This is a genomic window from Nostoc sp. NMS8 (genome assembly GCF_017115045.1).
In the GTDB taxonomy this organism is placed as follows: domain Bacteria; phylum Cyanobacteriota; class Cyanobacteriia; order Cyanobacteriales; family Nostocaceae; genus Nostoc.
In genome coordinates, this window is the sequence record NZ_JABXKK010000016.1 from 28,960 (window position 1) to 86,630 (window position 57,671).

Below are 57,671 nucleotides of genomic sequence, written 5' to 3' on the forward strand. Positions count from 1 at the left end.
TGCTCGAACGTTGAGCTTCTGAACTCGGAACTTGCACCTTTTTGCTCGAACGTTGCACCTCTGAACTCGGAACTTGCACCTTTTTGCTCGAACGTTGAGCTTCTGAACTCGGAACTTGCACCTTTTTGCTCGAACGTTGCACCTCTGAACTCGGAACTTGCACCTTTTTGCTTGAACGTTGCACCTCTGAACTCGGAAATCTCAGAATTTAGTTTCCAAAGTTGGGTTGACTAATATATTGCAGCATTCTCAATTATCCCAACCCAACTAAAAACTATTGTCAGTTCACTAACTTTACTTTGACATGGGGAAAAATTGTATAACATGGCAAACACAGCATTAACTAACATCGCTGCTGAATTAACAGAGGTAGCTGGTAAACTACGCGATCGCACTGTCAAAGTGAAAAGTGGCTCTTTGGGAGTCGGTTCTGGTGTAATTTGGCAACCCGACGGACTGATTATCACTAATGCCCATGTGGCAACTAGCAGCCGCGCAACTGTGGAATTGGCAGATGGAAGGGTATTTGATGCGGTGCGTACCCAATTTGATCCACAGCAGGATTTAGCAGCCCTGAAAATTGCTGCCACTAATTTAACTGCTGCAACCATTGGTAATTCTGAGACGCTACGAGTGGGTGAATTAGTCTTGGCGGTGGGTAATCCCTTTGCTGAAAGTGGTGCTGTGACAACTGGAATTATCCATGCAAATAATCCACGGGCTGTTATGGCTGATTTGCAGTTGTATCCTGGTAATTCTGGGGGGCCACTTGCCGATTGTCAAGGCCGTGTCGTGGGAATTAACACCATGATTGTTAATGGTTTAGCTGTGGCAGTTCCTAGCAACACCGTTGAGCGTTTTTTACAGGGAAATAGTCGTCCGCAACTGGGAGTTACACTACAACCTGTGCTTTTAGGTAGGCGTAGCTTGGGTTTACTGGTATTGTCAATTTTACCTGATAGTGCAGCGGAAACTGCTGGTGTGCAAATTGGCGATGTTTTAATTGGAATTTCGGGGCGATTATTCACTACCATGAATGATTTAAGTAAATATCTCCATGAAAGTAAAGGATCTGTGCCGCTACAACTCCTACGCGGTAGCCAGCAATTCGTGATTTATGTTGCAGTACAAGCTGGGAAAACTGCTGTGGAGGCGACATGATTCGGGTAATGGTAGTTGCTACTTCCCCTGTAGTTCGGGCAGGGTTATCAGCTGTGGTGACAACCAATCCTCGGCTGACGGTTGTGGGGAGTGCATCTGATTTGGATGTATTGGCAAGGGAAGTTGAGCAATTACAACCAGATGTAGTGCTGGTAGATTTGAGTGGTAATCTGCAACAATCTGTGTGGGAAAAATTGCTGGTTATTCAAGAACAGCAATATCCATTAGGGACAATCGTCATTGTTGAGGAACTCGATAGCATCGACTTAGAAACGGCATTACATTCTGGTATCCGGGGGATATTACCCAGTACTAGCACAGAGTCAGAAATTGTCGCGGCTGTGGAAGCGATCGCTTTTGGTTTGCTAGTGCTGCACCCGGATGCTGTAGAATTACTCTCTATCCGAGAAAAAGTGGTAACGAATCCCGTACAAAGCTTGACACCACGAGAGATAGAGGTTTTAGGAATGCTTGGGTCTGGGTTGGGAAATAAAGCGATCGCTAAAAGCCTACATATTTCTGAGCATACCGTCAAATTTCATCTCTCATCTATTTTTCAAAAGCTCAGTGTCTCCAGCCGCACCGAGGCTGTTGCTGTAGGTGTGCGACTCGGTTTGATTATGCTTTGATCTGTCGCTAACAGCACTTGGAACTAACGTCAGCACTCTTCATGTGTCGTGTCTTTGCATCCTCATGTCAGCCCTAATGATAAGTATTCAACCGCATTTGATATGACTCCTGAATTCTTTTTGATCGATCAAATGATGACATACAGCCTCTAATGAGGTCATGGTGTATACATCACATTTGATTCATCACTTGTATGAACATTTTAATGCTATCTTCCACCTTTCCCTACCCACCAACACGCGGGGGAACCCAAGTTAGGACATTTAATTTACTTAAGTATCTCAGTCAACGCCATACTGTCACCCTCGCAACTCAACGCGAGGGTGATGTTACAGACGTAGAAATCGCCGGATTACGCGATTGTGTCGATCATTTAGCCATTTTTGAACGCCCACCAGATTCTCGAAGCGCCGGAATATTCAAGAAAATTCAGCGATTTGGAAGATTTTTACAGCAGGGAACACCGCCAAGCGTACTTAATCGCTACTCAGTTGAGATGCAAACGTGGATTGATAACTGGGTGGAAGCGGGAAAATGTGATGTAATTACCTGCGAACATAGCGTCAATGAAATTTATATCCAATCGCACTTTCAGAAACAGCTAAAAACCATAGTTAATGTTCATAGTTCTGTTTACGCTACCTGTCGAAGCCAACTAGCAACGGGCATTTCCGAAAATTCCCTGAGAGATAAAATTAATCTGCCACTTTTGCGGCGTTATGAGCAAAGCTACTGCGCTAAATTTTCCGCAATTGTGGCAACAACTGAAGAAGATAAAATTCAACTACAAGAATTTAACCCCAATAGTGAAATTACAGTTATTCCCAATGGCGTAGATTTAGTTTCTTTCCCCAACCGTACCACCGATCCCGGAGGACATCGCTTAATTTTCATCGGTGCAATGGATAATTTAGCAAATATTGATGCTGTCTGTTTTTTCAGCAACGAAGTTTTGCCAGAAATCCAAAAATTATATCCCGATACAACTTTCGATATTGTTGGTTCTCACCCAGTTCCAGAAGTTTTAGCACTCGCTCAAAAACCAGGAATTAATGTGCTTGGGCGTGTACCTTCGATGGCAGAATATTTACACCAAGCCACTATCTGCGTTGTATCGATGCGGACTGGGTTTGGTATTAAAAATAAAACTTTAGAAGCAATGGCAGCTGGCATACCTATAGTAGCGAGCGATCGCGGCTTAGAAGGGTTAGCTGTAGATGGTGCTAGTCATCCACTCAGGGCATTACGAGCAAATAAACCGGCAGAATACGTCACCGCTATTAGTCAACTATTCGATCGTCCACATCTGCGTTCAGAATTGTCTCACAACGGCAGACAATTGGTAGAAACAGAATTCACTTGGGATATTGCGGGTAAAAGCTATGAACAAGTTTGTCTTGGGAAAAGTAATCGTAATTCGTAATTTCAAGCTACAGATCCTCGAATCTCAAAGAAGTTGGGGATCTTATTTCTCAATAGATAAATTCTAATTGTTCTTGATTATCGTTGTGAGACAGATTTGTGTAGAGACGTTGCATTACAACGTCTCTACATCGGTAGTGCAAATGATCTGATCTAAATCGTATTGGTTTTTAGTTAGCTTTTGAATTAGCACGTCAATTATTGTCAAATCTAGTCGAACAGCCTAACACAAGTAATTTCTTCTGCTTCTGGCGCTGATTTTTATGCTTGAGAGTAGTCAAATAATTATCAACGTAGCGAAAAGCAGCTGCACAGTCGTAATCAGCAATGGATATAGCTTGTAAGAAAACCTTTGGGGGAATTTCAAACCCTAAAAATTTTTCTGTTAAAATTAGTAAATCTTCTTCTGTGGCTGGAAAAGTAGTTTCTTCTGCCCCTTCTGAATCAGAAAATATATCATCAATTAATGCTCTATACACTTTGTACCTCCCCAAAAGCATAAGATGCAAAGCCTGTGATAAAGTTTAGTTGCTGATCGCGAGTTTGTAAGTTAAGTGGGAGTTCAGTACCAGTACATCCGATCTCTCGTAAAATTTCCAAACAATAAGTACTGAGTTGAGTGTATGGAGCTTGCTCCAATTCTTGAGCTACTTCTAGAGCCATCTCCAGATTGACTTGGATAACCGTCTTTACAGGGTTGGTCATAAACACGCCCTAATAAACTGGATGCTCTAAGTTTTGATCACAAGTACGAATAGCGTAACGGTGTTTTTGCGGAATTTATGAAGAAGGGAAATTAAAATATCAGCGCATTTGCGGTAATGTATCAGAAATTATGAGAACTCGGCTGAAAATTCGGCAATGTTGATTTAAGTGCGTAGGCGTACCCCGTCGGAGACATCGCCGTTCGTATATTTTCTGACAAAAGAACGCATTTTTGAGAAACCTGAATCTTGACGTATTTTTCTTTCACCAGATATATATATTTTTCTTTCACGAGATATATAAAAGTGCTAGGACTTACACATCCTACAGAGGTAATACACGCAATTGGGATATTTCAGCCATGTCTAGAACGGGCTACGCCTACGCAAATATGCGAAGTAAATCAGGGTTAGACGAAGCACCTGAAATGACTAAACATCGTAATACACATCATGGTTAATTCTTACAGTGTGTAAATCCTAAAATATTAATTATCTTTAAGTAGACTTCATCAAAAATTCATAGTTTCGCTCCTTGTACTATGCAAGTATTACAAAGAGCAAATACATTTGATATGCAAACCTATACAGGTGTATATAGAACTCCGATTTGATTTCTGAAAACATACTGAGGCTGAAAATCCTGTTTTATAAGGGTTTTCTCTGAAATCTTGTTCAAAAATCAGATATGAGTCCTATATCATGTCAATTACTATTAGTACTTCTAATTACTTTTGCCTTTTTACTTTTGCCTTCTTGTACTAGCGTCTACCTTTGGGAAAAAGGGAAACGCTGCACGTAGCTTGCTTCCCCAAAAGGGTACAACTCTCTCAACCATAGCAATGCATTGCCTCATGTTGGGTGTTGAATTATTGCATTTTGATGATATTGATATTCTTCTAAAAAGTTAAGGAGTAAGGCTAGTGGCATTTACGATCAATCAATTATTCAAGTTGTCTATCAAATATTTACCAGTAATTACAGCTATAGGAACGGTTATTCCATTACCAGTTAAAGCAGCTACATTTTTAGTAACTGAACGCGCTGCTTTAGGAGGTAATGATGAAGTTGATTGGGGGAGTTTAGGTAAAGTATTCAATCCCATAGCTCCTGATTTTTCTGTTTTTTTACCTAACTCTTTCTCCACAACATCCCAGGATGGTTTAAGTTTGGATATAAATATAGCTCCAACTAGTAATCCTGGGGTTACTCCACCGTTTGTCTTTCAAACTTTACCTTCCCCTGGCATTCGGAGTAACTTTGCTCAAGGAGATTTCATTCTCTTTGGAGGCATAGATCCAACAGGTTTTATACCTCTTCCTCCTGGTACTCCTGATCCTGGTACTAAGGGGAACGGCGGGCCTTTCAGCATTAGTTTTGCCCAGCCTGTTTTTGGCGCTGGTACTCAGATAGCTGTAGATACTAGTAAATTGAAAGTTGAAACTTTTATCACCGCTTTTGATAACACCAATAACCTATTGGGTAGTTTTTCAGTTCCAAATATTTCTTCCCTAGCATTAGATAATTCGGCAGTGTTTTTGGGGATTCGTAGTGATACTGCAAACATCTCGCGACTCGTTTTTAGCAGTTCTGCTCCACAATACGGCTTGGCCATTAATCAGGTAAGCATTCTTGCAGTTCCCGAATCAACTTATACCCTGGCAATATTAGCTTTTGGTATTTCAGGTACCGTTTTGAAATTACGCCAACGCACTTGACACTTTCAGGGTGTGGAAATAGCTTTCATTTAATAAGTTAGAGGTTTTGGACATACTCAAACTTATGAAAGTAGGTAAGAATAAATCAACATAGATTACATGATATTAATTCAATTGATTGTAGTCATAGACTCCAGCCCTGAAAATAAAACTTGATTTGCTGACTATAAACTTTTAATTATTGATGCTCACTTAACTTTAGTAGATAAATTAAATAGAATTATTGTATTTAGCTAAATTCAACTCCATGTCATACAAAGAATTAGAAAACATCATAGATACCAAGATCCAAAAAGCTATCCGAAAGCACGAGTTAATAGTTGCTTTTATTAGTAGTATTATTGGTTTGGTTTTTATCATGGGTTTATTCCACGCTATCTTGCTCAACCACACTCAGATTAACGCCTTTTGCTTGAGGTGATTATTGGTTGCATTCAATAGATTTTTATGATCGAGCATTCCCTGATGTCCATAGAACTAATCCGAGCTACACATATTTTTTATAAAAGAGAATTGCACAGATGGAGAGTAAAAATAATGGCAGGGCTATATTCGTCTTATTCTTGACTGTATTTATAGACTTGCTCGGCTTCGGAATTATCCTACCGATATTGCCTTTGTATGCTGAACAATTCGGCGCAAAACCTAATGAAGCAACTTTACTTGTAGCTATTTATTCTTTAATGCAATTCTTATTTGCGCCATTATGGGGCAGGTTTAGCGATCGCTACGGTCGTCGTCCAATTTTATTACTGACTTTATTCGGTTCTGTAATTGCATACGCAGGGTTAGCCTTTGCCAATTCATTATGGATTTTGTTTATTGCCCGTAGTCTTGCCGGGATTATGTCAGGGAATATTGCCACTGCTCAGGCATACATAGCAGATATTACCACGCCCGCTAACCGAACTCGTGGTATGGGGATAATCGGAGCAGCTTTTGGTCTTGGCTTCATTTTCGGCCCAGCTATTGGAGGTCTTCTGATTGGGTCTGATCAGGACAACGCTAACTTCCATCTACCCTCATTGTTCGCAGCCGGATTATCTTTATTGGCATTTCTTTGTGCTTTAATGTTACTTCCAGAATCCCTAAATTCTGAGACTAGAGCCAAAAACCAAGTTCATCGCTACCGTCAACGACGGCTGAACTTGCTACAGCTTTCACAACGTCCCCAGTTTTGTGTGCTTGTTGGTATCTACTTTTTAGTTACCTTTGCTGTTGCAGCTATGGATTCTACATTAGCCTTATGGTCTAAACAGCAATTAAACTGGGGCCCTCAACAAACTAGTTATCTTTTTGCCTTCATGGGGATTGTAAGCACAATCATTCAAGGAGGACTCATCGGATTGCTCAAGAAACAATTGGGTGAAATCAAGTTAATTATCTTGGGGATATTAGGGTTAGGTTCAGGATTACTCTTAATTGGATTCTCACAAAGCTTAACTTTATTATTAGTCGCCTCCACACTTGTGGCATGGGGAATTAGTGTTAGTCAACCAATATTAAACAGCCTGATTTCCCAGATAGCAGTCCCAGAAGAGCAAGGACAAATATTAGGAATTGCTAGTTCTTGCTCTGCGTTGGCACGCATTGGGGGCCCAATGTGGGCAGGGGTTAGTTTTATGAAACTTGGAAGTTCCGCTCCTTTTTTGAGTGGATTTTTACTAATGTTGGCAGCTTTGACTCTTAGTTTGCGAGTGACTAAAAGCGCATCTGAACCAAACACAGAACGTGTCGCCTAAAAATCTAGGTCTTAGAGGATGTTTGAAAAGTCCTCTGCTCGCTAGCAAAACGTTTTAGATCCCCCTAAATCCCCCTTAAAAAGGGGGACTTTTAGAGACTTTGCCCCCCTTTTTAAGGGGGGTTAGGGGGATCAATAAGTGCCGAAAATTACAGCCACCCACTTTTAAAACAACCTCTTAATTTAAGAATTACGAATTACGAATTAAGAATTACTATGATAGGTCGCCGAGTCTTGTTTTTAGGCATCTTTGTAAGCATCCTCCTCACCTATGCAATTTGGCTAGGTGGGAGTATTCCTGCAAGCATCATTAAACTTCCTGATCAAGGATTAAACTGGTACTACTGGAAGCTTCCAAACCCCACTTTTTGGAGTCGAGCGACGGCTTGGAGTATGTACCTTGGGCATCAGTTTAGCATCTGGGCGTGTATCTTATGGGCGCAGCGATCGCAATTGAAATACAAATCAGCCTTGCACCCGATTAATTACCTCATGCTTGCCATTAATGGTGTATTCATCGCTTTACACTTTCTCCAGACCTATATTTGGTACGATGCTCTAGCTCAAGATACTTCCATTTGGGCTTCCCAAGGTGCGGTTGTCCTCCTACTGGTGTTCGTACTGATTTTGGAAACGCCTCGACGCGGTTTATTTTTTGGCAATTCTGTTCCATTTCATCAACAATTTTTGCAAATTATCAAGCTGTACCACGGCTATTTTTTCTCCTTTGCCGCTATCTATACCTTCTGGTATCATCCAATGGAAGCGACTTTGGGGCACTTAATCGGTTTTCTCTATATGTTCTTGCTTCTGCTCCAATCGTCATTAATCTTTAACCGCAGCCATGTAAACCGTTGGTGGACATTCTCTTTAGAAATTACAGTGGTTTTACATAGTGTTGTTGTGTCATTGATGCTAGGACAAAGCAAGTGGCCAACATTTCTCTTTGGTTTTCTTGGCATTCTGGTGCTTACTCAGCTTCACGGTCTACCTGTGGGTATCTGGATTAAACGTACTATCTATGGAGTCTTTTTAGTGAGTGTACTGGGCGTTTATGCACTAACTGAACGCGGCTTAGGCAGAATTTATGAAGTAACCTATATTCCTCTGATTGAGTTTGGGCTGGTTGGCGCAATTTACTTAATCTTCCTACTCATGTTATGGACAATTTCTCGTTTCCCTGTCAAGACGTGAACTGCTGCGGCGCTACTGGCATCCCATTGCTTGTTGCATCTGAAGTTAAGGATCTTCCTGTAAAAGTTTACTGGATACCACCTGCGCGATCGCACACCCTCCCTGAACTCACGGGGAGGGATGTAGATCATATAGTTGCAAAATGCTACATATCATAATATAAACCCTAAACAACCATTCAAAAAATCACAATTTTACTCGCCATTACTAAGAACTTTTTGCTGTTGATAACGCTGTTTAAACTGCTGTTGTTGTATTTTATGATCCACAATTGGATCGGGATAGCCAACAGCATGACGTTCTAAAGGTGGAATTTTACCAGTAACTAAATATTCTGTATCTACAGACCGCAATTCTGATACCCATTGCCGAATATATTCGCCATCTGGATCGAATTTTTGTGTTTGACTGGCTGGGTTGAAAATTCGCACAGGTTTAGGGTCCATACCACTAGAAGCACTCCATTGCCAGCCACCATTATTAGCAGATAAATCTCCATCAATCAACTTCTGCATAAAATATTTTTCTCCCAATTTGGGATTAATTAGCAAGTCTTTGGTGAGAAAACTGGCGACAATCATCCGACAACGGTTGTGCATCCAGCCGCTTTCATTTAACTGGCGCATTGCTGCATCTACAATGGGGTAGCCTGTTCTTCCCTCACACCAAGCTTGGAAATGTGCTTCGTTAGTTTCCCAGGGAAAGTTTTTAAAGGTGTCGCGAAAAGCACCATCAGCTAATTCGGGAAAGTTATACATTGCGTGTTGATAAAATTCCCGCCAAGCTAATTCTTGTTGCCATGTGCGGATATTAACTGCTGTTTCTTCACTGCGGCTATTTTCCAGTGCTTCTATAGTGGCTTGCCAAATGGTGCGAATGCCAATTACCCCAAATTTCAAAGCTGCACTCAGTTGTGATGTACCGTCAACTGCGGGGAAATTTCGCTGTTCTTGGTATTCAGTAATCGCTTTATTAGTAAATTCCTCCAGCCGTTCTTGCGCCGCCACCTCTCCCGGTGAAATAATCAATTGTTCATCCCAAACAAACCCTAAATCTTTCGCTGAAGGTAATGCGATCGCTCCTCCAAGTTTGGCAATTTTCTGTTCAGATTCCGTTAACCCCTCAACATTTTGTAGTGTTTCTGCTGGTTGAGCCTTTGGCTTAATAATCCAATTTTTCCAGAAGGGAGTATAAACTGTGTAAGGACTGTTACCACCCGTGCGGATCTCATCTGGAGAGTTGAGGATTTGATCCCAATTTTGGTTAAGAAACTCAATGCCTTTTTCTTTGAGTGCATTTATGATTGTGCGATCGCGTTCTTGTGAATAAGGTTCTACATCCCAATTCCAAAACACAGCTTTGGCATTTATTGCCTCTGCTAAAGCTGGTATCGCTTGTACAGGATCGCCTCGGAGTATTAACAACTGGCTACCAGCTTCAACATATCGTTCTTGGAGTTTTTGCAAACAGCCAATCATATAAGTTACTCTCACAGGAGCAACATCATCCCGTTCCAAAATGTTCGGATCGAGGCAAAACACGCCCACCACCTTCGGACTCTGCTGTTTTGCCGCAGCCAGTCCCGTATTGTCAGAAATGCGTAAATCGCGCCGATGCCAAAACAGAATTAAGTCAGACATTCCATGCTGCATATAGTTCACCCGTACTAGCTTAGATGCTAGTGGTACCAATGAGCATCATTCTGGGGATAAATTTTTTAATGGGCATTGGGCATTGAAAAGAGGCAGAGGGGCGGGGGGGAAAACTCTTCTCTCTTACTCCCTGCTCCCTGCCCCCTTGCTTCTTCCCCAGTCCCCAATACCCATAATCCCCGGTTTCTCAGTCGGGAATAGTGGCTTTTTAAATAAAAATTGGGTATACTCTTCTTAACAGTTAATTAGTCTTTTTGTCATGGCTAACCTACTACTTGACGACGGTACGATTGAGAGCGACTTAGGCGAAATAGCTCGTGAGCTTGGGTCTCTTGGTATTGAACTTAGACACTACGACCCAGGAACATCGCTACTCTTCCCCGATCTGCTAGACCAGGACGTTTTAACTGAGGCTGAGAAACGTTATTGTGTAGAACTCCATAACAGCGTCTTTGAATTTATTCAGCAAGAAAATGGCGGTATCTGGTGTGACTTGCTAAATGTGCATCCAGGTTCTTTCAATCTTCACCACCTGATAGCAACCTACGGACGTTACCATACTCATCCTGCCGCTGAACCCCTCTACGTGTTGGCAGGAGAAATGATCTATGGCTTTGTGCGACCTGATGGTAGCCAAGTACAGCTTTTAATTCAGGCACAAGATTATCTCTACATCCCCGCAGGCGTTGAGCATTGGTGTAGTCCAACTGCATCATTGAATTTCAAAGGGATACGCTATTTTGCAATCTCCGAAGCTTGGGTTCCCAATTATACAGGTACTCAACTGAGTGATTCACTCAACAAGCCGCATTGAAGCTGAATTTTATCATAGCGCAGCACTGTTAGATTTCTCTACATCGGCTGACTTGACAAAATGGTTAAATAATGCTTTATAATACTGAAAAATTCACTCAACTTCCTCACAGTGAATTAACAGTTTTTCCATCGCTTCTGCTAGAGAAATCAACTCTGTCCAAGAGGAACCACTAACTAAATTTTGAGCGTGAGCTAATCGGTTTCGCAACTGTTCAGCAGACTTCAGGAAGCGTTCGCCAAACCGTTTTGATTTTAGTCCTAGTTGCTGGAGAAGTTCTGGTTGATTTAAGATCAACTCTCGCTTGTCACAAAATTGCAAATAATCTAACAAATCGGTGGCTTCGTTTCTTTCTTGGCTCTCTCGCCATAGCCGTTGAGCAACTTCTAAGCGTTCAGGTTTAAGGACTTTTTGCCAAGAATCTTGAGGATAGTAAATCCGCACCAGCCGCAGCAAATTCATTTCTAGCAGCGTTACCAAGCCAAACAGTAGCATTCGCACAGGTGCTTTCTGCAAGTCACCACAGGTAACAATACCACTTACCTGATTGCAATCCAAGACAAACAATCGCGGAGTTTGTTGCAAAATGGGTAGCAACTTTATCAATGGGGTAGAAATAGCAATTAATTCTTTGGGATGAAACACCCGTTGATAGTCGCTACATTTACCTTTTGTGCCTGGAATCAAACTAGAGCGTTCTACATAACCGCTAATAATATCTCCCGTCTCAACGCCGATAACATCAAAATTTTGTGCCTGCATCCAATGCAGCACTTCTTTAACCTCTGCATCAGCTGGCATAGCTTTCAGGGGTTCTGCTACGTATTCAATGGTAATATTGTTCTCAAATAAACTTCGCAAGTCTTGAGAACGCGATTTTAGGTGTTTCATCCCCTGGCTGTGAACTCACGTTAAAACAAGAGTCAGAATACAGAATACAGAATACTCTACCCATAAAGGGATAGATGTTTTAAGGCGAGAATATTTTAATTTTTTTCGCCCCTTGTGGGCGAAAGCGCGTAGCGAGACGTACCCCTACGGGGATCTTGCTACGCGGTAGCGTCTCTAAGAGTTGTACGGTTTTAAGCAATATTCAGACGCGACTCCAAAATACTCGCTACCGCTGCGCGATCGCAGACTAGAATTCATACTGAATTCTGACTTCTGAGTTCTGAATTCTTCTTATAAGTACATTACCATCTTAGTTGGTAATACTTTAGTGATGATTGAGACAATTTCAAGTAACAAAATATTTCATATTTAGAAAAAAATAAATATATATGTAGTTAACTATATGAGATTAGTTGATTAATTTGCGATAAAAATCTCAAAAAGCTTGACAAAAAAATGTTACTACTAAAACGATATGTTGAATTGATACTTGGTAGAATTTTAACAAGATAACTAAATTACCAAGATAACCAAAACTGATAATATTATTATGCCAAGAAAAGAACAAGGATGGGTTACATTTCAAACCTCAGAGGACGAGCGCAAGATTCTAGAGGAATTCTGTGAACAGTCTCAACGTACTAAGACTGAGATTCTGCGGGAACTCGTGCGTAGCCTTACTCAGCAATCTTCAGCACCAATATCACCATCAACTCAGCAAGAAGAACAGCAAAATATTTACACTCAAAAACCTGACAGAGAAAGTAGTATTCAAAAGAAATCACTAAAAGTTAGCTCTCGCAATATTCTTAAAGGTGTCGTTAAACGAGTTGTTTATGGAGCAGTTAATAGTGAGGTAACTCTGGAGATTATTCATAGAGTAGAATTAACTTCAATTATCACCAGAGCTTCCGCAGAAGAGTTGGAACTATCTGAGGGAAAAGAAGCTTATGCAGTTATTAAGTCTAACGATATTGTCATTGCTAGAGAATAGAAATGTATTGATTTTGGGCTAATAAATTATCCAATATTGTGAGGTGGGCGACACGATAGCCCAGTTTATATGGCGGGCAAGATGCCCACCCCACAGGAGTTAATTAGATATTTTTTTATTTGTCACTCCCTAATGGCGTTTTTAATGTTTATGGGCGCAGTGGTTTCTTCCCAAAGCCATAGCGCAATGTATCCTTAATCCAATTCTGGAAGTTGTCAATGTAGCTAAAGATGACTGGTACTACTACCAGTGTCAATAGAGTGGAAGTTGTGAAACCGCCCATAATTGCAATTCCCATTGGTTGGCGAACTTCAGAACCCGCACCAATTCCTAACGCTAGGGGCAGAATCCCGGCGATGGTTGCGAAAGAAGTCATTAAAATTGGGCGCAGACGTGATACGCCCGATTCTATGAGTGCCTGACGTTGGGTTTTGCCTTCTTGCATATTGATGATGGTATAGTCAACTAACAGAATCGAGTTTTTGGTGACAATCCCTAAAAGCAACACAATACCAATCAAGGCATATATTCCCAAGGGTTTTTGGGCAACCATCAATGCTACCAATGCGCCGCCTAAACAAAAGGGTAAGGCTGCCATAATTGATAATGGATGCAGGAAATTGTTATACAGCAACACCAAAATTGCATAGATACACATTAATGCCAGCCCTAATGCACCGCCAAAGCGACCGAAAATGTCTTGCATAATTTTGGCACTACCTGAAGGTTGCTGTATTACTCCTGACGGTAAGTTCTGCATCACAGGTAGTTTGTTGATTGTTTGGACTGCTTCTCCTAAAGAAATCCCTTGCAAGTTGGCTTCTACGGCAACTTGACGGGCGCGATCGTAACGGTTGATGGTAGCAGGGCCGCTACCAAAGCGGATATCTGCTACTGCGACAAGGGGAACTAATCTACCATTCTGACTGGAGACTTGGAGATTGGTGATTGTGTTGATATCAGCCCTGGCTTTCGGGTCGATTTGGACACGAATGGGGATTTGCCGATCGCTCAAATTAAATTTCGCCAAGTTGGCATCATTGTCGCCGATGGTAGCCAGGGAAGCAGTACGAGCGATCGCTTGCACTGTCACCCCCAAATCTGCTGCCCGTTGCGGGTTAGGAATTACTAAAATCTCTGGTTTCACTAAACTCGCAGTTGAAGACACTTCTACCAATCCAGCGATGGATCGCATCTGCTTTTCTAAGGCATCAGCAGCTTGATTCAATGCTTGGGGATTTTCACTTCTGAGGACAATTGATAAACCTTTGCGACTGTCACCTGGCGACTGACTTTGAAAACTAATTCTAGCTCCTGGTATTTGTCCAAAGGAAGGGCGTACTTGTTCTTCAAACTGTTTTTGGGAAATATTTCGTTCCTCTCTGGGTTTGAGATTAATCGTAAGGGTTGCAGAATTGATCTGTTCCGTTGCTAGTACACGTTCAACTACTGGGTTTTGCCGGATGATGTCAGTTGCTTGTGTGACTACCTTGTTAACGTCCTCTAGTGTGGAACCAGGAGGTAGTTCTATAGATACGTTAGAAATGCCAAAATCACCATCATCAACAAAACCCTTGGGAATTAAGGGAACTAGCATCAGACTGGCAATAAAAAAAGCTAAAGCGATCGCCATTGTTGTCAATCTATGGCGTAACGCCCACTGTAGCAGCGATCTATAAGGTTGAAACCCCTGACGCTTTTCAGTAATCAGTTTTCTACTTCCGTTCCCGCTACCTGGAAGTGTAAATTTGAAATTGAATAATTTTATTACTCCTTTATTCCTTTGCCCTTCTGCCTTCTGTAAAAGATACGCCCCCATCATCGGCGTCACCATCCGCGCTACAAGAGTTGAAAAAATTGTGGAAACGGCAACGGTAACACCAAATGGTTGGAAAAACTGCCCCGGAATCCCACCCATAAAGGCAACTGGCAGAAATACAGCAATAATCGTTGCGGAACTTGCGATTACCGCTAATCCTACTTCGTCGGAAGAGTCAAAAGCAGCTTCCCAAGCTGACTTGCCCATAGCCATGTGGCGTTCCATGTTTTCAATTTCTACAACGGCATCATCTACCAAATTGCCCACCGCCAGGGCTAATGCCAACAAAGTCATGTTGTTGAGGGTGTAACCAAGGGCTTGCTGGACTGCGAAGGTGGGAATTATTGATAGGGGTAAAGCAACAGCAGTAATTAATGTTGCTCGCCAGTCCCGCAAAAACACTAAAATAACAATGACCGCCAGCACCGAAGCTTGAATCAATTCATCAATGGTGCTTTGGTAGGATTGGCGGACTATATCGGCTCTAGTAAAAATTAAATCTAACTTGACATCTGGGGGAAGGGTTTTTTCCAGTTCTTTGATTGCTGCTTTCACTCCCTGTTCCACAGTCACCAAAACGCTGCCAGTACTACGCAACACTTGAAAAGCTACCACGGGTTGATTATTTAAACTGGCGGCTTGGCGCACATCACCAAATTTATCTTCTACGGTTCCCAAGCTGGATAAAGGTACGGAACCCCCTTGTGGGAGAAGGATTTCGTAGGTTTTCAAAATATCTACACTGGTGGCACTTCCTAAAGTACGAATACTTTGTTCGCTACCACCAACTTCGGCGCGTCCGCCAGGTAAATTAATGTTTAAAGCACGGATTTGGTCGTTTACCTGGGTGGCGGTAATCGCTAGAGATTGTAAGCGGTCAGGATTAAGATTAATCCGAATTTCTCGGTCAACCCCACCCACACGCTGAATTTGGGCTACACCACGGACTCCCAATAAGGCGCGGCTAATGGTTTGGTCTACGAGGTTGCTTAATTCTTCTACAGAACGCCGATCTGATTTAACTGCGTAGGTAATCACTGGGCCGCCGGAAAAATCTAAGCGTTCTACAATTGGGTCGTTGATATCTTGGGGTAAGTCTTGGCGAATTTGAGCGATCGCATTCCGAACATCATTGGTGGCGCGATCGCTATCTGTACCCAAAACAAAATTGATTGTCGTCTTAGAATTTCCATCACTAACGGTGGAAATCATAAAATCGATATTGCCCAACCCCGCGACAGCATCTTCAATTTTTTTCGTCACTTGAGATTCTAGTTCCGCCGGGCCTGCACCCGGTTGGGTGACTTTAATCGAAACTGTTGGCACATCAATATTAGGATTAATATCAATCCCCAAGGATATGAAGGAGAACCAACCTACAACTGTCAAAACTAAAAATAAAACTATTGTGGGAACAGGTTTTTTGATCGACCAAGCTGAGATATTAAAAGACATTTGGAAATTTTAGATTTTAGATTAGACATCTCAGTGTAAGAATTCAGAATTCAGAATCCAGAATTCAGAAAACTTTGATACTCAAGCTTGATAACACACCAGTTGGCTCAAGTCGAATCTGCAACTCGAACTTTGTCGCCATCTTTGAGATAACCTGCACCATCAACGACGACGCGATCGCCTAACTGCAAACCACTCTTGATTTCTACTGTGTCGCCATTACCAGGATCTCCTAACTCTACTTTCTGGCTGCGGACTATATCTTGGCCGGATAAGATGAATACAATTACACTTGCGTCTGCTTGGGATTGCACTGCTTTTTGTGGTACTACCATCCTCATACCTGAGTTAGTCGTAATTGCAGCACGAGCAAACATCCCTGGTTTAAGTAAAGTTGTTGGCGGTAAGTCAATTTTTACCGTCGCCTCACGCCTTTGATCGTTTATCTGTGGTTGTATGTCCCTAACTCGTCCTTGCGATCGCACGCGTTGATCGACATCAGAAGTAATTTGCACTGATGCGCCAATTTTCACCTGATTTAGTTGAGTTTCGGGCACCTTTGCCTGAAGTTCTAACTTTTCATCTCGAATAATCGAAAATAGCTTTTGTGTGCCACCAATCACAGTCCCTACCTGGGTTTGCGGTGGTATACCAGTAACATCGCCGATTCTAGCCAATTTCTCGGCAATTACTCCCGAAACCGGCGCACGCACCACCGTTTGTCCTAACTGAGTTTGTAGTTGTTGCACCTTAGCAGCACTGCTCTTGACATCAGCTTTAGCTCTGTTGATGATCGCTTGGGCATTACCAATATTGGCTTGGGCACTGCCGATGTTAGCCTGGGCACTACGTATATTTTCTTGAGCCAGGTTCACAACTTCTATGGCAGTTTTTACAGCGTAAGAACGAGTATCGAGTTCTTGCTTGCTAATTGTTCCAGAGTCAGCGAGTTGTTGATAGCGTTGATAATTTTTGGCTGCTTCCTCTAACTTCGCCTTGGCTTGAGCTAAATCGGCTTGTTTTTGCTGGACAATTGCTTTATTTGATGCCAAATCCGCTTGCTTGGATGCTAAATCTGCTTGTTTGGATGCCACATCTGCTTGCTTGGATTCCACATCTGCTTTTGCTTGGCTAATTTGGCTTTGTAGTATGGAACCATCCAACACCGCTAACACTTGACCTTGTTTGACAAAAGCTCCTTCTTTAATATTTGCAGGGATGCTTTTAATTTGTAAGCCATTTGTCTGCGGTAGTACCGGAATTAAATCACTCGCTGCTACAGTCCCAGTGGTTTTGAGAGTACGGACAACACGGGCGGTTTCTACCGTGGCGATGGTGACTGTCATCGCTGGGTTGACTTTTTTATCTGCCACCACACTTTGTTGACGAGATGAAAGACGATTTAATACACCCATCCCAACCAAGGCGATCGCAATTCCTAAACCAGCACCCAAGAATAATGGCTTCAACCAGACCCTATTTGATTTCTGCTCTGATTTGCTCAAAAAGCTAGCATCTTCAGAGGTTACAGGTTCTTCCGCCCCCACTTCTGAAACACTTTCATCGCTCACAGTCTCACCTCCACTTTCTGTCTATGCATACCAATCTTGGTATTTTCTTAAGAAAACCTGAAATTTATTTATTTCACATCAACTATGACGCATTTTGTAATAAATGTCTTTTTTACGTAACAGTATACAATACAACTTTTTCACTAAGAGTAATTACTATCAAAGTAATGCTGAAACCTGTTATGTAGATTACGCTCCAAAAAATCATCTAATCCGATCTAGCTACTCTAAGTCACGCACTACGAGTGTTTAGATCACCGTCAACAAGGTTCAGATATGAAAAACTGATAAAACTAATCTAGACTTATCTAAATTGAAATCATAACTATTTATGTATTTTTCAACACTAGCAAATTTTTTTCTACGCAACCCATAATTCCTCTAAAACCTTTGTTTTGTCAGGAAACCATGCAATACCATGTAATCCAGGTATAGATTAAGCTAGCGTCTACAGCTACACGTGAGTTACAAAGGAGCAAACTCCATTCCCCTAAATTCCAGGAAGGGTGCGCCAGATTAGGAAATTTTGAAATCAATCAAATCAATAAATAATTGGTATTTACCAGAGATAACCAAATATGTTCAATGCAACTGAAATTTTAATTGATGCCTTTGTAAATGAAATTCGAGAAGGCTACCGTCGCACTTATGGCTGCTTCAAAAATGATTATCAGGACATTATCGCCTGGGCTGGTAACATGGCTTTGGAAAACATTGCCAATAGCGATGCCCTATACCACAATGTTGAACACACCGTTTTAGTCACCCTCGTAGGACAAGAAATCTTACGTGGCAAACACATCAGAGAAGGCGGTGTTTCTAGTGAAGACTGGTTGCATTGTATTATTTCCCTAGTGAGTCATGATATTGGCTACGTCAAGGGAGTTTGCCGACAAGACCGAGAAACAGCAGGCTTATATGCCACAGGTAAAAATGGCAGAATGATTTCTGTAGCTCCTGGCGCTTCTGATGCCAGTCTGACACCGTATCATGTTGATCGAGCCAAGCTCTTTATTGATGAGCGTTTTGGAGGTCACAAGTTAATCGATGCTGAGGCAATTAAGAGCAATATTGAATTGACTAGATTTCCCGTACCTGCGGCAGAAGATCATCAAGATACAAAGTGCTTTGCAGGATTAGTCCGGGCTGCTGACTTGATTGGTCAACTAAGTGACCCACGTTACCTAAAGAAAATTACTTCTTTATTTTACGAATTTGAAGAAACTGGTGTAAATAAAGTTTTGGGCTATCAAACCCCTGCCGATTTACGTAATAACTACGCTAAGTTTTACTGGAATGGCGTCTATCCCTATATTCAAGAGGGACTACATTACCTATCGCTGACACAGCAGGGAAAACAAATTCTCGCTAATCTTTACTCAAACGTGTTTGTGGTAGAACATGAAAAGCAACAAGAAGAACAGCAGCGCTATTTAGAGAAGTTAGCTGTTAGTAGTTAAGATTTAGGAGCGAGGAGTTAGGAGTTGAAAATTATTAATCATGAGTTATGAATTAAGATAAAAGCTTAATAACTCATAACTCCTAACTTATAACTCCTAAATACTATGGATTGGTGGCGAAGACTGAAGAAAAATCCTTTGGCACGATTTGGGGCAATTTTGCTGTTAATTTTCTATATAGGAGTAATCGCCGCTGATTTCGTAGCTCCTTATGATCCTTATGCTTCACAGCCGAATGGTTCACTGCTGCCACCAACTAAGATACACTGGGTTTCTCAATCAGGGCAGTTTGTCGGGCCTTATGTTTATCCGACAACTCAGGGAGATACTAATTTAGATACAGGCGATCGCAAACTCATTGTAGACTCGACAAAGCCCTCACCCCTACATCTATTTGTCTCCGGGCCAGAATACCGATTGTTGCAGATGAGTTTGCCATTACCCCCGAAGTGGGATGAAGTCACAATCTTTGGTGGTATTCCCTTAAATTGGCATTTATTTGGCACAACAACTGGCGCAAAAATCAATATTTTGGGCACTGATGACCAAGGCCGCGACCAATTTAGTCGCTTGCTGCATGGCGGCCGCATCAGTATGTTTATCGGGATTTTTGGCATTATCATTACCTATCCCCTCGGTTTGCTCATCGGGGGAATTTCTGGCTATTTCGGCGGTGTGACTGATAGTGTCATTATGCGCTTGGCAGAAGTGTTAATGACTTTCCCTAGTATTTATCTTTTGGTAACATTGGGCGCAGTCTTACCAGCGGGTTTAAGTAGTACCCAGCGCTTTTTGCTAATTGTGGTGATTACTTCAGTTATTAGCTGGGCTGGTTTAGCACGAGTCATTCGGGGACAAGTGCTATCACTTAAAGAGCGAGAATTTGTCCAAGCGGCGCGGGCAATGGGCGCGAACCCAATTTATATCATCCTCCGCCACGTTTTGCCGCAAACGGCTAGTTATGTAGTTATCTCTGCAACTCTTGCAATTCCCAGCTTTATTGGTTCAGAAGCGATATTGAGTCTCATCGGCTTGGGAATTCAACAACCAGACCCTTCTTGGGGCAATATGCTTTCTCTAGCTAGCAATGCTTCAATTTTGGTGTTGCAACCTTGGCTAATTTGGCCACCGGCTGTGCTGATTATCCTTACGGTGCTGGCATTCAACTTACTCGGTGATGGGCTGAGAGATGCACTCGACCCGCGTAGTTTAAGAAGATAAGCCCTCAATAATAACAAATGCGTACTCCGAAATAGCAAAGGAATCGCTCTACTCTACTGCTGTAAAACCCAACGGCGAAAAAGTTCTACCATAATCCGCCAGTTTCCCTGAGTTTCCTCAACGACATCATGACGCTTCAGAGTATTCAGCGCTTTTTGTAAATCAGCGTCGTTCATACCTGTAGACTGAGCTAAGGTATCCAGACTAAGCCCCTCTGGATGAGGTGCAAGTACTCGTACAATTGTCTGTTGACCCTCAGCACCCCGCGCCGCCTGACCCCAAACCCCATCAAAGTAGTAGCGTCCCCCTTGGAAAAACTCAGGGTTATTGATAACTGCTTCGACATCTTCCACCGTGAAAACTGGCTCACGGCTTCGTCCTTGCTCAAAAACAAAGTCATTGTAGCCGCGCACTAGCTGAAAACCCACGAGTTGCACTAAATATGGTTGACCATGTGTCAAAGCATAAATTTCATCTAAAGCTTCTGGAATATAGTCGAGAGGAAAGTCTTCATTAGCTGGGTTAGCTAGAATTTGGCGAGTAGCTGCACGTTCTTGAAAGCCTACATGAATAGGAATGACGCTGGCAAAGAAAGGTTGAAAATAATCCGCTGTCATTTCCTCCAAGGTGTGCAAACCAGCGAAGGCAAAGCCAACTTTAGAACTCATTTGCACCAACCCCCGCAGAAAACCCATAAAATCGATAGGAATTTTTCCAGCTTCAATTAAATCTTCAATTTTCTCGAACTCGTCTAAAGCAATGATTAATCCACCCTCTAGCTTTGCTTCTACTTGTTTCAAATAGCGTTCAAAAGTCCGATAGGGGAGATTTAGTAAATCAGTGTCAGCTGGTGGTGTGAGTTTGACAGTTTGAGAAATTTCATCACAAATTGCCATCAGCACCTCACCAACTCCTTGAGGACTATCTCCCAAACGTAGCAAGTTGACATAGGCTAGCTGTATTTGTGAACCTAAACGGTTAGCGACGTTAACTAAGATAGAGGTTTTGCCCATCCGTCTGTGACCGTAGAGAACTACAGATTGGAGTTGATGATCCATAATCCAGAATTGCTCTAGCTGTCTCATCACATCTTCTCGCCCAACAAACCGTTTGCCTTCAACTGGATTACCTACAATGTAGGGATTGCGTACATGCTCAGTAATTGAATTCTCCTTTAACTTCTCAGCTACTCGTAGCAAAGATTTCTCCCAATAAGTGGCAATTAACCGTAATATTTTTATATCAGCATCTTGAAGTAAATTATTAGTTTTTTCTGAAAGAGTTTTTAACTTCTGCAAAGCTTGGTTAAGAGCAAAATAACGGGATATAGGAGATGCACTCCGTTGGATGACTCGAGCATCCTGAATAATTGAAACAAGATAATCAAGAGCTTCCCAAGTACTATAGCGGAGTAGAGGCGGGGGAGGAATTGCTGGTGATTGAAGCATAGCAATAGTTACTAATTCATCAGCATCCAAAAAAGCAGCAAGGGTTTGAGTCAAAGTCAACATTTCCTCCCCATAAGGCCAAGAACGAACTTCATAAAAAGCTTTAATCGCTTGTTGGAGACATCCCCTTTTTCTATATTCTTCACCCCAATAGTCATCAATTTTATACAGTTCCCAGAAACCATATAAAGCAGCATGATATGGAGTATCAAAACGGATGTTTGAATATGACTCTAGATTTTCCTCCCAGACATAGCGGAGTTCTTCCAGATGTTCAGGTGATAACTGGGATAAGCGTAATAAAAGTTGTTCTGGAGGTGTTTTTGCCAGGGCGCGATTAATAGCCTCAGTAACAGCGAACAATTGCAAACTGTAAGCTAGCACTTGATTAATGTTGTAAAGGCCACTTTCCCAATCAAGCAGCAGCCAGTTTGTTAATTGAGATGATAGGTGAGGAAGCCTGAGTGAAGTTATATGAGCAACTAACCTACTTTTTTTGCTAGGAATTAGTTGATATAGGACAATATTAATCAGCCAATCATCTAGCCTATGCACTGCTAAATCATTTGCTATGTAAAATCCTAGAAAAAATTTTATTATTAAACCTTCTATAAGAATATTAAAACCACGAACTGACCTACAGAAAAAAATTATTAAAGTAACAAAAATTAGACGATAAAACAAAATTTTTACTACTTTTAAGATAGGAGTAAATTTATTATTATTTTTAAAATCTAGACTTCTAATTAGACCAGTTAGAAAACCAAATATTATACCCAAAGCCACTATGTCTTGTGCTTGGAATGTTCCATTATTTTTAATAATGCCTTCATTAACATTATAATCTATGTTTACAACAAGTACACTCAAACTAAAGCCCAGTATTATATTTAAACCTATAAAATTTGCAAGCCAGTGTACTTTACCTCTTTCGTGATCGAAGTGAGACAAAAAGTAACCTATAATAAAAAATACGCTTATAATGGCACTGTGCAAATTCAATGGAAACTTTGTATTTTTCAGAAAAATATTGAAAAAATAATTACTAAATATTACTAATAGCCAACTTTGTATTATTAACTGAAATTGAATATAATTCTCATGTTTTTGGCTCCTGAAGGTATCAACGTACCACTGCAAAGCTTGGGGAAAGAAAAAGATCCAGTACAATAGCCGGATATAGTCCAACGGATTCCATAAAGATAAAGGTTGTCTAATATTGGGAGCTAAGTTTAACCGTGGAACAGAGTGGTTTTCGCTCATTGTAGATCCTCTAGATATTGGGCATAAGTTTGATGACAAAGTTGCATCAATCGCTGGGGATGACCACCGCTTTCTTGTACAAGTTGGTTTATTTCTTCCCTAGTAAAACTTACATTAGTCATATTCAGATGAGATGCAATAAAAGCACGGATAGTATTTTCGTCCCAAGGTTCAATGTTTTCTTCTTGACAAATACCTTCTAGCGGTGATGTATTACCTTAATTGTGACTATCGTTAAACAATTCATTCAATGGTACACGAGCAGCAAGAATCAGCCGAAAAAAAGGATCGCTCCCCTCTGCTAAACCGCGCAGTTGTTCAAACACATGGCGAGAAAACCCTTTTGAGGTGATATTGCCTACATTATCTGTAGCTAGAATAATTCTACAATTTCGTAAATTGCGGGCTAGCATATGGCCTTTACTGTTAGGAATACCAATTTCGTTACACAAAGCACTGTAGAAGTCAGCTTCATCATCAACCAAATTCAAGTCTAAAAATACTGCTTGACAAGGCGATTCAACGAAAGTTTTTACTTGTTGGCAAATTCTCCATAGCAGAGAGGATTTACCAAGACCCTTCTTGCCTATAAGAGCAACACTACTACCACTGTTAAACGCTTCAAATATCCGTCGCATTTCTCGTTCTCGTGCAAAGAACTGCTGCGGATTTACTCTGCCTTGTAGGGGAATGAAGGGATTGTAATTTTGTTCTGGAAGGGAGGTAGGCTCTGATTCATCTCGTTGAACTAAATTAGTTGGTTCTGCAATTGATTTTTGTGAAGATGAAACTTGTGCATAAAGCTGTTGATATTGATGTTCTATTGGGTTTTTAAAATTTCTCTTACTAACTTTTATTCCTATCTCTTCTGTAATCTTTTTGCATAAGTTTGCACCTGCCTCTCTCAAATGTTGTTCGCTGTAATCAACCTGACTAGCAATATCTTTGTAACTCTTATGCTGCCACATTCCTAAAAAGAGGCTGGTTTCCAAGTCATTTAAGACTTGCTTATTCTTTTGTACAAACATATTATTAATGAATTCCAATGCTTCTTTTGAGTTCATTCGGCTGACTTGAACTGGCAGAGTAAATTTTAAAATTAGCTATTAGTGTAATACTTTACCCTACAAAACTACATTTGCCTACTTTCCCTTACAACAATTTAATCACTCAAACTTCCTACTAGCGCCTACCTATAGAGTCTGTGTCTCAAGTGATGATGGTGTTACAGCACAAAAGTTGAGGAGTTTGAGAAATGACAAATTTTAGACAACAGCTTGCACTTGCTCTCATTGCTGCCACCGCCACCATAGCAGCTGCCGGAGTGCCTGCCATAATGGGGCTTGGGAACAAACCTTCTCCAGAGTCACCCTCTTTCACCACCACTTCTACAACGTGTGATAAAGTTACTATGGCTAAAGTATGCGTTGATAATCTTACAGTGCAGTTTAATAGCAACGAACCTCAGCAAGTAAAAAATAGCGATCGCATACCTTTAAAAGCCGGAGATATTCTAAAATTATCAAATCTAACCTATTGCATACCATCTAAAGCTCCGGTCAATCGAGTAGAAGTAAAAGTTTATCTGTTTCCGAATGGAGTTGAGAGTTATAAAAAGGGAATTTTTACTCCTAGTAACTTACCGATTCATGCTACTTGTCATAATATTGGTAATTTTCAACAAACTTGGAAGCTTGAACCAGGACAGCACCGAGTTAGCATACCCATTATCAAATATGTTGGCAGCAACAGAGTTGTTGACAGTAGTTTCTACTTTAACTTGGATGTTGGACGGTAATTTAAGTTTTCTATTTAAAAGCGAAAGAGAGTAATAGTTTTATGGCTTACAGCGAGTTTAGCTAAAGCAAAACAAGAGTTTAATTTAACCACATTAGAAAAACGCGATATTTTCGCCGAAGTTCCTGAATCAGCAGCGAGTAATTTACTTGTAGAAACACTCAATTATAACCTGGCGATCGCTTTAGGGAGTAATAGTTAAAAAGCTCGTTCTGAGTTAATTATTGCGCCAATTTTAGTTGATTTACGCCGACAATTACGAGAACAAGTTAGTTTATTTTCTGGAGTAGATTTTACTGTCGATAATAGCAAAGGATTAAACGGCACTTGCGATTTTATTATTACCAAATCTCCAGAAATTCTCATTTTGACAGCACCAGTAATTACAGTTGTAGAAGCTAAAAAAGAAAATATTAATGGGGGTTTGGGTCAGTGTGCAGCAGAAATGGTAGCAGCCCAAATTTTTAATGAGCAAGCTGCAAGTGAGATTAAAACAATTTACGGAGCAGTTACAACGGGTAGTATTTGGCAATTCCTGAAACTAGAAGAACAAACATTGAGCATTGATTTAAGCGAATATTATCTCAAAGATGTGAATAAAATTCTTGGGATTTTAGCCAGTAGTATTTCTCAAGAAATTTAACAAAATCTCAAATTAATACCGAATTCGCGGATCTACGTAAGCATTTAAAATATCAATTAAAATGCTGGCACTCACAACGATCGCACCAAAAAAGACTAGCACTCCCTGGACTGTGGGATAATCACGATCTGCGATCGCTTGATAAAGTCGATTAGCTAACCCAGGCCAAGAAAATGTTACCTCTGTCAAAATCGCTCCACCCAACAGAGATGCAAAAGTTAATCCCAAGACTGTGATTACTGGAATGAGCGCATTTTTTAAAGCGTGGGAGGCTAAAATCTTATTTTCACCAATACCTCTAGCTCTAGCGGCTTCTACATAATCTGCTTGCAAGGTTTGCTTTAAATTCACTCGCACAATTCGCTCAAAAATCCCACTGAGCAAAATTCCCAAAGTGAGACTCGGTAGAGCAAGATGGTGCAAAGATGCCAAAAACTGAGTGAAGTTTCCACCGAGTAGGCTATCAATTGTATACAATCCAGTGATAGTAGCGGGAGCCGGCAGATTGGGCGGAAAGCGGTTGGAATTAGGAAACCAACCCAATTGCACTGAGAAAATCAACTGTAAAAGCATTCCCGCCCAAAACATGGGAAGTGCGTAGGTGATGATCCCAAATAAGCGCCCGCCGACATCAAAATATGTCCCAGGACGAGAAGCCGAAAGAGTCCCAACCGCAATTCCGACGATGAGTGCAACCGCCATACTACATACTGCTAACTCCACCGTCGCCGGGAAATATTGCCCAATTATGTCCCAAACATTTTGTCCGCGACTCATTAAAGAGGTTCCCAAGTCAAAGCGCAGTATGCTTCCCAAATAATTTAGGTACTGTAGCCACAGGGGAAGGTTTAAACCAAGTTGTTTTCGCAATTCTTCTTTAGCAGCTTCCGGCGCACGTCCACCAAGAATTGCATCTGCTGGATCTCCTGGTGTTGCTCTTAGTAAAAGAAATACAATGGTGATAATAGTTAATAATTGAAGTGGCGCGAGAAGCAACCGAGAAACAATGTAATATTGTAAAGCTTTAGAACGAGACATAAGCAATTAAAAGTTTAAAATTAAAAATGCAGTTTTTGTGAATATCTTAGCTATTAACTAGATATATATTGATTGAACATGAAATATTTTATTGCATAGTCATTGATCAACAGTTACAGCGCTTCCGGCTATTATGCAATACAGTTTTTCTCCTCGCCCTCTCCTATGAAAGCTTTTAGATTTGAGAATGTACCTCATAGCTGCCGTAAGTGCTGTATTACCAATGATCAATGACTAATGACCAATGACTAATGACTATTTTTTAAGTGTCTGGTAAACCAGAATTTGAGTAGGATTAAGTTGTACGCTACTAACACCCTTTTGGGCAAATACATAGTCTTTGCTTTGCCATAAAGGAACGTAAGGTACATCAGTAGTTACTTGCGTTTGAATTTCTGTAAAAATTTTCTGACGTGCTTCGGTGTTTTGTTCTTTGCGTTGCTGATCAATCAGTTTACTGATGGCTTCGTTATAGTAGAACGAACCCTGAGTTTGACTACCTCCATCTTCGCATCCTTTAGCAACTGAACCTTTGTCACAAGACAAAAATGGCTGGACGTAATTATCTGGATCTAAAAAGTCTGGATACCAATCAAGTAAAGCTGCTGGATACAAACCTTTAGCAATATCTTTGAAGAAGGCTGGCCCTTCGGCGGGGGTGACTTCAAATTGTAGTATTCCATCCATTTTGACATCCACAAGGGATTTAAGTGTCTGCGCTGCCAAACTCCGAGTAGGTGAACTAGAAGGATACCAAACTTGTACTTTTGCGGGATTTTCTTTGGAGAAGCCAGCAGTAGTTAATAATTTTTTAGCTTGATCGAAGTTAGCATCGCCATATTTATCTTTGAATAATGGCACAGAAACTTTAAACGTCGTGGGAATCATGCTATAAAGCGGATCTGCTTGACCAAGTAATACTCGTTCATTTAAAAGTGGACGGTCAATGATGGACGCGATCGCTTGTCTTACCTCTAATTTATCTAAAGGCTTTTGATTCCGGTTTAATACCAGATAACTTACTACACTACCTTCAGCTGCGATCGCTTGCCAATCCCCTTTTTTCCCACCTTCTTCCAAACTGCGATTTTGATCTGGTTGTAGCGACAGATAAGCTACATCTACTGCGCCTGTACGGAAAGCATTAAATAAATTAACCGGACTGGTTTGGATTTGGAGGTTAACACCTTTGTTAGCTGGTTTTTCTCCCCAATATTTATCAAACACATCAAATCGGATGGAATCAGTACCATACTGCGCTAATTTGTAAGGCCCGGTTCCTACAAAAATATTCGGCTTGAATTTACCAGCACCGAGTTCGTAAGCTTTTGGTGAAACTGCACACACCCCAGGAAACGCCAGCAGTGAGGGAAACGCTGCAAAGGGCTTTTTCAGCTTAATTGTCAGCTCATACTCGCTTGTCGGTTTGATTGAATCTACTATATCAGCTAGTAAGAATGAGGGTTTTCCTTTATTTTGAATAAAGCGGTTGATGGTAAAGGCCATTGCTTGAGCGTTAAAGGGAGTCCCATCATGAAAAACGACTCCCTGACGTAAGGCGATGGTATAAGTTAAGCCGTCTTTACTGACTTTGGGTAATGCTGTAGCTAGTTGGGGTTTAATTTCGGTGCTTCCTGGTTCGTAGTTGTAGAGGCGATCGCTCATATTAAACACCAAACCTAAAGATGCTAACTCATAAGCATCAGCCGGATCAAGGGTTCTGGGCTTGGCTGTTGTACCGATAGTAATACGACCATCACCTGTAGGGGTATTTACAGAACCAGATGGTGGCGTAGAAGGCTTGGGACGAGGAGCGCAACTAACAACTAAAAATAAACATAGACAAAACAAAGATAGGAATTGTGTAATCCGACCCCACCGTTTCACGGACAAGGAAAACCAGGACATAGCAATAATATATTTGATATCAGCGGTCAGTAATTGTACTACATTTGTGACTATTGTGCTAAATCTTCATAAATATAGAAGATAGTGATTATATTGGTTCTTTTTGGATGCAGTCCATAGGGCGCTCATGTTGCCCACCCCACAATATTGGATAATTTAATTTCTTGGAGTTTCCTAAAGTGGGTTTCTTGCGGACTGAAAAATTTTTATTTAATTAAGATTTTCAACATAGGCTGAATTTGTCGTAGATTCATAGTTACGCTTTGACCTTAGCCTAAGTAGTGTATGTAAAGACTTTGCCTGTTACTGCTTGGGCACAGACACCGATATGATAAAGCGTTTTATCGTCAAGATTAGCTGTATTGTCAAAAAGAAGAGTGTTTGAACATCAGCGACTAAAGCGATCGCGATATTGTTAACAGCAGATTGAAAGTCGAAATAGTGAGACTAAGACCGTGAAGTATTTCTTTCTATCTGAAGGATGGGCAGTTGCTAGAGTTTGGGCATCTGATGGACTCTGGCAAATAACTGCATGGCGACGCCAACCAGATATTCAGCGAATGAATATTTGTTTAGTCGAAGAAAATGAATTGCTCTGGCTTTATCGAGTTGAAGAAGCCGTTTTAACCGTGGAAGTGAAGCCAACAACACCAGTAATTGGCACTCAGACCATCGGTCAAGTAGTACTCAAGCGTCTGATGAGCGCCGAACAGGTAATCGAACGCCTGGGTACAGCTGAGGCGAAGTGTCAACTGCAAAATATCCAGTTAGTGGTTCAGTAAATCGTGGGGAGTAGGGAGTAGGGAATAGACTAATGCGTAACATAACAACATAATTATTGTTGTCTCCTCCTCTTGTTCCCCGCAGTCCCCACTCCCCACGTAAAGAAAAGATAAGCAAATTTAATCCCCAACGGGTATTGGTAGCGAAAAAACTTGGAGATGCTACGCGATCGCATCAATTTACACGCTTGCAAACAATTCCATCAATAGTTACACTTTTTAAAACATTCTCATTTTTGCTTGGCGATGGCTACCCTACATAGGTAAACCTCCCGAAGCGAGTAAGCATTGCCAAAGTACCCACGGTGTATGACTTCTTAAGACTAAGCTGTGGTAGTACTCTGGCTCTGGCAATAACAAAAAACAAGAGAGAGTTTTATGAGTGGCGTTTTTCGTCTCTCATAACCTCAGTAAGAAAATTGCTTTGTAAACTAACTCATCGAGGAGGAGCGTAGTCGATGGGACTACCCTGGTACCGAGTACATACAGTCGTTCTGAATGATCCAGGGCGACTAATTTCTGTACACTTAATGCACACAGCCTTAGTAGCAGGCTGGGCTGGTTCGATGGCACTCTACGAACTAGCTGTTTTTGACCCTAGCGATGCAGTTCTCAATCCGATGTGGCGTCAAGGGATGTTCGTCTTGCCGTTCATGTCACGTTTGGGCGTTACTCAATCTTGGGGTGGTTGGAACGTTACTGGTGGCCCATCCAGCGATCCTGGTTTCTGGTCATTTGAAGGCGTTGCTGCTGCTCACATTGTTCTTTCCGGTCTGCTGTTCCTAGCCGCCGTATGGCACTGGGTTTACTGGGATTTGGAACTCTTTAGAGATCCCCGCACTGGTGAACCCGCCTTAGACTTGCCAAAGATGTTTGGCATTCACCTGTTCTTATCTGGTCTACTTTGTTTTGGATTTGGTGCTTTTCATGTCACTGGACTATTTGGGCCAGGGATATGGGTTTCTGACGCTTATGGTATAACTGGCGCCGCACAGGCAGTAGCACCAGAGTGGGGGCCAGATGGCTTTAACCCCTATAACCCTGGTGGCATTGCGGCTCACCACATTGCTGCTGGTGTTGTTGGTATTATTGCAGGCTTATTCCACCTCACAGTTAGACCCCCCGAACGGCTCTACAAAGCCCTACGGATGGGGAACATTGAAACAGTACTTTCTAGCAGTATTGCAGCAGTCTTCTTTGCTGCTTTCGTTGTTGCTGGTACTATGTGGTATGGTAACGCCGCCACTCCCATCGAATTGTTTGGCCCTACCCGCTATCAATGGGATCAACGCTACTTCAGTCAAGAAATTCAGCGCCGCGTCCAAACTAGCGTTGCTGAAGGTGTAACCCTTGAGCAAGCTTGGTCGCAGATTCCTGAAAAATTGGCTTTCTACGATTACGTCGGTAATAGCCCCGCTAAAGGTGGTCTATTCCGTACAGGGCCAATGGTGAAGGGTGATGGCATTGCCCAATCTTGGCAAGGTCACGCCGTATTCAAAGATTCTGAAGGACGGGAATTGAACGTGCGTCGTCTCCCCAACTTCTTTGAAACCTTCCCAGTAATTTTGACCGATGCAGATGGAATTGTCCGCGCTGACATTCCCTTCCGTCGGGCAGAATCTAAGTATAGCTTCGAGCAATCTGGTGTCACCGTTAGTTTCTACGGTGGTGATCTCAATGGCAAGACCTTTACAGAACCAGCTGATGTGAAGAAGTATGCCCGTAAGGCTCAAGGCGGTGAAATCTTTGAATTTGACCGAGAAACCTTGAACTCTGATGGTGTATTCCGCACCAGTCCTAGAGGTTGGTTTACCTTTGGACACGCCGTATTTGCTCTGCTGTTCTTCTTTGGTCATCTCTGGCATGGTTCTCGGACAATCTACCGAGACGTATTTGCCGGTGTTGATGCGGATCTAGAAGAGCAAGTTGAGTGGGGTCTGTTCCAGAAAGTGGGTGACAAGTCAACCCGCCGGAAGGAAGCCCTTTAAGGGACTGGGGACTTGGGACTGGGGAAGAAGCAAGGGAGAAGAGTTCTTCCCCTCTGCTCCCCGCCCCCTGCCCCTCTGCCTCTTTTCACCCAATACCCAATCCCTAATCCCTCATTAACTAGCTGGATAAAGAGGAAATCGTAATATGGAAAGCGTTGCGTACATCTTGATTTTTACTCTCTGTATAGGTACTCTCTTTTTTGCGATCGCATTTCGCGAACCCCCTCGCTTTGAGAAACCAAAAGATAAGTAGATCCTATTCCCAGAGCAAGCAGATTTAACGTTAATATCCGTTGCTACCATACTTAGTAGCAACGGATATTATATTTTATGAAAAAAGTGACTCTGAATTTCAGAGTCACCTGTAATATTTATTCTGAAACAGTCTAAATTTTTCCAATCAATTGAGAATTTAGACGTGTGAAAGTTTACTTCTGGGCTTCAGCAATAGGCACCCATTCAGTATGGAAACTTCCGGGCTTATCGAGACGCAGGTAAGTATGTGCGCCGAAGTAGTCGCGTTGTGCTTGAGTCAAGTTTTGAGGCAAGCGATCGCGGCGATAGCTGTCAAAATAATCTAAGGAGGCGCTAAATGCGGGTACTGGAATTCCCACTGTTGCAGCGGTTGCAATCACTTCCCGCCAAGCTGTCTGTCTGTCAAGAATTGTCTGCTTAAATTCGGGAGCTAACAGCAAGTTAGGCAAAGCTGGATTTTCGCTAAAAGCCTTCTTAATCTTATTCAAGAAGCGAGCGCGAATAATACAACCACCTTTCCAAATCCGTGCCATTTCGCCCAGATTCAAATTCCAGTTATATGTTTTGGAAGCTGTGGATAGCAACGCCATCCCTTGAGCATAAGAACAGATTTTTGAGCAATAGAGAGCATCGCGTACTTTATTGATAAAGTCCTTAGTTTGCCCGTCATACTTGACAGTGGGGCCTGTGAGGACTTTCGATGCTGCTACCCGCTCTTCTTTAATCGAAGATATAATCCGGGCATTAACTGCTGCTGTAATTGTCGGAATAGAGACTCCCAATTCCAATGCAGTTTGCACAGTCCAGCGTCCAGTTCCCTTTTGACCTGCTGCGTCAACAATCAAATCCACCAAGGGTTTATTTGTGTCTGGGTCAATATATGGGAAGATATTCTTCGTAATCTCGATCAAAAATGAATCGAGTTCATCGGTGGTGTTCCATTCAGCAAACACATCATGTAGCTGACTGGGGTTTAATCCAGCGACATTTTTCAGCAAGTCGTAGGCTTCAGCAATTAGCTGCATATCGCCATACTCAATACCGTTGTGTACCATTTTGACATAATGGCCAGAACCACCGGGGCCAATGTAGGTTACACAAGGGCCATCATCGACTTGGGCAGCAATTTTGTTGAAAATTGGTGATAGAAACTCGTAAGAGCTTGTTGTACCTCCAGGCATCAGAGATGGGCCATTTAACGCCCCTTCTTCACCGCCACTGACACCCATACCAAGATACCGAAGCCCAGTAGGTTCTAATTCCTGAGTGCGGCGTTCCGTATCTTCAAACCAAGAGTTGCCACCGTCGATAATGATATCGCCTTCTTCTAACAAGGGTTTGAGTTGAGCAATCACCGCATCCACTGGCTTACCAGCTTGCACCATTACTAGAATTTTGCGGGGACGTTCCAATAAGGCAACAAATTCTTCTAGAGTAAAGGCGGCTTTGACGTTCCGTCCTGTAGCACGCTGCGCCATAAACGCATCCGTTTTTTCGCGGGAGCGGTTGTAAACTGCAATTGGGAAGCCATTGCGCTCCACGTTGAGAGCGATGTTCTCACCCATAACGGCTAATCCAATCACACCAAAGCTTTGTAGTGTCATAAAAAATTTCTGGCTAACTCTTGCAGATCCTTTACCTATAAGGGTAGTCCGATATTTTCCGTTCTCCCCTAAAGAAGACCTTAAGACTTGATATAAATGACAAAAATCCACAACTAACATGGATAATTAATTTTAAATTGTATCTAAATCAACAATTGACTAGCAAAATTTGCAAAATTGTTAGTTGAGGGACTGGGGACTGGGGACTGGGGACTGGGCACTAGGAAGGAATTTAATTCACTAAATTAGTTTTTCTTCCTAATACCTAATACCCAGTACCCGATCCCCAGTACCCGATCCCCAGTCCCCAATCTCTAGTCAAAGGAGTAACCAAATAATGCTGGCATTTGTCCTAGCTTTGGTGGTCGGTCTTGGTAGTTTAGCCATTTACATAGCAGCTTTCTTTTTTCCAGAAATCCATCGCAAGAATGACTTTATTTGGAGTGGCGTAGGATTATTTTACGCTTTAGTCTTATGGGTGTTTGCACCACGCATTACTGGAGGCTTGTTGCTGGGTCATGTGGCTAGTGTGGCTCTTTTGGTCTGGTTTGGCTGGCAAACTCTATCATTACGTCGGCAATTGACCCCGCAGGCACAGCAAACCCAAGTACCCAGTGCTGAGACGGTAAAAACTGGCATTCAAGAACAGGTAAATAAATTGTCCCTTCAGGAACGGATAGGCCAGTTGCAAAAAGGTCTTGGTAGTACCTTCAGTGGCGCAAAAGACAAAGTGCAACAGACTGTGAGTAAAAAAACACCCACAACCCCCAAACCTGAAGATATTATCTCTGTACTGTCAGAGAAACCTGCTATTGAGATTATTGACAAAACTATTGTCATACCAGAACCACCAGCAGAGAAGATAGTTACTACTGACACCGAAGCAAAAACTGAGATTGTACCGGAAGCGATTCCCCCACATCCCCCATCTCCTGAATTGGTGGAAGCAGCGCAACCAGATTTTGAAATTGAGGATAAGCAACCGATTTCTGTAGAAGACATTGCGCCGGATGCGGTACTCGCTCCCCCAGCGGAAACGGCACCGGAAGCAATACCGCCTAATTAAAGTAGTTGAATGCTGTGAAACCCACCATTAACCTAATATAATGTTGGGTTTCACTTAACTTAACCGCGTCTACCTTGAAAACCATAGTTTTTTGGAATTAGGTAAAGCTCATAACTCAAGGCATGAACGAATAATGCACTCTCCTTAAGAACTCCAGGTTTCAAAATGGAGGAGGTTTTGCTTTAATGTTCGTGTGAGATAATTCTTTAAGCAGCGGTACAAGTTCAGTAAGAAGCATAAGTTAAGGCTTTAATAAATTTAGATAAATTTTAGAGCATAGTTTAGGGAAGGCTCTTAACTAACTAGAGATAAAAATTATGAACATCCAACTTCAAGCTGAATACGAGCAATTTATACAAACTCGAATTGCTACAGGTAGATATGAAAATGCTGAATATGTGATTGTTAAAGCATTGAAACTACTGGAAGAATGGGAGAAGGGTTATCAGGAATGGGAAGAAGAAACCCAAAAAAAAATAGCTGTTGGGCTTGCTTCTATTGAAAATGGAGACATAGTAAATGGTGAAGTGGTGATGGCGCGACTGTCAGAGAAATTACGCAAAGCGCGTGACACTGAAGAATAATGGAATATTTTATTGCCAAAGAAGCAAGTCAAGATTTAGATGAAATTTTAGATTATTTTATAGTTAGCAAGAACTAGTTCTACCTCAACGGATTGGAGCAATCCATTACCCTAATTATCAGTATTCCCAAACTGAGAGCATTGTCTAACTAACATCAGGATATTTATATAGAATTAAATGTATGAATAAATACTTTGATTCAGGCGATCGCACTTTCAAAAGTACGATTACTATCCAACAAGATTCCCAGCGTCTTTAGAGAAGTTAGGAATCTGAGCTTTTGATAACTCAATATCTGATTAGACTCTCCTCACTTTTACGAAGAAAGAGCTTTCAAATGTGAGCCATGATGAGATAGGTAGTTGGAGTCAATAACTCGATTACGCCCAGAATTTTTAGCCTGTAATAGACATTGATCGGCACGATACAGTAAACTCTCTCCTTGCTCATCATCCTCAGATCGCAGAGAGGCTGTGCCTAAACTAATGGTAATATTAATTGTCAGTTTATTGTTGAGTGCAAATGGTTCGTCGCTGACTATGCGATTGAGACGGCGGGCTACTAATAGTGCTTCATCATCGCTAGTATTAGCCAGAAGAATTACAAATTCTTCGCCACCATAGCGGAATGCTGTATCTTGAGAGCGCAGATTGTGGCGCAAGCGCTGGCATAATATTTGCAAAATGCGATCGCCTACTAAATGCCCATGAGTATCGTTAACTTTCTTAAAATGATCTACATCCAGAATAATCAAACTCAGGGAAGTTTTTTGAGTCCTGGCTCTTTGAATTTGTCTGGGTAAGTCCCATTCTAAAGCACGACGATTATTTAATTCTGTCAATGAATCTGCTAAGGCGATCGCAGATAGCATATCATTTGTGCGAATCAAATCTCGATATTTTTGGGCTTTCCGTAAGCCAACTGTCAATTGAGCAAGTATTAGGCCATGATTGGCTGTCAACTCTGCCATGCTATGGTCTGTTTTATCTTCAATGAGATGCCAAATATAAGCATCGGCTCCTTGCTTTAGTGCCGCTGCACTCATCTCTAATTCCCGATGCCAACCTTTATTTCTATCAATAAGCTGCTGAGAACGATCCTCGAAGAGAATACAGTATATCCACGAAAGTTTTGTCTGATCTTTCAACCAATTACACAATTCCATACTGTCATCTAGGCTAGCCTGCACGAGTATGATATCGGGAGGTGTCATTTTAATTCGTGACACTGCCTGATTCAAATTTTCCATAACTTCTACATTAAAAGCAGTCGCATAACGCATCTGATCTGGAAGTGTGGCGATAAAATTATTTTTTCCAAAAACCAGAATAGAAATATTCATTGGTTTGTTTTTTATCCTATTTAAATTTTCAATAGATTAACTTGAGTAACTCGCTGTTCTTGTTCCTGAGCTTGTTGCCTAATACTAAATATAATGTTTCAGGCTTAGTTATATTTTTTGATATATGATTTTTTGAACGCCGATTTTACGGTGATTTTCCAAGCTGAAGCTCCTTTTAATGCTGTGTTTTTACTATTACGGTTTCTGAAATATCCTCTTCTGACAACTAATGTCTTCTTTACAGTTTGTTTTTAAAACAGTAAAAATACTGAATATTATTTGGAGGCATAAAACCTATTTATGTAGTTTCTCAAGTGCTATTTTATTGAGAAAAACACGAAAATAAATAGTTCATAATAACCGTTAGATCGGGTAGTTAAATTTCTTCTTAGGTAGAAAAATAAAGAAATTATAAAATCTTTTTATCGAAGTATCAAAGCCAGAACTTTTTCATTGAATTACACATGTTATTTCCCATAAACTACTTCAGCCTTTTCCTTAAAGAAATAGGCTTTGATCAAGTATTAAGATAGGAGTTGAATTAAAAAAATTTAAATCAAATAGACAGGAGAACTAACTCCTGCTCTGGATAGTAGCTTTGCGGGACTAACACGCTCTAAAAATTACAGACTGAATTTTTAGGGTAAAAATTCACAATGAAAAGAGATTGTGAACTCAAGTTTCACCATGTTCTAGCAGGAGAAAGAAAATATCTCTGCCTATGTGTTATCTGTGTTTGTTTATATACAGCTATTTTCAGGTAAATAGACCATGCGGTAGGGGTACAGCATTGCTGTGCCTTCACGACAGATGTGGTTCAAATACATGAAAACTGCTGTAATTCACATTTTTTATTTGCTGCAACATCATAAATCTGGAAAACAAGGCTAAATAAAAAACTTGTGGGTAAATTGGTTACATTTCGCCCTTTCTATGGGCGGACTAAACATAAAAAAATTTTGTTAGCGTCGCCTAAGATATTAAAATCTGAACCTCTGCTAAAAGTTAGAACCCGATCAATAACCTTCAATAGCGTAACCAGCAGCAACAATTACCTGTTTGATTGACTCCTCGGAAGCTGTGGATTCCACCGTGACAGTTTTAGCGTTAACATCGACATCCACCTTGGCATCAGGTTCCATAACATGGATGGACTCAGTAATTGTGTCTGCACATCCCTCACAAGCAATATTTGATACCTTCAGTTTTAGTGCCATTTGTTACCTCTGTATGGAAAATTTAAAGTATTTCTTAAGGATTAATACTAACCATTGAAATCTATTTGTGCATCCTACCAGAGTCAGATTATGGTGTAAAAGTGTCCTAATGACTGCATTTTGCTTACTGACTGGCAAAATTCGCTGGCAGTAAGATGAAACAAAATGCAAGAATATATAAAGCTATTTATGAAAATACACTTACTTAGTGCCGCCATGCCTAAGTCTGAAGTTAAAAACACTTATGTCTTCAAATCCCCAGTACCTAAGCGGTAACGAAATTCGCAACATATTTCTCGACTTCTTTGCCCAACGGGAACACCAAATTCTCCCAAGTGCCTCCCTCGTGCCAGAAGACCCAACCGTGCTGCTGACGATCGCGGGGATGCTACCATTTAAACCAATATTCTTGGGGCAGCGCACACCAGAATTTAAGCGGGCTACGACTTCGCAAAAGTGTATCCGTACCAACGACATCGAAAATGTCGGACGCACCAAACGGCATCACACGTTTTTTGAGATGTTGGGCAATTTCAGCTTTGGTGATTATTTTAAAGAACAAGCGATCGCTTGGGGTTGGGAAATCTCTACGCAAGTCTTTGGCTTTTCCCCTCAAAATCTCGTCGTCAGCGTTTTTGAAGATGATGATGAAGCCTTTGAGATTTGGCGCGATCAAATCGGTGTGTCGGTAGCGAGAATTAAACGCTTGGGCGAAGATGATAACTTTTGGGTATCTGGCCCCACTGGCCCTTGCGGCCCTTGTTCGGAAATTTATTACGACTTCCACCCAGAACGCGGTGAGGAAAATATCGATTTAGAAGACGATACCCGATTTATCGAGTTTTACAACCTCGTCTTCATGCAGTATAACCGGGATGCTTCCGGGAATTTAACGCCACTGCAAAACAAGAATATCGACACCGGCATGGGGTTGGATAGAATGGCGCAAATTCTCCAAAAAGTACCCAATAACTACGAAACTGACCTAATTTTCCCAATTATCCAAACAGCAGGGCAAATTGCTGGTGTTGATTACCACAGCAGTGATGAAAAAACTAAAACTTCTCTAAAAGTAATTGGCGATCATATTCGGGCTGTTATCCACATGATTGCTGATGAAATTCGCGCTTCCAACGTGGGAAGAGGTTATGTGCTGCGGCGGTTAATTCGGCGGGTGGTGCGTCATGGGCGATTAATTGGGATTTCTGGTGAATTTACTACCCAAGTTGCGGAAACTGCGATCGCTCTTTCAGAATCAGCTTACCCCAATGTGCGCCAACGGGAAGCAGCAATTAAAGCTGAGTTGCAACGGGAAGAATCGAATTTCCTCAGAACTCTGGATAGAGGCGAAAAACTGCTAGAAGAAATCATCCAAGAGGTGAAACAGCGAGGGGAAACTCAAATTAGCGGTGAAAGTGCATTTACCCTCTATGATACCTATGGATTTCCCCTCGAACTTACTCAAGAAGTTGCCGAGGAAAATAATCTGATAGTTGATGACGCGGGATTCAATATCGAAATGCAAAAGCAGGTGGAACGTGCTAAAGCAGCACATGAAACCATCGATTTAACTGTGCAAGGTTCCCTCGACAAACTAGCAGAACACATTAAAGTCACCGAATTTATCGGCTATACCCAACCTGCTGCAACTGCGAAAGTTGAAGCGATTTTGGTAGAAGGTGTTTGCCAAGAGGAAGCAGAAGCGGGGACAGAGGTGCAAATTGTCCTTGACAAAACGCCATTTTATGCTGAATCGGGGGGACAAATCGGCGATCGCGGTTATATCTCTGGTGATGGTATCGTTGTTCGGGTAGAAGACGTGAAGAAAGAATCTGATTTCTTTGTTCACTTCGGACGCATCGAACGCGGTACACTGTGCGTAGGCGATCGCGTCACTGCCCAAATCGATCCCGCTTGTCGTCGTCGCGCCCAAGCTAACCATACCGCAACGCACCTATTGCAAGCGGCTTTGAAGAAAATTGTTGATGAGGGCATATCTCAAGCAGGTTCCTTAGTTTCCTTTGACAGATTGCGCTTTGATTTCAATTGTCCCCGCGCGTTGACAGCAGAGGAAGTTCAACAAATTGAGGAACAGGTGAACACTTGGATTGCTGAAGCCCATGCTGCGAAAATAGAAGTACTACCTTTAGCAGAGGCGAAAGCTAGGGGTGCTGTTGCGATGTTCGGTGAAAAATACGGCGAAGAAGTGCGGGTGATTGACTTCCCTAGCGTCTCAATGGAACTATGCGGTGGAACTCATGTGAGTAACACTGCTGAAATTGGGGTGTTCAAGATTATTTCCGAAGCTGGAGTAGCTTCTGGGGTGCGGCGCATTGAAGCCGTTTCGGGGCCAGCAATCCTAGATTATCTCAATCTGCGGGATAAAGTAGTTAAAGATTTGAGCGATCGCTTTAAAGTTAAACCTGAAGAATTACCAGACAGAATCACAAGTTTGCAAAGCGAACTGAGAAATAGCCAGAAGGAACTGGAAACCTTAAAGGTACAATTAGCGATCGCTAAATCTGACAGCTTACTACAAACAGCAGAAACCGTAGGCGGCCATAAAATTATTGTCGCCCAATTAGAAGATGTCGATCCAGAATCATTGAAAACCGCAGCCGAACGCTTATTGCAAAAAATCGGTAACGGTGCAGTGGTGCTGGGTTCTGTTCCTGAAGCAGGGAAAGTTAGTATAGTTGCAGCTTTTAGTCCAGAAGTCAACAAAAAAGGACTGCAAGCTGGTAAATTTGTAGGTGCGATCGCTAAAATTTGCGGCGGCGGCGGCGGTGGAAGACCGAACTTAGCCCAAGCCGGCGGACGCGATGCAAGTAAATTACCAGATGCCTTAGGACAAGCGGAAAGTGATTTAAAATCCGCCTTGGGTTAACGGTATAGCGCAATTCCCCATCCTTAACTAGCGAGTTCGGTGGGGATTATGAATGATAAGAGGATGTTTGAAAAGTCTTAAAGTATACTAAAAACCCCACTTCCATTCCTCTCCCCGGAACGGAGAGAGGCTTTGAATCTTACTCCCTTCCCTTGTAGGGAAGGGGCTGGGGGTTAGGTTTCCGAGGCTTTGATGTTACCAAAAATACTTTTCAAACATCCTCTAAGAATTATATCTAGTAACGAAGTCTAAAATTAATTGACAGAGGCAATAACTAGATTACTGGAGTCAATCTAAAATATAAAATTGTATTATCTAAACCATCTCAAACTCTAATTGATGACTTTTGAGAAAATCATGACTGAAATGATCTACAACATTTGTATCAGCTAGTTCTAAATTATAAAAATCCACAGTTTCATGGTCAAAATGGGGCCCAGCGTGCCAAGTACCCTCATGTAGCTTGATAAAACAATTCCCCGGAATGCGGAAAGCAGCAATCTCTTCTAAAACTGGTTCATTCACATCATTATGAGGAGGAGAAACCGCCATTAACCAGTCTTTCCCTTCCAAAGAACCTAGACATTGAGTGCATTCGACATGGCGAGTAATTTTGTGAAACTTTCGCCCTCTCTTCTGCAACCGCATAATATAAAATCGTGGAATTCCGTTTTGCAAGCTTAAATGAGCATCTTCTCCATCGTAAGTTTTACCATCAAGACTTGCAAAAATCACTTGTCCATAAGGTCGAAAGTTTTCAGAAGTCACCCATTGTGCTTGCAATTGCTGCACTGTTTTTGATGTACTCATATCAAATCTTTGAGAGAGATTACTTAGGTTTATTTTCTCCCAAAATGACTGAATTTTATCAGTCATAATGGTGACTTCCTGAGTTTAAGTGCCCTACATTATGAAAAAATAACTTCAGCTAGCTAGATAACTACGTACTTGCTCCTTTTGGCGTCTCAGGAGACTGAGAGCTTTTTGCTCTATCTGACGCACTCGTTCTCGACTAATGCCCATGCGATCGCCAATTTGTGCTAAAGAAAGTTCATAGCCATCAGTGAGGCCAAAGCGTAAGGTTAATATTTCTCGCTGCTGGGGAGACAGTTTTGCCAACAAGTCTTGTAAGTCTTGGTGGAGAGATTCTTCAACGGCATAATCTTCTGGAGAAGGGCCATCATCTTCCAGGATGTCTTGCAATTCTGTATCTTGTTGTTCGCCAACTCGCGCTTCTAGGGAGAAGGGTTGACGCGCCAAGTACAAACACTCTCTAACTTGACTAGGTGTCAAAGATAACGCGGTGGCAATTTCAGCAGTAGTAGGAACGCGACCTAACTGTTGAGATAATTCTCGCTGTACCCGTTTAATTTTATTCAGTTTTTCAAATACGTGGATTGGTAAACGAATTGTACGTCCTTGTTGAGCGATCGCTCGTGTGATTCCTTGACGAATCCACCAATAAGCGTAGGTAGAAAACTTATAACCAAGAGCGGGATCAAATTTATCCACTCCTCGCTCTAAACCCAAAGTACCTTCTTGAATTAAATCCATAAATTCCAGGTTGCGGTGCTGGTATTTTTTCGCCACAGCTACCACTAACCGGAGATTAGCCTGAATCATTTTCTGCTTGGCTTGATGCCCTTGATTTAGCTGTTGTTCTAACACCTCAACACTTGACTCCACTTGATCTGCCCATTCTTGCAGCGTGGCTTCGCGATCTAATTTCACAGCCAATTCTTCTTTAGCAACTAGTAAATTCATCATCTGCTGCACGTGTTGGGCAAAAATAACCTCTTGTTCGCGAGTCAACAAATCTACACGCCCGATCTCTTGCAGATAACTACGCACAATATCATCTGTAGCTCGAGGTCTTTTATCTGCGGCTAAACTTTTTTTCTTCGTTTTTTGAACTTCGGCATGTGGAGATGTTAAGTTGCTCATGGTTATTTGCTCCTCTGTAACCTCATCAATTTATTGGTATCAAGTCTAGATATTCAGACCCATAGCCATTTCACACTGCTAATCAATCAATTGGCAATACTGATGAATTCTGGTCTATGATACATTACAAGTCAATTGTTGGAGATAATAAACCCAAAATCAACCCACCCATTAATAATAACATCATCAGCAGTCACAAATCAATTGCCTAAAGATATGATCGGTATATCCTTAGAAATAATTACACTCCTTTATTTTAGATTTTTGCACATTTTCAAACACAATTATGTTTTAGTTTAATTATTCAATTTAGTTCCTAAAAAATAAAAACTTTACCGAAATAATGATTTTGCAATGCCAGAAATAAATTCCTAACAGGAACTATCAAGATAAGTCATATTTATTCAATCACAAACAATTATTTATTGGAGTGTTAATAGTCTACTGATACTTCCATGTAATTCTCATTCAGTAAAAATTAAATATAAAATACCCATTTTTCATCTCTATTTTTTTGTTAGATAATCCAATCATCTGAAGACGGGTAGGTAGGAGGCGATCGCTAAGGATGAAAGCAAGCACTTTTCTTATCCCTCCGCTAAAAGACATCTCCAGAAATTAAATATGTGTTACCCATAACTCTTGTAGAGACCTAGCAGTGCTACGTCTCTACATTCTTTTCGGAAATGTCTAAAGAATAACTTTCTTTTGGAGTCAGGTTAAATACTTGTAATTAGGGATTGAGGATGACCAAGATGCAGGTATCTGCCACAATTGCCCTTGGTCATACTACACGCAGATATCTGCATGAAGTTTAGTATTATCAATGTAATTACTCTTGGAAACATTTTCTAGACTAAAAGTAGTAACAGTGGTAACACTAACACCAAGTATTATCCTTGGCAAGATCGGGAACACCCGTGATCGCGACCAATATTTTAATTGAAGCCGATAGTTGACTGTTATGCCTTCCACTTCCAATCCGGTTCGGTTAAGATTTTTTGATGAAAATTTTAGATCGCTAAAGATGCCATAACATCAAAGACGCGATAAATCGCCGTCTCTACAACGATCAGTCTGGCGATTCATCGCGTCTCTTGCCTTAACCGAACAGTATTGCCATCACTTTCGTAGATATTGGCTAAGAAAAGCATTCACTTCATTGGCGCATAATCCGACATTAACCGTTTTTCCTGCAATTCTTAGAATATCTAATCCTTGACCATTGTTGCGGGGGTCTGGATCAAGTATGGATACATATATTTCATGTATTCGACGATCTTCAGCGATCGCTAAAGCACATGATGGTGTGCGTCCATGAAAAGAACAAGGTTCAAGTGTGACATACATTTTCAAGAAGTTGAAAGCTTTGCCTTGAATCTGTTGAAGTGCATCAGCCTCAGCATGGTGTTTTCCCGGTATCCGCGTGTATCCTTGAGCTACTATTTCTTGAGCATCTACAATTACACAGCCGACTGGTGGATTCGGCAAACATTCAGGCATTGCTTTTCTGCTTTGAGTTAAAGCAGCCAACATAAATATTTCATCCATGTTTGAACGTAAATTATTGAGATAAATTACACTACCAAGAATTGGTTATCTCTTGTTAAAAAAGTTTATATACTAAAACTGAGTAACTGTCACACTAATACCAGTACCAGAATCCAGTTTAGGAACCTTGAGGTACTCAATTGGCTCTGTACTTTGAGAACTTTGGATACTTGCTGGCTGCTGACATTGCTTAAAAAAAGAGCCTGGGTCATTGATTAACTCAAGCGGGTTAATTTTTGGGCATCCTCGCTCTCGCGTTAGCGAAACTGATTCAGCAGTTTGTTGGGGATTATTAGTCTGTCCGATAAAATTATTCCATGTACTGTTAATCGTGGCTGGTTGTGTCAATAAAACTTCAGCCTGATTGCGATCACTAGTTGTATTGAGAATATTCTCTTCATTGCCGTAGGCACTTTGGGAAAGAGTAAGTGCGCTAATCACAACGACTAAGGTGATGAAAGAGGATTTCATATTTTAATCTCTCAAACATTTAATATCAGTTTAATAATTACGGTTGGCTAGATACAGAAACCAAAAAATAACAGCCTACTTTAAGTATTCCAGGCTAGCACACATAGTTAAGAACTATAGCTAAACTTCATTAAAAATCCAGAACACTAGCCAAAGAGGGCGATCGCATTCAAGCCGGACAGTCGCTCAAATGCAAGCAAATTTGAGTAATTCACGTATTCATTTTGGTATATCGTTGAGGCGATCGCCTTCGATTCATTCAGCAAGAACTTTACATAACCACTTCCCCTAACGGGGACGTAAACTTTTGTTCCTAATTGTGAACTGCTGTGTTGAAAAAAGCTTCTTTACATAACCACTTCCCCTAACGGAGATGAAAACGAGATAGAAGCCCGACCCTATACCCCACAAAAAATAATCAATTAACTGAAAGCCTTATCTAATAAGTGCTTTGGCTATTGAGTACATTATTAATACATATTAATAGATGCGGTATTTCGGATGAGATACTAATACATGAAGTGTTTATTTAAAGTTAATTAAAGAGCCGAAAGCCATTGATAAATTCTTAGTAATAATTCAGCACCCAGAAGTCAAAAGTCAGAGTTTAAAAGGAATGCAGCATTATTAGTACATTTATGTATAAAAATTTTTCCTAATTCTTTGACTATTCTGAATCCTGAATTCTGACTCCTGAATTCTGCTCTTACTATTAACACTGAGAGACGGGGACAAAAATCCAATTATGAACAAAACCTTTGCAACCATCGATGGGAATGAAGCTGTCGCCCGTGTTGCTTACAAACTAAATGAAGTGATTGCCATTTATCCCATCACCCCCTCTTCAGCAATGGGTGAATGGGCAGATGCTTGGTCAGCAGAACGTCGTCCCAACCTCTGGGGTACTATTCCCAGTGTCGTGCAGATGCAGAGCGAAGGCGGGGCGGCTGGTGCTGTGCATGGGGCATTACAAACAGGTTCCCTAAGTACCACCTTCACCGCATCTCAGGGATTGTTGTTGATGATCCCTAACTTTTATAAAATTGCTGGTGAACTGACTAGCGCTGTGGTTCACGTTGCTGCTCGTTCTTTGGCTACCCATGCTCTATCGATTTTTGGCGACCATAGCGATGTAATGGCAGCTCGGGCTACTGGTTTTGCTCTGCTGTGTTCGGCTTCGGTGCAAGAAAGCCAAGATTTTGCTCTGATCGCCCATGCTGCGACTCTAGAGACGCGAGTCTCGTTTATGCACTTCTTTGACGGTTTCCGTACCTCACATGAAGTACAGAAAGTCAAATTGCTTTCAGATGACGATTTGCGATCGCTCATCCACGATCATCTCATACTTGCCCACCGCAGCCGCGCCCTTACCCCAGATCGTCCAGTCTTGCGGGGGACTGCCCAAAACCCTGATGTCTACTTCCAAGGACGAGAAGGTGCTAACCCTTACTACAACGCTTGTCCAGATATTGTCCAACAGATCATGGATGAATTTGGAGAACGCACTGGGAGGCATTATAAAATCTATGAATATTACGGTGCTAAAGATGCCGATCGCGTTATCATTCTCATGGGTTCAGGCTGTGAAACTGTTCATGAAACAGTAGATTACCTAAACGCCCGTGGTGAAAAACTTGGTGTAGTCAAAGTGCGACTTTACCGCCCCTTTGATGTCCAAAAGTTTGTTGCAGTATTACCAACTAGTGTACAAGCGATCGCAGTTCTCGACCGCACCAAAGAAGCAGGTAGCGCTGGGGAACCTTTGTATTTAGATGTTGTGGCTGCTATCCATGAAGGGTGGGGGGAAAAAGCAGGGGAGCAGGGAGCAGGGAGCAGAGGGGAGAATCTTCTCCCCCGCGCCCTACACCCTGCCCCTCTGCCTAAAATTATTGGTGGTCGTTATGGTCTTTCTTCTAAAGAATTTACGCCGGCGATGGTGAAGGGCATTTTTGATAATCTGGCCCAAGCTAAACCAAAAAATCACTTTACGATTGGAATTAATGACGATGTTAGTCATACTTCTCTCAGCTTTGACCCCAAATTCTCCACAGAGTCGGATAATGTTGTCAGAGCAATGTTTTATGGATTAGGTGCGGATGGCACTGTTGGGGCTAACAAAAACTCTATCAAGATTATTGGTGAAGAAACCGACAACTACGCCCAAGGCTACTTTGTCTTTGACTCCAAAAAATCTGGTTCAATGACCGTTTCTCACCTCCGCTTCGGTAAAGAGCCAATTCGCTCCACCTACCTAATTGACCAAGCTAACTTTATTGGTTGCCATCACTGGGGATTTCTAGAACGCATAGATATTTTAAAAGCTGCTATTCCTGGGGCGACTTTGCTGCTTAATAGTCCATACAATGCAGATACCGTCTGGGAATATTTGCCGATAAAGGTGCAACAGCAAATTATCGACAAGCATTTGAAGTTATACATAATTAATGCTAGCCAGGTTGCCCGTGAAAGTGGTATGGGTGGCAGAATTAACACTATTATGCAGGTATGCTTCTTTGCTTTAGCTGGTGTCTTGCCCCAAGAAGAAGCCATCGCTAAAATCAAACAAGCCATTGAAAAGACTTACGGAAAAAAAGGCGCAGAAGTTGTCCGCATGAACTTGCAAGCCGTAGACAACACCTTAGACAACTTGCATAAAGTAGATGTCCCCCAAACAATCCACATTCCTAACTCCTCACTCCTCACTCCTCACTCCTCACTTAATTCCGCCCCCGAATTTGTGCGAGAAGTTCTAGGCAAAATCATGATTTGGGAAGGTGATGATTTACCTGTTAGCACATTACCAGTTGATGGCACTTTTCCCGTCGGTACTGCCAAATGGGAAAAACGTAACGTTGCCGAAGAGATACCTGTGTGGGAGCCGGACGTGTGCGTTCAATGTGGTAAGTGCGTCATGGTTTGTCCCCATAGCGCCATCCGTGCCAAGGCTTATCAAGCCGATGAGTTAGTCAATGCACCAGGAACCTTCAAATCAACTGCTGCAAAAGATAAAGACTTTGCCAATCAAAAATTTACCATTCAAGTTGCCCCAGAAGATTGCACGGGATGCACGATTTGTGTAAATGTTTGCCCTGCTAAAGATAAATCTGAGCCATTGCGGAAAGCAATTAACATGGTACAGCAGTTGCCTTTACAAGAGCAAGAGCGGAAAAATTGGGATTTCTTTTTGAGTTTACCTAATCCTGATAGGCGATCGCTAAAATTAAACCAGATTCGCCAACAACAACTGCAAGAACCCTTATTTGAATTCTCTGGTGCTTGTGCAGGTTGTGGTGAAACACCTTATTTAAAATTATTAACACAATTGTTTGGCGATCGCGCTGTCATCGCCAATGCTACAGGTTGTTCCTCAATCTATGGTGGCAATCTCCCTACAACTCCTTGGACAACCAACGCCCAAGGACGCGGCCCCGCATGGTCTAATAATCTATTTGAAGATAACGCCGAATTTGGTTTTGGCTTCCGCCTCTCCCTCGACAAACAAGCTGAGTTTGCAGCCGAGTTGTTGCAACAATTGGCAAGTGAAATAGATGAAAACCTTACTCAGTCAATCTTGAAAGCTGAACAAAAATCTGAGGCTGACATTTGGGAACAGCGCGAAAGGATAGAACTGTTGCAGCAGAGGTTAGATGAAATCGTCACTCTTGACCCCAATCTCAAATCTAAAATTCAAAATCTCAAATCACTTGCAGATTACTTGGTGAGAAAAAGCGTCTGGATTGTTGGCGGTGACGGTTGGGCTTATGATATCGATTTTGGCGGTATCGATCATGTAATTGCTAGTGGTCGAAATGTCAACATTTTGGTGATGGATACAGAAGTGTATTCTAATACAGGCGGTCAATCTTCCAAAGCCACGCCAAAAGCCGCAGTTGCCAAATATGCCGCCAGTGGTAAGCCAGCACCTAAAAAAGACTTAGGGATGATTGCCATAACCTACGGAAATGTCTACGTAGCGAGTGTAGCCCTTGGTGCGAGAGATGAACATACCCTCAAGGCATTTTTGGAAGCAGAGGCTTATGATGGGCCATCATTGATTATTGCTTACAGCCATTGTATCGCCCACGGCATCAATATGACTACAGGGATGAATCATCAGAAAACTCTCGTAGAATCAGGTCGTTGGTTGCTGTATCGGCATAATCCAGAGTTGCTTAACCAGGGTAAAAATCCATTGCAATTGGATATGCGATCGCCTACGCAATCTGTAGAACATTCTATGTATCAAGAAAATCGTTTCAAGATACTGACTAAGAGCAAACCAGAGGTAGCCAAGCACTTGTTAGAACAAGCCCAAGCTGAAGTAGATGCACGTTGGCAGATGTACCAATATTTAGCAAAGCGTGAGACTATCTAGACATCTAAAATGGTTTTCTTAAGGAGGCAGGAGGACGTTCGCGCAGCATGTCGTAGACAAGGCAGGAGGTAAGTAATCCCCATAATATTTAGAGGATTTAATAAGGACGTAGTATTTCTTGCGCTACACCACTCGTTATACATATTTTTTTGTTTGCTAAGATTCTAAACCAGAAAAAGCTGGAAAATAACACACCTTGAAAGGGCTACCTATAGAACAAGTCTAATGAGCCACAGCCCCACCTGTTGGCTTCACTTTTTTGAGGAATAAAACGGCAATGCCACTGAGTAATAATGCAATACCAATAAAGTAGAAACAATCGTTAAAAGCCAGCACAAATGCTTCCCGACGGACTATATTTGATATAGATGCGATCGCTTGATTGTGAGCAGTATTTAAATCTGCCCCCCGACTGATAAAATACTGGGTCATTTGGTCAATTCGCTGTTGAGTTTCTGGGTTATATAAAGATACTCCATCACCCAATCTATTCGAGTGAAGTTGCTCTCTATTAGTTAATAAAGTTGCTAAAGATGCAATTCCGATAGAACCGCCCATATTCCGCATCATATTAAATAAACCACTCGCTGAACCTGCTTCTTTTGGATTCAAACCAGCAGTGGCAATAGAACTAAGTGGTACCATAATTAGAGGTTGTCCCATTGCTCGCACAAATTGCGACCATCGTAATTGCTCTAATCCAGTTTCATGAGTCATTCCAGAGTTCATAAATGCACTGATGGAAAACAAAGTCACACCAACAGCCACCATTAAACGCACATCAATGCGTTGCATTAATCTGGGTATGAGAGGAATAATAAACAGTTGGGGAATACCAGCCCAAATCAATACTTCGCCAATTTGTAGCGCATTATATTGTTGAATTTGAGCAAGATATAGAGGTAAAATATAAATTGAACCATACAATCCTACCCCTAGCGATACATTAACAACACTAGCTAAACCAAAGTTACGCCTAAGTAAAAGTCGCAAATTAATAAATGGTTGTTTACGAGTTAGTTCTATTAAAAAAAATATCGTTATAAAAATTACTGCTAGTATACTTAAACGTACAATCAATGCTGAACTAAACCAATCTTTGCGGCTACCTTCTTCTAAAACAACTTGCAGGGAACCTAGCCCAATCGCCATCGCAATAATTCCCCACCAATCACCTTGTTTCAGCAAATTAATTTGGGGTAGTTCTTGCTTAATTCCATACCAAACCCCAGCTAGCATTAATACCCCTGGAATTACATTTATATAAAAGTTGTATTCCCAACCAAAATTTTCTGTTAACCACCCTCCGATTGTCGGGCCAATTGAAGGCGCAAAAACTGCACTAAAACCAAATGCAGCCAGTCCAACTGATTGCTTAGATTGGGGTAAAGTCGTTAAGACAACTGTCATGGCAGTGGGAATTAACACTCCTCCACTAAAACCTTGTAAAGCACGGAATAAAATCATGGAATTGAGATTCCATGACCAAGCACAGCAGATAGAAAAGAAAATAAATAGTGCAGTATTTACTAACAGATAACGCCGCAGAGAAAATACCCGTGATAACCATCCTGTTAGAGGAATTACCACAATTTCTGCTACAAGATAGGCTGTAGAAATCCAAGAACCTTCTTCTAGAGTCGCTCCTAAACTTGCTTGAATATCTTGCAGCGAAGCATTAGTTATTTGAATATCTAATACTGCCATAAATGCACCAAGCATACTAGCTAATACACCAATCCAGGTTCTTAGTGGTACACGCTCTGGAGGTGCTTGTTGATGAATTACACCAGTATTAGCCATAGTGTTCTTCCTGTTTTCAAATTCAGTAGTAAAAAATCTCTTATTAAATCTTATCTTTCTTTCTGATGGCTAAAATAAAATATTAATACTAGATCAAAGCTCATTATAGAGATTCTCCCTTGGATGCAGGTTTTGACCTCTATCCGAGGCGGAGAGAGGCTTTGAAACCTGGTTTTAGTTTTTCTCTGGTTGTATGAAATTACCTTGTCTTAGCGTCGCGGCAAGTAGGTTAGGTTTTTTGTAGAACTTGCTACATGATGTGAAAAGTCAGGTTGATCGCAGGGGTGTAAGCTATGCTACTTTAACAGGTGTTGCATCTATAAGTAAAATTGATGTAAAACTAACCAGATAATAAAGACTGAATTTCTCCCTGGATATTGCCACGGGCAGATGGTTCAGCGAACTCTAACATTAAAGGCGTAAAGTAGATATGCGATCGCCTTAAAAATCCCTCTAAAACCTGCTGACGACCTCTGATATAATCTTCTTCTGCCACCCAGGCATATTCCTGGCGAATGGCATAGCTGTATTCTCGATACTGCACTGAGTCAGTAGCCAAAATCCCTAAATCTGCATCAAGTAAAACTTGGCTATCATAATCATTCACCGCAGCTTGATGGTCTTTAGTGTTCAGAATCAGACGGGTGACAGTAGTGATGATAGTTTCTGGAATACCCAAATTACTCAGCAATTCAGAAGCATAGTCTGCACTTCGTTCTTCATTATCTTGAGATTGAGAGTCATACACTACATCGTGAAACCAGGCAGCTAGTTGAACAGCTGCTAAGTTATTGGTGTAGCCTTGCAAAATCTCAATTGTGCTGAGAATGCGATCAATGTGTTTCAGTGTATGGTAGTAGCGATCAGGAGTAGAGTAAGCTGCAATCAAAGGATAAAAGGCTTTATCAGCCGCTACCTGGTCAACGCCAAAGGGTTGGAGTGTGTGTTGCCAGTTAGAAAATAAAATATGCGTGAGGTTTTCTGTAGGCATAAATTTAGTATTGACGCTCTTAGTATGACTGAGCTAATCTCTTGTGTTGCAACATCTGTCTATCAAATTAGAAATATAGCAATCCGATTTGATTTCTGAATTACTCGTAGAGGTAAGGGACTGGGGAAGGTGGGGGCCCCTGTGGGGATAAGGGGTAATGGGGACTGGGAAGAAGGAATAAAGGTGTACTGAGTTTTGTTCAAAAATCAAAGATGAGTCCTATAGATCAACAAAAGGATAACATTTGTTATTGAATTGGGCATTGGGAAAGAGGAGGCAGGGGGCAGAAGACAGGGGGCAGAAATTCTTTAATTTTGAATTTTGAATTTTTAATTGAATTCCCCACTCCCGACTAAATATGGTGACTGCGAAATGAAAGCGTCAAAATAGAAGACACAGGGTTTATATAAAAAGCCTTGCCTTGATTAACGGAGTTTATTATCAGTGGTATTACAAGTACAAACAAGCACCTACGAAACTAAAACCCAAGAAATTGCTAAACAACTTCTAGCAGCAACCCAGGAAAATCGCTCGTTTCTTTCTTCCCTACGGGATCAAATGCGCTGGGATGATAAATTACTAGCTTGGGCGATGAGTAATCCTGGCTTGCGGGTGCAACTATTTCGCTTTATAGATACGCTACCTGCTTTGCACAGTAAATCAGAAATTGCCTCACATTTACAAGAATATCTCGGCGATGAATCTGTAGAATTACCGGCAGCTTTGAAAGGGATGCTTAACTTTGCTAATACCGACTCTGTACCAGGACAAGTTGCTGCTACAACCGTTGGTACAGCAGTTGAGACTCTCGCACATAAATATATTTCTGGGGAAAATATTAAACAAGTCATCAAAACAGTTGAACGATTGCGAAAAGAGAAAATGGCTTTCACCATCGACTTACTTGGTGAAGCGGTGATTACCGAAGCGGAAGCGCAGTCTTATCTAGAACGCTATCTAGAATTAATGCAACAATTGGTGGAAGCATCAAAGAATTGGTCAGCTATCCCGGCTATTGATGAGGCTGATGGCGAAGCAATCCCAAAAGTTCAGGTTTCTGTTAAATTAACGGCGTTTTATTCCCAATTTGACCCATTAGATGCTAGAGGTAGTGAGGAGCGAGTTAGCGATCGCATCCGTACTCTCTTACGTCGTGCTAAAGAGTTGGGCGCAGCTGTGCATTTTGATATGGAACAGTATGCCTATAAGGATATAACTCTCAGCATTCTGAAAAAACTGTTACTAGAAGAAGAATTTCGGCAACGTACAGATATTGGTATCACTATTCAAGCATATCTGCGTGATAGCGAGCAAGATGTCAAAGACGTAATTTCTTGGTTGAAACAGCGCGGTTATCCCCTAACTATTCGTTTGGTGAAAGGCGCATACTGGGATCAAGAAACGATCAAAGCAGCCCAAAAGCATTGGAAACAGCCAGTTTACAACGATAAAGCGGCAACTGATGCTAACTTTGAAACCATCACTCAGTTGTTGTTAGAAAATCATCAATATGTCTATTCTGCCATTGGTAGCCATAATGTGCGATCGCACTCTCGCGCCATTGCCATTGCTGAAAGCTTAAATGTCCCTCGCCGTCGCTTTGAATTACAAGTCCTGTACGGTATGGGTGATAAAGTTGCCAAAGCATTGGTTGACAGGGGTTATCGGGTAAGAGTTTACTGTCCCTACGGTGAATTATTACCTGGCATGGCGTATTTAATTCGGCGGTTGTTGGAAAATACCGCTAACAGTTCTTTTTTACGGCAAAATCTCGAAAATCGACCAATTGAAGAATTATTAGCGCCGCCAATTGTCAAAGAAGAAAAAAACTCTTTAACTCCTAACTCTCATTTCCTCGGTGCGCCTGATACCGATTACGCCCAGGAAGAGGTGAGAAAGAAGACGGCGCAAGCTTTCCAAAACGTTCGTCAACAGTTGGGTAAAACTTATTTACCACTGATTAATGGCGAGTATGTCAATACGCCAGAATTTGTTGATTCTCTCAATCCTTCTAATTTCAGTGAGGTAATTGGTAAAGTTGGGTTGATTAGCATTGAACAGGCGGAACAGGCGATGCAAGCTGCGAAAGCGGCGTTTCCTGGGTGGAAGAAAACACCAGCCAAACAACGCGCTGATATTTTGCGGAAAGCGGGTGATTTGCTGGAACTCCGCCGCGCCGAATTTTCAGCTTGGATAGTTTTGGAAGTTGGTAAACCAGTTAAGGAAGCTGATGGAGAGGTTTCGGAAGCGATAGATTTCTGTCGATACTACGCTGATGAGATAGAACGGTTAGAGGAAGGTGTGAATTACGACATACCTGGTGAAACAAATCGTTATATCTACCAGCCACGGGGAATTGCTGTAGTGATTTCTCCTTGGAATTTTCCGCTAGCGATCGCTTGTGGAATGACTGTTGCAGCTTTGGTTTCCGGCAATTGTACTCTCCTCAAACCTGCGGAAACATCTTCTGTAATTACGGCAAAACTCACAGAAATTTTGATCGAAGCTGGTTTTCCTAAAGGTGTATTTCAATACGTACCTGGAAAGGGTTCCCAAGTCGGGGCTTATTTGGTAAATCATCCCGATACTCATGTGATTGCTTTTACGGGTTCCCAAGAAGTCGGCTGTAGAATTTACGCAGAGGCGGCAACGCTGAAACCCGGACAAAAGCACATGAAGCGGGTAATTGCGGAAATGGGTGGCAAGAATGCGATTATTGTCGATGAAAGTGCTGATTTAGACCAGGCTGTTGTCGGGGTAGTGCAATCGGCATTTGGTTACAGTGGACAAAAATGTTCTGCTGCTTCCAGGGTAATTGTACTGCAACCGATTTATGATGCTTTTGTGCAGCGATTGGTGGAAGCGACGAAATCCTTAAATATTGGGGAAGCAGAATTACCGAGTACCCAAGTTGGGCCAGTAATTGATGCTAATGCCCGCGATCGCATCCGCGAGTATATTGAGAAGGGTAAGGCAGAAGCACAACTAGCATTGGAATTACCATCACCCGAACAAGGATATTTTATCGGGCCAGTCATTTTTAGTGAAGTCTCACCAAATGTGGTAATTTCCCAGCAAGAAATTTTTGGCCCGGTGCTGGCGGTAATTCGGGTGAAAGATTTCCAGGAAGCGCTAACAGTCGCTAACGGGACAAACTACGCCTTAACTGGCGGACTTTATTCTCGAACACCTTCGCATATTCAGCAGGCGCAGACAGAATTTGAAGTTGGCAATTTGTACATTAACCGTAATATTACCGGAGCGATCGTTGGGCGACAACCCTTTGGGGGATTCAAACTTTCTGGAGTAGGTTCTAAAGCAGGCGGCCCTGATTACCTCCTACAATTTTTGGAACCACGCGCAGTGACAGAAAATATTCAGCGCCAAGGTTTTGCACCAATTGAAGGTGCAGAGTGAACGATAAAAGTAGGTAGTAGTCTGTCAAATTCCCTGTAGAGACGACGATTTATCGCGTCTCTCTAGCCGTCAAAATGAATTGGACAGACTAGCAGGGCGTATGTCCTATCTATTTAGACATAGGAATGAAAATGAATGTAGAGACGTTATAGCGGTTCCCATTCAGATGAGGTACAACATTACATCGCAAGGTGTAGGGGCACGGCATGCCGTGCCCCTACGGCTGTACCTTACTAGGTCGGGAAACGCTATACATATAACGTCTCTACATAGATTTCAGCTAACTGATCATTAATTTCACCAGATGTCTATTGTATATATGAATCCTACAGATACAGAGAACAATGAGTAATTTAGTTATAAAAGTTGTTGAATTTCCCCAAGATTTTCCGGCAATTCAAGCAATTAGAAAATCAGTTTTTCAAGAAGAACAAGGTGTAGATCCCGCTTTAGAATTTGATGGGAAAGATGAAATATCTACTCATTTAATTGCTTATTTAAATAGTGAAGTTGTGGGTACTACCAGAATCAGATACTTGAATGAAAAAACTGCCAAAATAGAAAGGCTTGCTGTTTTATCGGCAGCTAGAGGGCAGGGTATTGGTAAAAAAATTATGGAAAATGCTCTACAAGTGATAGCTAACAAAAATATTCTAGAAGTAATGGTTCATGCTCAAGAATATATAAAAGATTTATACAAAAAATTGGATTTTGTTGAAGAAGGAGAAATATTTGAAGAAGCCAGTATTCCCCATATCACAATGAGGAAAATTTTCTCACATTCTAAGTGACAATGTATTATATTTTTTACAAAATCCTTAAATTGTGTAGGTTGAGTTGAGGAACGAAACCCAATATTTCTAGGGCTTTGTTGGGCTGCGCTACAATTTTTCACAAAGCCAAGCGTATTGCCTTATAAAGGAGAGGGAAGCTAGAGACAGGATGAAGTTTTGCATTTTATTTAATCCACGTTCCTATTCGGTCATGAAAAAATGTATTTTTATGACCAAGATAAAATTTGCTCCTTCATCTCACTCATCTCCCAGATGCGCTGAATTTGGTAAAAACAGAGTGAACTGACTACCCTTTCCTAGAGCTGATGTCACAGTAACATCTCCACCATGCAAACGCGCTAATTTGCGTGTTAATGCTAAACCTAAACCAGTGCCTTCATACTGCCGATTTAACCGACTATCAAGTTGTTTAAACGGTTCAAATAGAAATTGAAACTGACTTGAGTCTATACCAATTCCCGTATCTGAAATTGTAAACGTTATCCCTTGCGGTACTTTTTTGACTAGCAGTGATACTTGACCTGCTGGGGTGAATTTAATGGCATTAGTGAGCAGGTTGAGTAGCATTTGCTTGATACGCCGCTCATCAGCAATGCAAATATCCTCTTCTAAGTCAATTTTACAGGTAAGTTGCAATCCCTTTTCTAAGGCGCGATCGCGCACTGTCCAAATGGCATAATTACATAAATCGGACACTGGCAAAGGTGATAGCAATAGTTCCTCTTTACCTGCTTCTACCTTAGATAAATCGAGAATATCGTTAATCAGCTCTAACAGATGTTCGCCACTACTATATATAGAATTTACATATTCGTTCTGCTTTTCATTGAGAGAGCCAACTATTTCTTGTTGTAGCAACTGCGACAAACCCATAATCGTATTCAGAGGCGTTCGCAGTTCATGGCTCATGGTTGCTAAAAATTCACTTTTTGCCCGACTGGCGGCTTCTGCTGCTTCTTGAGAGGCACGTAGTTTCAACTCAGTTTGCTTACGTTCAGTAATATCCTCAATCATCGCTAAAAAAAACTCGGGTTCACCATTACTGCCTGGTATAACAGAAACAGAGATATGAGTCCAAACTAAGTTACCATTTTGATGCAAGCAGCGTCTTTCCATCTCAATGCGATGTGTTTGGACAAGCTGTTCCTGAGGTTTCGAGGCTTGAAAGCCGTCTCTCGAACTTCTCTTTAAATCTGTGCGAATTCCTGACATCAGTTGTTTGTAAAGTTTTAAATCCCCCCTTTCTATGGAAATGTAATCGGTAAAGGTCTTGCCGTATAGCTCTTCTCGGCTGTATCCTAAAATTCCACACAATGCTACATTAGCATCGACTATCTGCGCTTTCATATCTATAAGTCCAATGCCGATAGAGGAACGCTCAAAAATCGCCCTAAATTGCGCCTCACTTTGTCGCAGCGCTTCTTGTACGACATTTCGCTCGCTTGCTTCTATCGCCAGCGTCACAAAATCTGCAATCGAGCCGGCAAAAGTCTCTTCTTCCAAAGTCCATTGGCGACCATTACCTATGTGTTCATGACACACTACGCCTATCAAACGACCCTCTAGCCAAATTGGTGCATCTAGTAACGATGTAATGCCCATAACTGAAAGATAAGACTTAGATAATTCTTGAGTTCTGATATCGTTTATGGCATCATCTGCGGCTATGGTACGTTCCTCTTCTAAAGCCTGGAAATAAACTGGATAATTTGTTTTTAAAAGCGAGTTACCAGAGGTATGCTCCTTAGTCCTCACATCATACAAATCAATACACTCGATTTTGGAACGTTCTTCATTATATAACCATACGCTAACTCGCTCGACTAAGAGCGTCCCAGCAGTGGTTTCTGTGATTTCTCTCAAAACGGCATTGAGATTACCTTGCTGAAACGTCTTGCTTCTTGCTAGTTTTACCAGCGTTTGGCTTTGTTTTCGCCGACTATGCTCTTTGATTTTTAAAGCCTCTTGGGTATGGTTGTACTCTGTAATATCTTTCGCTGACACCACTTGCATTAGTTGCCCTCAAGAAGAAATAATGTTGCCTTGCAGTTCTACG

At 41.6% G+C, this 57,671-nt stretch carries 42 protein-coding genes and 1 pseudogene; 21 read left to right on the forward strand and 22 right to left on the reverse strand.

Annotated elements, in window-relative coordinates; translation table 11 throughout:
- Positions 1–184 (reverse strand): hypothetical protein (locus HWQ39_RS01350; protein WP_292840476.1); only part of this gene is annotated, 184 nt, incomplete at its 3' end.
- A gap of 140 nt (positions 185–324) precedes the next feature.
- On the opposite strand from HWQ39_RS01350, the gene HWQ39_RS01355 reads away from it, so the two are divergent.
- The 3 genes from HWQ39_RS01355 to HWQ39_RS01365 all read left to right on the forward strand — a co-directional run bounded on the left by HWQ39_RS01355 (position 325) and on the right by HWQ39_RS01365 (position 3,214).
- Positions 325–1,161, forward strand: coding sequence for a trypsin-like peptidase domain-containing protein (locus HWQ39_RS01355; protein WP_292840479.1), 837 nt, complete (start codon positions 325–327; stop codon positions 1,159–1,161).
- On the forward strand, positions 1,158–1,790 hold the full coding sequence (locus tag HWQ39_RS01360) for a response regulator transcription factor (protein WP_292840482.1): 633 nt from the start codon (positions 1,158–1,160) through the stop codon (positions 1,788–1,790). Before HWQ39_RS01355 ends, HWQ39_RS01360 begins: the two co-directional genes overlap by 4 nt.
- A 194-nt stretch (positions 1,791–1,984) precedes the next feature.
- Positions 1,985–3,214: a glycosyltransferase family 4 protein gene (locus HWQ39_RS01365; RefSeq protein ID WP_292840485.1), complete on the forward strand. Its 1,230-nt coding sequence runs from the start codon at positions 1,985–1,987 to the stop codon at positions 3,212–3,214.
- 193 nt (positions 3,215–3,407) lie between these two features.
- Here HWQ39_RS01365 and HWQ39_RS01370 read toward each other — a convergent pair whose 3' ends face one another.
- Both HWQ39_RS01370 and HWQ39_RS01375 read right to left on the reverse strand, forming a co-directional pair.
- Positions 3,408–3,692, reverse strand: coding sequence for a hypothetical protein (locus tag HWQ39_RS01370; RefSeq protein ID WP_292840488.1), 285 nt, complete (start codon positions 3,690–3,692; stop codon positions 3,408–3,410).
- Entirely contained in the window at positions 3,685–3,918 is a 234-nt protein-coding gene (locus HWQ39_RS01375) for a hypothetical protein (RefSeq protein WP_292840491.1), read from the reverse strand. The genes HWQ39_RS01370 and HWQ39_RS01375 overlap by 8 nt, the downstream gene beginning before the upstream one ends.
- A gap of 922 nt (positions 3,919–4,840) precedes the next feature.
- On the opposite strand from HWQ39_RS01375, the gene HWQ39_RS01380 reads away from it, so the two are divergent.
- From HWQ39_RS01380 to HWQ39_RS01390, 3 genes are all read left to right on the forward strand, one after another.
- Positions 4,841–5,635: a hypothetical protein gene (locus HWQ39_RS01380; RefSeq protein WP_292840494.1), complete on the forward strand. Its 795-nt coding sequence runs from the start codon at positions 4,841–4,843 to the stop codon at positions 5,633–5,635.
- Positions 5,636–6,156: 521 nt separating this feature from the next.
- Entirely contained in the window at positions 6,157–7,377 is a 1,221-nt protein-coding gene (locus HWQ39_RS01385; protein ID WP_292840497.1) for an MFS transporter, read from the forward strand.
- A 215-nt stretch (positions 7,378–7,592) separates the two neighbouring features.
- Positions 7,593–8,570, forward strand: coding sequence for a hypothetical protein (locus HWQ39_RS01390; RefSeq protein WP_292840501.1), 978 nt, complete (start codon positions 7,593–7,595; stop codon positions 8,568–8,570).
- A 194-nt stretch (positions 8,571–8,764) separates the two neighbouring features.
- Here HWQ39_RS01390 and HWQ39_RS01395 read toward each other — a convergent pair whose 3' ends face one another.
- Positions 8,765–10,210, reverse strand: coding sequence for a deoxyribodipyrimidine photo-lyase, 8-HDF type (locus tag HWQ39_RS01395; protein WP_292840504.1), 1,446 nt, complete (start codon positions 10,208–10,210; stop codon positions 8,765–8,767).
- 271 nt (positions 10,211–10,481) lie between these two features.
- Between HWQ39_RS01395 and HWQ39_RS01400 the strand changes: the two genes are divergently transcribed.
- Positions 10,482–11,036: a cupin domain-containing protein gene (locus HWQ39_RS01400; RefSeq protein ID WP_292840507.1), complete on the forward strand. Its 555-nt coding sequence runs from the start codon at positions 10,482–10,484 to the stop codon at positions 11,034–11,036.
- 93 nt (positions 11,037–11,129) lie between these two features.
- Here HWQ39_RS01400 and HWQ39_RS01405 read toward each other — a convergent pair whose 3' ends face one another.
- On the reverse strand, positions 11,130–11,927 hold the full coding sequence (locus HWQ39_RS01405) for a hypothetical protein (RefSeq protein WP_292840510.1): 798 nt from the start codon (positions 11,925–11,927) through the stop codon (positions 11,130–11,132).
- A gap of 550 nt (positions 11,928–12,477) precedes the next feature.
- Between HWQ39_RS01405 and HWQ39_RS01410 the strand changes: the two genes are divergently transcribed.
- A complete protein-coding gene (locus tag HWQ39_RS01410) occupies positions 12,478–12,921 on the forward strand; it encodes a molybdopterin-binding protein (RefSeq protein WP_292840512.1) in 444 nt (147 codons plus the stop codon).
- A 148-nt stretch (positions 12,922–13,069) separates the two neighbouring features.
- Here HWQ39_RS01410 and HWQ39_RS01415 read toward each other — a convergent pair whose 3' ends face one another.
- Together HWQ39_RS01415 and HWQ39_RS01420 are read right to left on the reverse strand one after the other, a co-directional pair.
- A complete protein-coding gene (locus HWQ39_RS01415; protein WP_292840513.1) occupies positions 13,070–16,195 on the reverse strand; it encodes an efflux RND transporter permease subunit in 3,126 nt (1,041 codons plus the stop codon).
- Positions 16,196–16,302: 107 nt separating this feature from the next.
- On the reverse strand, positions 16,303–17,766 hold the full coding sequence (locus tag HWQ39_RS01420; RefSeq protein ID WP_292840515.1) for an efflux RND transporter periplasmic adaptor subunit: 1,464 nt from the start codon (positions 17,764–17,766) through the stop codon (positions 16,303–16,305).
- 578 nt (positions 17,767–18,344) lie between these two features.
- On the opposite strand from HWQ39_RS01420, the gene HWQ39_RS01425 reads away from it, so the two are divergent.
- Entirely contained in the window at positions 18,345–19,226 is an 882-nt protein-coding gene (locus tag HWQ39_RS01425; protein WP_292840517.1) for an Npun_R2479 family HD domain-containing metalloprotein, read from the forward strand.
- Between the two features lie 105 nt (positions 19,227–19,331).
- The gene (locus HWQ39_RS01430; RefSeq protein WP_292840519.1) at positions 19,332–20,447 is read left to right on the forward strand and encodes an ABC transporter permease; all 1,116 of its coding nucleotides are present in this window, start codon (positions 19,332–19,334) and stop codon (positions 20,445–20,447) included.
- 53 nt (positions 20,448–20,500) lie between these two features.
- Here the strand turns inward: HWQ39_RS01430 and HWQ39_RS01435 are convergent, their stop codons facing one another.
- The 3 genes from HWQ39_RS01435 to HWQ39_RS01445 form a co-directional block, all read right to left on the reverse strand.
- Positions 20,501–22,450: an ATP-binding protein gene (locus tag HWQ39_RS01435; RefSeq protein ID WP_292840521.1), complete on the reverse strand. Its 1,950-nt coding sequence runs from the start codon at positions 22,448–22,450 to the stop codon at positions 20,501–20,503.
- A gap of 704 nt (positions 22,451–23,154) precedes the next feature.
- Positions 23,155–23,280: a hypothetical protein gene (locus tag HWQ39_RS01440; RefSeq protein WP_292840523.1), complete on the reverse strand. Its 126-nt coding sequence runs from the start codon at positions 23,278–23,280 to the stop codon at positions 23,155–23,157.
- A 96-nt stretch (positions 23,281–23,376) separates the two neighbouring features.
- Positions 23,377–24,222: an ATP-binding protein gene (locus tag HWQ39_RS01445; RefSeq protein ID WP_292840525.1), complete on the reverse strand. Its 846-nt coding sequence runs from the start codon at positions 24,220–24,222 to the stop codon at positions 23,377–23,379.
- A 191-nt stretch (positions 24,223–24,413) separates the two neighbouring features.
- Here HWQ39_RS01445 and HWQ39_RS01450 point away from each other — a divergent pair, with 191 nt between their 5' ends.
- Both HWQ39_RS01450 and HWQ39_RS01455 read left to right on the forward strand, forming a co-directional pair.
- The gene (locus tag HWQ39_RS01450) at positions 24,414–24,956 is read left to right on the forward strand and encodes a hypothetical protein (protein WP_292840527.1); all 543 of its coding nucleotides are present in this window, start codon (positions 24,414–24,416) and stop codon (positions 24,954–24,956) included.
- 33 nt (positions 24,957–24,989) lie between these two features.
- Positions 24,990–25,598: pseudogene (locus tag HWQ39_RS01455) on the forward strand (hypothetical protein).
- Between the two features lie 12 nt (positions 25,599–25,610).
- Here HWQ39_RS01455 and HWQ39_RS01460 read toward each other — a convergent pair.
- The gene (locus tag HWQ39_RS01460) at positions 25,611–26,636 is read right to left on the reverse strand and encodes an ABC transporter permease (protein ID WP_292840530.1); all 1,026 of its coding nucleotides are present in this window, start codon (positions 26,634–26,636) and stop codon (positions 25,611–25,613) included.
- A gap of 255 nt (positions 26,637–26,891) precedes the next feature.
- Positions 26,892–28,544: an ABC transporter substrate-binding protein gene (locus HWQ39_RS01465; RefSeq protein ID WP_292840533.1), complete on the reverse strand. Its 1,653-nt coding sequence runs from the start codon at positions 28,542–28,544 to the stop codon at positions 26,892–26,894.
- Between the two features lie 455 nt (positions 28,545–28,999).
- Here HWQ39_RS01465 and HWQ39_RS01470 point away from each other — a divergent pair, with 455 nt between their 5' ends.
- The 3 genes from HWQ39_RS01470 to HWQ39_RS01480 all read left to right on the forward strand — a co-directional run bounded on the left by HWQ39_RS01470 (position 29,000) and on the right by HWQ39_RS01480 (position 31,567).
- The gene (locus HWQ39_RS01470; protein ID WP_292840536.1) at positions 29,000–29,326 is read left to right on the forward strand and encodes a hypothetical protein; all 327 of its coding nucleotides are present in this window, start codon (positions 29,000–29,002) and stop codon (positions 29,324–29,326) included.
- A 458-nt stretch (positions 29,327–29,784) separates the two neighbouring features.
- Positions 29,785–31,314, forward strand: coding sequence for a photosystem II chlorophyll-binding protein CP47 (gene psbB / locus HWQ39_RS01475; RefSeq protein ID WP_292840539.1), 1,530 nt, complete (start codon positions 29,785–29,787; stop codon positions 31,312–31,314).
- Positions 31,315–31,459: 145 nt separating this feature from the next.
- Positions 31,460–31,567, forward strand: a complete 108-nt coding sequence (locus HWQ39_RS01480) for a photosystem II reaction center protein T (protein ID WP_084227385.1) — start codon at positions 31,460–31,462, stop codon at positions 31,565–31,567.
- Positions 31,568–31,742: 175 nt separating this feature from the next.
- Here HWQ39_RS01480 and gndA read toward each other — a convergent pair whose 3' ends face one another.
- Complete coding sequence (gene gndA / locus HWQ39_RS01485) at positions 31,743–33,173, reverse strand: NADP-dependent phosphogluconate dehydrogenase (RefSeq protein ID WP_292840542.1); 1,431 nt, start codon at positions 33,171–33,173, stop codon at positions 31,743–31,745.
- Positions 33,174–33,510: 337 nt separating this feature from the next.
- Here gndA and HWQ39_RS01490 point away from each other — a divergent pair, with 337 nt between their 5' ends.
- Positions 33,511–34,239: a Ycf66 family protein gene (locus HWQ39_RS01490; RefSeq protein WP_292840545.1), complete on the forward strand. Its 729-nt coding sequence runs from the start codon at positions 33,511–33,513 to the stop codon at positions 34,237–34,239.
- Between the two features lie 317 nt (positions 34,240–34,556).
- Positions 34,557–34,823 (forward strand): type II toxin-antitoxin system ParD family antitoxin, encoded by a 267-nt coding sequence (locus HWQ39_RS01495; RefSeq protein ID WP_292840548.1) that lies wholly within the window; start codon positions 34,557–34,559, stop codon positions 34,821–34,823.
- A gap of 316 nt (positions 34,824–35,139) precedes the next feature.
- Here the strand turns inward: HWQ39_RS01495 and HWQ39_RS01500 are convergent, their stop codons facing one another.
- Complete coding sequence (locus HWQ39_RS01500) at positions 35,140–36,165, reverse strand: diguanylate cyclase (RefSeq protein ID WP_292840551.1); 1,026 nt, start codon at positions 36,163–36,165, stop codon at positions 35,140–35,142.
- A 1,016-nt stretch (positions 36,166–37,181) separates the two neighbouring features.
- Positions 37,182–37,382, reverse strand: a complete 201-nt coding sequence (locus HWQ39_RS01505) for a heavy-metal-associated domain-containing protein (protein ID WP_179064296.1) — start codon at positions 37,380–37,382, stop codon at positions 37,182–37,184.
- Positions 37,383–37,626: 244 nt separating this feature from the next.
- On the opposite strand from HWQ39_RS01505, the gene alaS reads away from it, so the two are divergent.
- Entirely contained in the window at positions 37,627–40,269 is a 2,643-nt protein-coding gene (alaS, locus tag HWQ39_RS01510; protein WP_292840557.1) for an alanine--tRNA ligase, read from the forward strand.
- A 315-nt stretch (positions 40,270–40,584) separates the two neighbouring features.
- Here the strand turns inward: alaS and HWQ39_RS01515 are convergent, their stop codons facing one another.
- From HWQ39_RS01515 to HWQ39_RS01530, 4 genes are all read right to left on the reverse strand, one after another.
- Positions 40,585–41,079 (reverse strand): ureidoglycolate lyase, encoded by a 495-nt coding sequence (locus HWQ39_RS01515; protein WP_292840786.1) that lies wholly within the window; start codon positions 41,077–41,079, stop codon positions 40,585–40,587.
- Positions 41,080–41,193: 114 nt separating this feature from the next.
- Positions 41,194–42,213: an RNA polymerase sigma factor, RpoD/SigA family gene (locus HWQ39_RS01520; protein ID WP_292840560.1), complete on the reverse strand. Its 1,020-nt coding sequence runs from the start codon at positions 42,211–42,213 to the stop codon at positions 41,194–41,196.
- 1,122 nt (positions 42,214–43,335) lie between these two features.
- Positions 43,336–43,764, reverse strand: a complete 429-nt coding sequence (locus HWQ39_RS01525) for a deaminase (protein ID WP_292840563.1) — start codon at positions 43,762–43,764, stop codon at positions 43,336–43,338.
- A gap of 72 nt (positions 43,765–43,836) precedes the next feature.
- The gene (locus HWQ39_RS01530; protein ID WP_292840566.1) at positions 43,837–44,235 is read right to left on the reverse strand and encodes a hypothetical protein; all 399 of its coding nucleotides are present in this window, start codon (positions 44,233–44,235) and stop codon (positions 43,837–43,839) included.
- 745 nt (positions 44,236–44,980) lie between these two features.
- Here HWQ39_RS01530 and nifJ point away from each other — a divergent pair.
- A complete protein-coding gene (gene nifJ, locus HWQ39_RS01535) occupies positions 44,981–48,610 on the forward strand; it encodes a pyruvate:ferredoxin (flavodoxin) oxidoreductase (RefSeq protein ID WP_292840569.1) in 3,630 nt (1,209 codons plus the stop codon).
- Between the two features lie 222 nt (positions 48,611–48,832).
- Here the strand turns inward: nifJ and HWQ39_RS01540 are convergent, their stop codons facing one another.
- On the reverse strand, positions 48,833–50,413 hold the full coding sequence (locus tag HWQ39_RS01540; RefSeq protein WP_292840572.1) for a DHA2 family efflux MFS transporter permease subunit: 1,581 nt from the start codon (positions 50,411–50,413) through the stop codon (positions 48,833–48,835).
- A 340-nt stretch (positions 50,414–50,753) separates the two neighbouring features.
- Positions 50,754–51,404, reverse strand: a complete 651-nt coding sequence (locus HWQ39_RS01545; RefSeq protein ID WP_292840575.1) for a hypothetical protein — start codon at positions 51,402–51,404, stop codon at positions 50,754–50,756.
- Between the two features lie 444 nt (positions 51,405–51,848).
- Between HWQ39_RS01545 and pruA the strand changes: the two genes are divergently transcribed.
- Complete coding sequence (gene pruA, locus HWQ39_RS01550; RefSeq protein WP_292840578.1) at positions 51,849–54,821, forward strand: L-glutamate gamma-semialdehyde dehydrogenase; 2,973 nt, start codon at positions 51,849–51,851, stop codon at positions 54,819–54,821.
- A gap of 344 nt (positions 54,822–55,165) precedes the next feature.
- A complete protein-coding gene (locus HWQ39_RS01555; RefSeq protein WP_292840581.1) occupies positions 55,166–55,612 on the forward strand; it encodes a GNAT family N-acetyltransferase in 447 nt (148 codons plus the stop codon).
- A gap of 240 nt (positions 55,613–55,852) precedes the next feature.
- On the opposite strand, the gene HWQ39_RS01560 is transcribed toward HWQ39_RS01555, so the two are convergent.
- On the reverse strand, positions 55,853–57,628 hold the full coding sequence (locus HWQ39_RS01560; RefSeq protein ID WP_292840584.1) for an ATP-binding protein: 1,776 nt from the start codon (positions 57,626–57,628) through the stop codon (positions 55,853–55,855).
- Positions 57,629–57,671: the final 43 nt, after the last annotated feature.

Coding starts and splice junctions, on each gene's coding strand:
- HWQ39_RS01440 (WP_292840523.1), bottom strand. CDS start 23,280: ATGACTAATGTAAGTTTTACTAGGGAAGAAATAAACCAACTTGTACAA.
- HWQ39_RS01425 (WP_292840517.1), top strand. CDS start 18,345: ATGTTCAATGCAACTGAAATTTTAATTGATGCCTTTGTAAATGAAATT.
- HWQ39_RS01500 (WP_292840551.1), bottom strand. CDS start 36,165: ATGAATATTTCTATTCTGGTTTTTGGAAAAAATAATTTTATCGCCACA.
- HWQ39_RS01490 (WP_292840545.1), top strand. CDS start 33,511: ATGCTGGCATTTGTCCTAGCTTTGGTGGTCGGTCTTGGTAGTTTAGCC.
- HWQ39_RS01430 (WP_292840519.1), top strand. CDS start 19,332: ATGGATTGGTGGCGAAGACTGAAGAAAAATCCTTTGGCACGATTTGGG.
- HWQ39_RS01405 (WP_292840510.1), bottom strand. CDS start 11,927: ATGAAACACCTAAAATCGCGTTCTCAAGACTTGCGAAGTTTATTTGAG.
- HWQ39_RS01365 (WP_292840485.1), top strand. CDS start 1,985: ATGAACATTTTAATGCTATCTTCCACCTTTCCCTACCCACCAACACGC.
- HWQ39_RS01410 (WP_292840512.1), top strand. CDS start 12,478: ATGCCAAGAAAAGAACAAGGATGGGTTACATTTCAAACCTCAGAGGAC.
- HWQ39_RS01450 (WP_292840527.1), top strand. CDS start 24,414: ATGACAAATTTTAGACAACAGCTTGCACTTGCTCTCATTGCTGCCACC.
- HWQ39_RS01505 (WP_179064296.1), bottom strand. CDS start 37,382: ATGGCACTAAAACTGAAGGTATCAAATATTGCTTGTGAGGGATGTGCA.
- HWQ39_RS01355 (WP_292840479.1), top strand. CDS start 325: ATGGCAAACACAGCATTAACTAACATCGCTGCTGAATTAACAGAGGTA.
- HWQ39_RS01540 (WP_292840572.1), bottom strand. CDS start 50,413: ATGGCTAATACTGGTGTAATTCATCAACAAGCACCTCCAGAGCGTGTA.
- HWQ39_RS01445 (WP_292840525.1), bottom strand. CDS start 24,222: ATGAACTCAAAAGAAGCATTGGAATTCATTAATAATATGTTTGTACAA.
- HWQ39_RS01525 (WP_292840563.1), bottom strand. CDS start 43,764: ATGGATGAAATATTTATGTTGGCTGCTTTAACTCAAAGCAGAAAAGCA.
- HWQ39_RS01385 (WP_292840497.1), top strand. CDS start 6,157: ATGGAGAGTAAAAATAATGGCAGGGCTATATTCGTCTTATTCTTGACT.
- HWQ39_RS01520 (WP_292840560.1), bottom strand. CDS start 42,213: ATGAGCAACTTAACATCTCCACATGCCGAAGTTCAAAAAACGAAGAAA.
- psbB (WP_292840539.1), top strand. CDS start 29,785: ATGGGACTACCCTGGTACCGAGTACATACAGTCGTTCTGAATGATCCA.
- gndA (WP_292840542.1), bottom strand. CDS start 33,173: ATGACACTACAAAGCTTTGGTGTGATTGGATTAGCCGTTATGGGTGAG.
- HWQ39_RS01460 (WP_292840530.1), bottom strand. CDS start 26,636: ATGTCTCGTTCTAAAGCTTTACAATATTACATTGTTTCTCGGTTGCTT.
- HWQ39_RS01375 (WP_292840491.1), bottom strand. CDS start 3,918: ATGACCAACCCTGTAAAGACGGTTATCCAAGTCAATCTGGAGATGGCT.
- HWQ39_RS01480 (WP_084227385.1), top strand. CDS start 31,460: ATGGAAAGCGTTGCGTACATCTTGATTTTTACTCTCTGTATAGGTACT.
- HWQ39_RS01400 (WP_292840507.1), top strand. CDS start 10,482: ATGGCTAACCTACTACTTGACGACGGTACGATTGAGAGCGACTTAGGC.
- alaS (WP_292840557.1), top strand. CDS start 37,627: ATGTCTTCAAATCCCCAGTACCTAAGCGGTAACGAAATTCGCAACATA.
- HWQ39_RS01545 (WP_292840575.1), bottom strand. CDS start 51,404: ATGCCTACAGAAAACCTCACGCATATTTTATTTTCTAACTGGCAACAC.
- HWQ39_RS01415 (WP_292840513.1), bottom strand. CDS start 16,195: ATGTCTTTTAATATCTCAGCTTGGTCGATCAAAAAACCTGTTCCCACA.
- HWQ39_RS01360 (WP_292840482.1), top strand. CDS start 1,158: ATGATTCGGGTAATGGTAGTTGCTACTTCCCCTGTAGTTCGGGCAGGG.
- HWQ39_RS01395 (WP_292840504.1), bottom strand. CDS start 10,210: ATGTCTGACTTAATTCTGTTTTGGCATCGGCGCGATTTACGCATTTCT.
- HWQ39_RS01555 (WP_292840581.1), top strand. CDS start 55,166: ATGAGTAATTTAGTTATAAAAGTTGTTGAATTTCCCCAAGATTTTCCG.
- nifJ (WP_292840569.1), top strand. CDS start 44,981: ATGAACAAAACCTTTGCAACCATCGATGGGAATGAAGCTGTCGCCCGT.
- HWQ39_RS01390 (WP_292840501.1), top strand. CDS start 7,593: ATGATAGGTCGCCGAGTCTTGTTTTTAGGCATCTTTGTAAGCATCCTC.
- HWQ39_RS01465 (WP_292840533.1), bottom strand. CDS start 28,544: ATGTCCTGGTTTTCCTTGTCCGTGAAACGGTGGGGTCGGATTACACAA.
- HWQ39_RS01495 (WP_292840548.1), top strand. CDS start 34,557: ATGAACATCCAACTTCAAGCTGAATACGAGCAATTTATACAAACTCGA.
- HWQ39_RS01530 (WP_292840566.1), bottom strand. CDS start 44,235: ATGAAATCCTCTTTCATCACCTTAGTCGTTGTGATTAGCGCACTTACT.
- HWQ39_RS01560 (WP_292840584.1), bottom strand. CDS start 57,628: ATGCAAGTGGTGTCAGCGAAAGATATTACAGAGTACAACCATACCCAA.
- HWQ39_RS01515 (WP_292840786.1), bottom strand. CDS start 41,079: ATGAGTACATCAAAAACAGTGCAGCAATTGCAAGCACAATGGGTGACT.